The following is a 56,281-nucleotide window of genomic DNA, read 5'->3' on the forward strand; positions in this document are numbered from 1 at the left end:
GGCCGTCCGATCGCTGCTCTACAGCGGTGACCTCGTGGGCTTCCAGGTCGGGGAGCGCGGCCTGTGGCGCGTCGAGCGGGTCGACTTCGACGACTACGTCTCCGCCCAGAAATCACGCGCCGTGGGCACGCGCAGGGTCGCGACGAACCGGACGGCGTAGCCGCGGGCCCGCTCGCCCCGTACCGTGCGGCCCGCGTGGGTGGGAGGATCCACGCATGTCCACGATCGATCCGCTGCAGACACTGCTCGATGACGAGCGCACCCAGCTCGACGCGCGGCTCGACGCCCACCGCCACGGCCTGCGCGCCAGCCTGGACGGACTGACGGAGGAGGAGGTCCACCGTCGCCTCGTCCAGTCCGACACGACGCTGATCGGCCTGCTGGCGCACGTCACCTACGTCGAGCAGATCTGGTCCCAGGAGGCGGTGCTCGGGCGGCCACGCGCGGAGCTGGGCCTCCCGCCGTCGCCGGCCGACGCCTTCCACCTCCCCCACGGCCGCACGATCGACGCCGCCCTCGCGGCCCACGCGGCCGCCGTCGAGCAGTCGAGGCACACCCTCGCGCTGCGGGGGCTTGGCGACGTCGTGACCGGGCACGCGTTCGGCCCGATGACCGTGCGCTGGGTGCTCCTGCACCTCCTGTCCGAGCTCGCGCAGCACCACGGCCACGCCGAGATCCTGCGGGAGCAGGTGCTCGCGCTGCGCGACTAGCGGCGGGGTGGCGGTGGTGGCGGGTGCGCAACCCCCTCGCCGACGGTGCAGAAACCCCTCGCCGGGCGTGACGGCGCACGCTCGCTAGGCTCGAGGAGTGGCCTCCCCTCCCGCGCACGTCCTGGACCTCTTCGCGGTCCCCGACCTCGCGACCCCGCTCCCCGGCGGCCAGGGTGAGAGCGTGCAGGTCGGCGACCTGGTCCTGAGCCCGGGCCGCGACGCCGACGTCCAGGCCTGGCTGAGCCCCGTGCTCGCCCGCTTCGCCTACGAGCTCGACCTCTCCCCCAGCCGCCGCGGCTTCCGCGTCGCGATGCCCGTCCCCGCGCGCGACGGCGAGTGGGTCGTCGACGGCTGGGCCGCGAGCCGCTACGAGCCGGGCACCACCACGTGCCACGACCTCGACGTCGTCCTCGCCGCCGGCCGCCTCCTGCACGCCCGCCTCGCGTCGCTCGTCGGCGCGCGCCCGGCGGCCGTCGCGGCGCGCACCGACCGGTGGGCGACGGCGGAGCGGCTCGCCTTCGCGCCGTCGCGGGCCGTCGTAGCGCCCACCACGGGCCCGACCCCGGACGCCGCCACCCTCGCCCACCACGCCACCGACCACCCCGTCGTGGCCGGCCTCGTCGCCGAGCTCGCCACCACCGATCCGGCCGACCTCGGCCCGAACCAGCTGGTGCACGCCGACCTCGCGGGCAACGTGCTGATCGACGGCGCGGGCGCCGCCGTCGTCATCGACCTCGCTCCCGCCTGGCGGCCGCAGCGCTGGGCCGAGGCTGTCTGCGTGCTCGACTCCGTGCTGTGGCACGGTGCCCCGCCCGCGGTCCTGGAGGACTGGACGTCCGGCGTCGAGCGCCAGGCGATGCTGCGGGCCGTGCTGTTCCGCGTGCTGTCCGACCGGCCTGTCCGCCCCCGTCCCTACGAGGCGGTCCTGACCGCGCTCGGTCGACCTGCACCGCGCAACGTCCCGCGCTGACTACTCTTCCCGGATGGCCCGACTCCTCGCCGTCTGCACCGTCCACCAGCTTCGCCCCGACCCGGGGACCATCGGCGTCACCGCGATCGGCAAGCGTCCGGTCGACGGGCCGGTGAGGATCGGCCCGTACGGCGTGCGCGCCGACGTCCAGGCCGATCGGAAGCACCACGGCGGCCTGGAGAAGGCCCTCTACGCCTACGCGCAGGAGGACGCCGAGTTCTGGGCCGAGCGGCTCGGGCGCGACCTCCCGCCGGGGTTCTTCGGCGAGAACCTGCGCACCGAGGGCATCGACGTCAACGCCGCGCGCATCGGCGAGGTGTGGCGTCTCGGGGACCAGGTCGAGGTCCAGGTGACGATGCCGCGCACGCCGTGCGGGACGTTCGCACGCCGGGTCGGCGGTGCGGACGAGCGCGGCTGGGTCCGCCGGTTCTCGCAGGAGCGCCGGCTCGGCCCCTACCTCCGGGTGGTGCGGAACGGAACGGTTCGCGCCGGGGACGAGATCGTCGTCCTCGACCGCCCCGACGACGCCCCGGGTCTGATCGAGATCTACCGTGATCCGGCCTGATCCGGCCTGATCCGGGCACCGTCTCACCCACACGAGACGTTCGGCGGCGAACCGAACGACGCGATCGTCGGGGCTAGCCTGTGGGCATGGACGCGCCGACCGCCCCGCCGGGCCTCGACGCCATCGCCGAGCGCTTGCGCGACCTCCGCGTCCAGGCGGGCCAGCCGAGCTTCACCGAGATCGCCCGAGAGGTCGGTCGGTTGCGGGATGCCCGCGGTGTGAGCCCCTGGGCCGCCAGGCCCGGCCGCGTCACCGTGTACGACGTCTTCCGCGACGGCCGCAAGCGTGTCGACATCGACCTGGTGCTGGACGTGCTGACCGCCCTGGGGTTCGCGGACGAACGCGTGCCGGTCAGGCAGCTCTACCGCGAGATCGTCAGCACGCGCGCCTCCAGCACCGCCCGGCCGCGTGTCGAGACCCTCGCCGTCCCTGCCGACGTCGACCTGCTGGGGCGCGAGCTCGAGCTCGAGCACCTCCTCACCGCCCTGACGACGGCGGCCCTCGCATCCTCCGACAAGACGTTCGCGGTGGTCACGGGGCTCGCGGGCGTCGGGAAGACCGCCCTCGCGCGCGCCGTCACCCATCGGCTGGTGGCGACCGTCCCCGGGGCGTTCGCCGTCGAGGCTTCCGTCCGCACCGCCTCGGGCGACAGCGAGGCGACCTCCGTCGGGCCCGACCACATCGTCTCGGCCGTCGACGCGATGCTCCAGCGCCGGCGGCAGTCCGACGACGACGTCGCCCCCCGCTGCGTGGTGCTGCTGGACGACGTCGTCTCGAGCGAGAACCTCGAGGCGGTCGTCGCCGGGCTGCCGAGCGGGAGTCTCGTCGTCGCGACCTGCCGGCGCGACCTCGTGGTGACCGGCACGGCCGCGCACGTCCGCCTCGGCCCCCTCGACACGACCACGACCGCCGCGCTGCTGCGCGCCGCCCTCCCCACCGATCGTGTCGTCTCCGACGCCGACTCCGAGGCCCTCCACCGCCTCGCGGAGCTGTGCGGCGGCCTGCCGCTCGCCGTCTCGATCCTCCAGGGCCAGATCGCCGCCCGGCCCGGCTGGCCGCTCTCCGACGTGGAGATGTGGCTCGCCCGCGCCGAGCAGGAGCACGTCGGCTTTCTCGACTCGGTCCACGACGGTCTCGATCCGGGCGTCGCGCGGGCGCTGCGCCTGTGCGCCCTGCACCCCGCGCGCCTCTCACCCGCCGAGATCGCAGCTCTGACGGGAACCGATGACACCGAGGCGGAGCGCGCGATCGCCGTCCTCGTCCGGGAGCACCTGCTGGTGCGCGATCCCGGCGGGCGGCTCGACCTGCACGACCTCGTCCGGGGGCACGCGCAGCGCCGAGCGACCGAGGTCGAGCCGTACTCGCAGGTCAAGCTCGCCGTCGAACGCCTCGGCGGGCTTCTGCTTCACTCCCCCGACCCCGGCACCGACTGGCTCGAGGAGCACGTCGAGGTGGTGGTCACGACGGCGCAGCTCGCCGCCGACCACGAGCTTCCCGCCGTCGTCACCGGCCTCGCGGACCTCGCACACGTCCACCTGCGCCGCACGCTGCGCGACGGCGACTCGCTCCTCCTGCTCGGGGCCGCGCGCCGGCACGGGCTGCCCGAGGAGCGTGCCGAGGCTGATCGGCGCTACATCCAGACGCTGCTCTACGCCAAGGACGCGACGGGTGCCCTCGCCATCGGTGAGCCGCTGCTGGCCCTGACGTCCGACCCGCGCTACCACCACAGCCTCGCCCTGGTTGCGGAGGCGTACCGCTTCTCGGCGCGCTACGACGACGCGATCCGCACCGCGCTGTCGGCCCGCGACGGCGCGATCGCGGCCGAGGATCTCTTCGTCATCACCATCGCCAGCTCGACTCTCGTCTACAGCCACCTCGAGAAGCTCGAGGCCACCCGGGCCCGCGAGGCCTGCGAGGTCGGCCTCGCCGCTCTCGCCGACGCCGAGGCCCCGCACGAACGCCTCAGCCTCCTGCACTCCCTCGGGCGGACGCTCGTGCTCGACGCCGAGTGGGACCGGGCGCGGCAGGCCTACGAGGAGTGTCGCGTGCTCGCAGCTGGAGCCGACCGCCAGGACATGCTCGCGTTCTGCGCGCTGCAGCTCGAGGTGATCGACCTCCTCAGCGGCGACGTCATGACGGCGGTCACCCGCCTCACGGCGACGGTCGAGTCGGCCCTACGGATCGGCGACGCCTACGTCGCGTTCGAGGGGATGCTCTGGCTCGGCCTCGCCCACCTGCGCGCGGGAGACCCCGACGCCGCGGCCCCGTGGCTCGACCAGGCCCGCGAGGCCGCCGACATCGACGACACCGGGCGGGTCGAGGCCCACCTCGCCGAGCTCGCGCTCGGTCGCCGCGACGCCGACGCCGCCGAACGTCACCTCCGGGCGGCGACGACGCTCGGTCGGGGCGGCCGGACCGTCGAGCTGCTGGTGGCGCAGGGCCTCGGTGACGTGGCGGCGCTCCGCGGGGACCTCGACGACGCGCGACAGCACTGGGGCGACGCGCTAGCCCTGGACCCACCCGCGCTGTACGCGGTGCCGCTGCGCGAGCGGGTCGAGGGAGGCGAGCGTCGCTGAAGACTCAGCCGTCGACGACGACGAGCGGCCCCTCCTCCGTCGTCGGCACCTCGAAGCCCGCGACGAACCGGCGGAGCGTCGCCTCGCTGAGGACGACGTCGTCGGGACCGGCGCCCGTCCGGGCGGCGACCCGGGCGAGCAGGGTCTCGATCGGGACGCGCAGGTAGACCGTCGTCGGCACGACACCGAGCGGGGCGAGCAGCTCCCGGTAGGACAGCCGCAGCGCACGCTGCCAGAACGAGGTGTCGACGACGACGTCGCGGCCCGCCTCGACCAGCTCCACCAGCCGGGCGCGCACCGCCTCGTGCACCTGCGCGACGGCGCCGTCGGGCAGGGGGTAGCCGTGGAACCCCCGCCGGGCCGCCTCCTCGTCCCAGCCCAGGCGGACGTAGCCGTCGGCCTCGAGCGCGCGGGACGCCGTCGACTTGCCCGACCCCGCGGGGCCGCACATGAGGATGACGCGCGGTCTCACCACGCGAGCAGGTGCTCCGGCGTGAACGTGAGGACGGTGGAGAACTTCTCCACGATGTCCTCGATCGGCATGCCGTAGGCCTCGATGGCCTCGGCGTACTTGGCCGAGTACGCCTCGCGGTGGTCCTCGAGCCACGAGAGCGTGCCGCGGTCGAGGACCTCGGCGCTCCCGCGCAGGACGACGACGTCGTCGCCGAACGGCCCGCCGGCCTGCAGATGGACGAGCACGGGCGAGCCGCGGCGGACGTGGGCCACCTTGTGCGAGCCTGGCTCGCTGAGGATCGAGAGGCGGCCGTCGTGCCAGAAGAACCAGACGGGCACCGCGCGGGGAGAGCCGTCCTCCGCCGTCGTGACGATCCACGCGATCAGGTCGCGCTCCAGCATTCCCAGCGCCTTGGCATGGGCGTCGTTCTCGGGGTCGAACGTGAACGCGGTCATGGCTGCTCCCTCGTCGGTACCGGTGCGGCGACCGTACTCCCGCCCACCGACAGCTGTGGTGGGGTGGGCGCATGACGCTGCTCCGCTCCCTCGCCCTGTTCGGTGCCGCCGCACTCCTCGAGATCGGGGGCGCCTGGCTGGTGTGGCAGGGCGTGCGCGAGCATCGCGGCTGGGCGTGGATCGGCGCGGGGGTGATCGCGCTCGGTCTGTACGGCCTGGTCGCGACCCTCCAGCCGGACGCGAACTTCGGCCGCATCCTCGCGGCCTACGGCGGCGTGTTCGTCGCCGGCTCGCTCGCGTGGGGGATGGTCGTCGACGGGTTCCGGCCCGACCGCTGGGACGTGACGGGCGCGCTGCTGTGCCTGGTCGGCGTCGCCGTCATCATGTACGCCCCGCGGCCGGACGCCTGAGCCCGACCGGTCAGCGGGTGACCGGAGCGGGCCGGCCGAGGGCCGTCCACTGCTCGTAGGTGAGACGGAACCCGTCACCGGTGATGGGACTGTCCAGGTAGAGGGTGGCGGAGCCGGGCTTCTTCCAGACGACCTCGCCGATCACGTGCGTGACGGTCTTCGGCGTGGGCGAGCCGTAGCCGAGCCACTCGGGGTACAGGAGGCGGTAGCCCTCGCCCGTCGTCGTGTCGGTCAGGTGACCGATCGCCGACGACCAGGGGTACCTGTAGAAGCCGGTCGTGGCCCAGACCTCGGGCGCAGGCGAGCCGGCGTCGCGCCACTCCCCGGGCGTGAGCTTGTGCCACGGCGTCGAGTAGAGGTCACCGACGAAGATCTCGTCGGACGAGGCGACCTTGACGAAGGTGGAGTAGGCCCGCCACCCCGCCGCGCGGGGTGTCGGGTACCCGGCCTTGGCCCACCGCTGCCCGTCGAGGTAGACCCACACCCAGTCCTCGCGCTCGGGACCGTAGTAGTGCACGGCGTAGACATCGGAGTCCCACGGGTACTTCACGTACTCGACCGGGGCCGGGAGGGGCGCGGGGAAGCCTGCCGCGGCCCACTCCTCGAAGCTGGCGACCAACGTGTTCGGAGCCTCGGCCGCGTGGTCGTGCCGGTACAGGACGTCGTCGTAGGTCGTGGAGTAGTACCCGGACTCGAGCGCCTGCGACGGAGCGACGACGAGGGTGCCGGCGAGGGCGAGACCGAGGGTGGCACCGAGAAGGCGGGACGTGCGGGACATGACAGCTCCGAGATCTGTGAGAGGGGTGGACTCCATCGCGCCGGCCCACCCGATCAGCACTCTCGTCGGGGCCGACCGACACCTCCACCTTCCGCGCCGCGGGGGAATTCCGCAATACCGGCGCGATATCGATCTGATCACGAGGAAGGAATTGACGAACCGCTCGACAACAATGCCCGGATAAAACGTTACGGGATATTTATCGAAAGTGACCCAACGTTTTCGGATGTTCTCGTCGCATCCACCGAAAGTCCGCTCCGCGCCGCCCGACGTCAGCCCCGCGGATGCACGCGCAGCGTCGCCGTCGCGGCCGTCGGGCCGACGACGGAGCCGACGATCCGCGCCCCGTAGCGGTCGTACTTGGCGTGGTAGGCGGCGTCGACCGCCGCGTGCCACGCGACGTGGGCACCGCCGTCGTCCACCAGCTCGAACGCGACGTCCCGCGTCACCCCGCCCACGGACACCCGACCGACGCCGGAGGTCACCGCACGACGGAACCAGCCGTTCCCGGGACCGGACGCCGACCGGATCACGACGTCGTCGCCCGCGCGGACGACCCAGATCGTGACGGCCGGCCGCAACGACCCGTCCGAGCGCCGCGAGGACACCTCCAGCTCGTCGGAGCGCGCGGCGACCTCCAGCTCACGTTCCGTCCAGCTCATCGCTTCTCGCCCGTCCCGTCCCGCGCGCCGTCGTAGGCCTCGTCCGTCACGGCCTCGGCCCAGGCCGTCTCCGACCCGTCCCGCGCGTCGGTCGTCTCCCACATCGCCAGGTGCTCCATGAACGCCTCGGCGCCGGCGCCGTGCCAGTGCTCCTCGCCCGGCGGGCACCAGACGGTCTCACCGGGGCGGACCTCCAGCACGACGCCGTCGCGCGTCCCCACCCGTGCCACGCCCTGCGTGACGTGGAGCGACTGACCGACCGCGTGGGAGTGCCAGAAGGTGCGAGCGCCGGGGGCGAACCGCACGGTGTTGACCCGCAGCCGGGACGGCGCCGGGGGCGCGGCGACGACGTCGAACCACACGTCGCCGGTGAACCACGCCCCGGGAGCACGGGTGGTGGGCGGGGGGTCGATGCGCTCGGTGGCTCTCATGGCTGCCAGCCAACCCCGTCCCCAGCCGTCGCGGGAGTCACTGGCGTCACAGGTACTGCCAGGGCCTGTCTCGCGGCCCGACGACGGTCGTAGGGTCGCGGTCATGGACAACCGCGACGAGGTGCGCACCTTCCTGGCCACGCGCCGGGCGAGGATCACGCCCGCCGACGCCGGGCTCCCGGCCTACGGCGAGCACCGGCGGGTGCCCGGCCTGCGGCGCGAGGAGGTCGCGATGCTCGCGGGCGTCTCGGTCGACTACTACGTCCGCCTCGAGCGCGGGAACCTCGCGGGCGCCTCCGAGCAGGTGCTCGACGCGCTCGCCGACGCCCTCCGCCTGGACGACGCCGAGCGGCAGCACCTGCGCGACCTCGCGCGCGCCTCGTCGGGTCGACCGCCCCGGCAGCGTCGCCGTCGTTCCGACACGGCCGCCGTCCCCGCGAGCGTGCAGCTGATGCTCGGCGCGATCACCGGCGCCCCCGCCGTCGTCCGCAACGACCACCTCGACGTGCTCGCGCTGAACCCGATGGCCCGGGCCCTGTACGCGCCGCTCGTGGACGGGCCGTCGACGAACGGCGGCCGCCCCCCGAACCACGCCCGGTTCGCGTTCCTGGACCCGGCCTCGCGCGAGTTCTGGATCGACTGGCCACGCGCCGCGCGCGACACGGTCGGGGTGCTCCGGGCCCAGGCCGGCCGCGACCCGCACAACCGGGCCCTGCACGACCTGGTGGGCGAGCTCTCGACCCGCAGCGAGGAGTTCCGCGAGCTGTGGGCGCGGCACGACGTGCACGTCCACTCCGGCGGGGTGAAGCTCATCCACCACCCCGTCGTCGGGCGGCTCGAGCTCAGCTACGACACGCTCCCGATCATGCAGGCGCCCGGCCTGACGATGCTCGTCTACACGGCGCCCGCGGGATCGCCGTCGGCCGACGCGCTGCAGCTGCTCGCCACCTGGGGCGCGACGCCGACCACGGCGCCGGCGCCGACCGCCCCCGCCACCACCGACTAGCCGACCGACCACTCCCCACACCACGGAGGTTCCCCATGCACACACGCACGCTCGGACAGGGTCTGCAGGTCTCCGCCGTCGGCCTCGGCGCGATGGGCATGTCCCAGAGCTACGGCCCCAACCCCGGCAGCCGCGAGGACATGATCGGCGTGCTGCGCGGCGCCGTCGAGCGCGGGGTCACGTTCATCGACACGGCCGAGGTCTACGGGCCGTACGTCAACGAGGAGCTCGTCGGCGAGGCGCTCGCACCGGTGCGCGACGACGTCGTCATCGCCACGAAGTTCGGCTGGAACATCGCCGACGGAAAGATGCAGGGCACCGACAGCCGCCCCGAGCAGATCCGCCGGGTGGCCGACGCCTCGCTGCAGCGCCTGCGCACCGACGTCATCGACCTCTTCTACCAGCACCGCGTCGACCCCGACGTGCCGATCGAGGATGTCGCGGGGACGGTCGCGGAGCTGGTCGCGGCGGGCAAGGTCCGCCACTTCGGTCTGTCGGAGGCCGGCGCCGGCACGATCCGCCGCGCGCACGCCGTCCACCCCGTCACCGCCGTCCAGAGCGAGTACTCGCTGTGGACGCGCGACCCCGAGCCCGAGGTGCTGCCCGCGCTGGCCGAGCTCGGCATCGGCTTCGTGCCGTTCAGCCCGCTCGGCAAGGGCTTCCTCACGGGCACGGTCGACGCGTCCACCGCCTTCACCGAGGGCGACGTGCGCGGCACGATCCCGCGCTTCACCGCCGAGAACCGCGACGCCAACCAGGTGCTCGTCGCCCGGGTGCGCGAGCTGGCCGAGGCCCGCGGCGCGACGCCGGGCCAGGTCGCGCTCGCGTGGCTGCTGTCGCAGCAGCCGTGGATCGTGCCGATCCCCGGCACGCGCCGGATCTCGCGCGTCGAGGAGAACGCGGGGGCGACGGTGATCGCGCTGTCGGCCGACGACGTCGCCTCGCTCAGCGCGCTCGCCACGACCGTCGGCGTGGTCGGCGACCGCTACAACGAGGCCGGGATGGGCATGGTCGGGCTGTAGCCCGCGCGCCGCTCAGCCCCGCGGCCCGAAGTGGTCGTCCCACGTCCCGACGGCGACGATCCCCTCGGCCGCGGCGGCGAGCGCGGGGTCGGCGGTGACCAGCAGGTCGGACTGCAGCTGCGCGACGGCGAGGTACTCCGCCAGGGCGGTGTCGTCCCGGTCGAGCTGCGCCGCGATCCGCCACGCCACCGCGCGGGAGACCCGGTCGCCGAGCAGCCGGATCTTCAGCCCGGCGAGGCCCTCGAGCAGGCGGCGTCCCTCGGCGTCCGCCAGCTCGCCCGCCCGCACCGCGCGGTAGAGCTCCTGCAGCGCGTGGGAGCGCAGCACCGCCGGCCCGACGAGGTGCTGCTCGGGTCTGATGCGCACGCCCTCGCGGACGAGCCGCAGCGCGACGTCGGCGTCGATCGCGATCCGGGTCATCCGGAGAAGGTACTCCGCCTCCCTCGCCGCGGCGGTGCCGACCTGCGTACCGTCGGGAGGTCCGACGTCCCCGACGCAAGGAGCCCCTCGTGCGCAGCACCGACGTCCTGGCCGATGCCTTCGGCCGGATCCCCGACCTGATCCACCACGCGCTCGACGGCGCGGACCACGCCACGCTCACGCGCCGCCTCGACCCCGCGACCAACACGCTCGCGTGGCTGGCCTGGCACACCGGCCGCGAGCAGGACGCGCAGATCGCGGCGCTGGCCGGCACCCCCGAGGTCTGGGTCAGCGACGGCTGGGCGCGCCGCGCCGCCCTCGACCTGCCGGACGACGACATGGGCTACGGCCACGACGCCGCCCACGTCGAGCGCGTGGACGCCCCCGCCGACGTGCTGCTCGGCTACGCGACGGCGGTCGAGCAGGCGGCCCGGACCTACCTCGCGGGGCTGGCGGACGACGATCTCGACGTCGTCGTCGACGAGGACTGGGATCCGCCGGTCACGCTCGGCGCGCGGCTGGTGAGCGTGGTCGGCGACGCGCTCGAGCACGCGGGGCAGGCGGCGTTCCTGCGCGGGGTGCTGGACCGCGCACGCTGACGAGGGGCTAGGCGACCTCGTCGACGAGAACCGCGTAGTACGTCGTCGAGCGCTCGGAGGTCCAGCCACCGAAGGCGAGCCCGACCACGTCGGTCCGCCCGCGCGCCAGCTCGTGCGACTCGCCGTCGCAGGTCACGGCCGACTCGCTGGAGTGCTCCCCGGCCGAGCGGCTGACCGACAGGTAGACAGTGATCTGACCGCCACCGAAGCAGCGGCCGTTCACGCTCGCGACGGCGATCGGTTCGTCGAACGCCTGCGTCACCTGCGGGCCGATGACCCCGATGTCCGACCCCGCCTCGGCGCTCGCGGGGACCCCGGTGAGGCCGCCGCCGACGAAGCCGTCCGCGTCCTCGACCTCGGCGAACCAGGCGGCCGCCTCCTCGAGGTCGGCGTTCGTGCCGCAGCCGGCGAGGCCGACGGCGAGGGCAGCGGCGAGTCCCGCGGCCACCGTGAGGCGGCGGGGTCCAGGGGCAGCGCTGCCGATCATGTCGGGGAGCCTACGCGGCGCCGTTCCCCCGACCGCCCTAGAGTTTCCGCATGACCCAGGCGCAGGCCCGGACAGCGGTGCGGCGACGGCCGTGCACGACCGCGGCCCTGACGACGCTCGCGGCGTTGCTGTTCGGCAACGCGGCGGCGTGCGCGCCGGCTCCGAGGGACCCGCCCGCAGCACCCTCGGCGGCCACCGAGACCGCCGCGGACCCGGCGGCGACCGTCCTCGCCGACGCCCTCGTCGTCGAGATCGAGCAGGCCCGCCTCGACTGGGGCCGCCGGGTCGTCTCGCTCGTGATCTCGGTGCCGGACGACGCCCCCGGCGACGCCCCCGACACCGAGCTCGAGGTCGTCGCGGCGAACCTCGACTCCCCCGCCTGGGACGGGAACCGTTCCGAGGACCCCGACCGCACCGTCACCGTGGCCGCCGGTCGGACGCGCTCGATGTTCGTCGCGCTCGGCGACCCGCAGTGCGCCCCCGCGCCGGACGGTACGCCCGAGGCCCTCGCCGTCCTCACGGTCCGCACGCCCGACGGCGAGGAGCTCACGCGCGAGGTCGCCGTCACCGACCCGTACGGTCACCTCGCGCGGGCGTGGGGCGAGGACTGCGCCCGGGCCGGCGCCGAGGAGGTGGCGAGTCTCGCCATCGGCGAGGAGGTGGTGGCCGGCGAGCACGACGGCGTCACCACCGGCACGATCACGGTCACCGTCACCCCGGAGGCGACCACCGACGTCGTGCTCACGGGGATCACCGGCACCCAGCTGCTCGCGCCGCTCGGGGGCGCCGCCGCCTGGACCGATCCGTCGCTCGGCTCGGCCGCGCGGACCGGCTCGGAGGTGCCGCTGACCTTCACGGCCGTGCGGTGCGACCGGCACGCGATCGCCGAGGACAAGCGCGGCACCTACCTCGGCATCACGACGACGCGCGACGGCGTGGCGCAGCCGGTCTTCCACGTCCAGCTGCCGGAGCGGACGCGGGCGAACCTCATGGAGTGGTTCGCCCAGGCGTGCGCCTGGGAGTGAGGCGGGCGTTCGGGGGCTGCCGGGCCCGGCGCTCCAGCGGGCCGTCGACGTTGCGGGCGGGCAGCGGGACGCGGCACGCCCGGCTCACGTCGTCGTGATCTCCCCCGAGATCGCGACGACGCTCGCGCCGCCGATCCACACCCCGCCGGCGTCGCGCGTGACGCGCACCCGGCCGCGGCGGCCGACCCGCGTGCCCTGCGCCGCCGTGTACGGCGCCTCGAGCCGGCCCGTCTCGAGGAGCCACTGCGCCACGGACGCGTTGAGGCTGCCGGTGACCGGATCCTCGATCAGCGGGCCGAGTCCGTCGGTGAAGAACGCGCGCACCTCGATCGCGGCGTCCGACCCGGCGGCGTCGCCGTCGGCCGCCCCGGCGCCGTGCGCCCCGACCACGCCGATCGCCCACCCGCCGGGCCGCCGAGCGCCGTCGGGCTCGAGCGCCAGCACGGCCGCGGCGTCCCGCAGCAGCACCCCGACCCAGCCCGGGCCGTTGTCGATCCACCGGGCCTCCACGACCTCGTCGACCGCGACCCCGAGGACGGCGGCGACGTCGACCAGGTGCTCCGGCGAGACGGGTCCCGAGCGCAGCAGCGGCGGGGCCGCGAACGCGAGGTGGTCACCGCCGTCGCGCACCGTCACGAGCCCGATGCCGCACTCCTGCACGATCCTCCCGGACTCGTGCGGCACGCCGCCGGCCTCCAGCCAGGCGCGCGCCGTCCCGAGCGTGGGGTGACCGGCGAACGGCAGCTCGGTGGTGAGGCTGAAGATCCGCACGCGGTAGTCCGCGCCCTCGGTCGTCGGTGGCAGCACGAACGTGCACTCCGACAGGTTCGTCCAGGCCGAGATCCGCTGCATCTCCTCGGTCGTGAGGCCGTCGGCGTCCAGGACCACCGCGAGCGGGTTGCCGGTGAACGGCCCCGAGCCGAAGACGTCGACCTGCCGGAACGGGCGGCTCACACCAGCCCCCGGGTGAAGAGCCAGCCGAGCACGCGGCGGTTGAACTCGCGGTGCTGCTCGATGTTCACGGCGTGACCGTCGCGCTCGATCACGGTCGAGTGACCGCGCGGGGCGAGCGCCGCCGTCGCCGCCGCGTGGGTGGCCGGCCAGAACTCGCTCTCGGCGCCCGCGACCACGAGCACCGGGACGTCGCACGAGGCGACCGCGGGGCGCCAGTCGCGTCCGGCGTGGTCGTTCAGGAGCTCGAGCTCGGCGGGGGAGATGCCGAACCCGCCGCCCCCTCCCATCGCGCGCACGAGCCGCAGCAGGCGCACGCCCCGCCTCCACATCGGCGTGCCGACCCCGGTCTGCGGGATCCTCTCGGCGAAGTACGTGTCGCGGTTGCTCTCGTCGTAGCCGTAGAAGCCGTGCGGCCACTCGGACGTGTTGAGCATCTGCGGGGTCTGGTCGGCGGAGACGACGGCGGCGATCCGGTCCGTGCCCTCCTGCGCGATCCGCGCCCAGATCGTGCTCGCGCCCATCGAGCCGCCGATCACGACGGCGTCGCGCAGGTCGAGCTGGTCCAGCACCGCGCCGACGTCGCGGCCGCGGAGGTCCATCGTCACGCCCGGTTGCAGGGGTTCGGTCGTGCCGTGGCCGCGCAGGTCGACGGCGACGACGCGGTAGCCGGCCTCGGCGAACACCGGGACCTGGAACACCCAGCTCCTCGCCGCCGCCTTGAACCCGGCGACCAGCACCACCGGGCGCCCCTCGGGCGGCCCGGTGAGCGTGACGTCGAGGCGCACGCCGTCGTCGGTCGTGACGGTGGTCCGCTCGCTGGCGGTCATGGCTGCTCCTGCTGCTCGGAGGTGACGGTGGAGGTGGCGGGGAAGGCCTTGCCCGGGTTGAGGATCCCACGCGGGTCGAGCGCCGCCTTCACAGCGGCGTGCATCGCGAGGACCACGGGGTCGAGCTCGGCTGCGGCGCCGTCGAGTTTGAGCAGCCCGACGCCGTGCTCCCCCGTCACCGTGCCGCCGAGCAGCCGCGACTCCGCAACGATCCGGTCGAACGCGAGCTTCGCGCGGGCCTTCGCTGCGTCGTCGCCCTCCGGCGCGATGATCAGCGGGTGGAGGTTGCCGTCGCCGGCGTGGGCGATGGTGGCGATGACGACGTCGTGCTCCGCGGCGATCGCCTCGATCCGCGCCAGCATCTCCGGGACGGCGCCGCGCGGCACGCAGACGTCCTCGGTCAGCACCGGCCCGAGCCGCTCCAGGGCCGGGTAGGCGAGTCGTCGGGCGCGGAACAGCCGCTCGATCTCCGCCGGTTCGACGGCGCGCTCGGTCGCGCCCCCGGCCGCGCGGAGATGGGCGTCGACCCGGTCGGCAACGGCGTCGCCCGCGGCGCCCGGCTCGTCCACGGAGGCGAGCAGGACCGCCGTCGTGCCGACCGGGACGCCGAGGTGCTGCCACCGCTCGACGGCCTCGAGGCACGTGCGGTCGACCAGCTCGAGCGCGGCCGGGACGATGCCGTCCGCCATCACGGCGGCGACGGCGCGGCCCGCGTCGGTGAGGCTCGCGAACGAGCCGACGACCGCGCGCGGCTCGCGACCGCCGAGCGGAAGGAGCCTGAGCGTCACCTCCACGACGACGCCGAGCGTCCCCTCCGAGGAGACCATCAGCCCGGTGAGGTCGTAGCCGGTGGCGCCCTTCGCCGTCCGGCGCCCGAGCCGCGCGACGCTGCCGTCCGCGAGAACGACCGTCACGCCGAGCACGTAGTCGCGCGTGACGCCGTACTTCACGCAGCAGATCCCGCCGGCGTTGGTGGCGACGTTGCCGCCGATGGTCGAGCGGGCGGAGCTGGCCGGGTCCGGCGGGTACCAGAGGCCGTGCTCGGCGACGGCGGCCCGCAGGTCGTCGTTGATCACGCCGGCCTCGACGACGGCGTAGCGCTCGGCCGGGTCGATCTCCCGGATCGTCGTCAGCCGCGCCAGGCTCAGGATCAGGCAGCCGTCGACGGCGTTCGCCCCGCCCGACAGGCCGGTCCCTGCGCCGCGCGGGACGACCGGGGTGCCGGTGGCGTGGGCCGCGCGCATGACGGCGACGACGTCGTCGAGCGACTCGGCGTGCACGACGGCGAGCGGCGTCGCGTACGGCGCCCACTCGGCGTCGTCGTGCGCGTGGAGCTCGCGGGTGGGGATGTCGGTGGCGACCTGGTCGGGGCGCAGCAGCGCGAGGAGGTCGTCGACGATCGTGGTCATGGGCTCACCCTAGGGATCGGGGACCGCCGGAGCCTCGCCCCCACACGGCTGCTACGTTGGTTGCGGAACGGCCGAGCTCAACCGCCACGGACGCAGCAGTCGTGACGGGCCCGGGTCGACGACGCCCCTCGGGTCACATCAGGACAAGATCACGAGAGCAAGGCCCCGCGCGAAACGTTCTGGTTACAGAATCGGCCCTGCGTCACGGCCGTGTGAAAGTTCACGTCACCACCGCTCCCCCGGTCGCCGCGTGGCCCGCGCCACGGTAGGACCGAACAGTGACCACTCCGGAGAAATCCTCCCTGCCCCCTGCCCGCACGCGGCGTCGACGTCGTTCGATCCTCGCCGCTCTCCTCACCGCGACCGTCCTGCCCGCGGTCGCCATCCCCGCCACCGCCGAGCCCGCGGCGACCCCCGCCGTCGCGAGCCCGGAGGCCACCGCGGCCGTCGACGCCGTCCCGACGGCGGAGACGCCCGAGGGCATCAGCATCGTCGGCGGCGTCACCGCGCCGCAGTTCGGCTACGGCGACGCCATCCGCGAGCGGGTCCTGATCCCCGTCGCCGGTGTCGACCAGGACCTCGACGGCATCGACGACGTCACCGCGATCGACATCATCCGGCCGGCCGCCTCGGCCGGGGCCCTCAAGGTCCCCGCGATCATCGACCCGTCGCCCTACTTCACGACGGTCGGCCGCGGCAACGAGTCCCAGCGGCTGAGCGACCTCGACGGCGACGGCGTCACCGACCTCTTCCCGCTCTTCTACGACAACTACTTCGTCCCCCGCGGTTACGCGGTGATCCACGCCCAGATGAACGGCACCGGCTTCTCCACCGGGTGCCCCGCCCACGGTGGCCCCGGCGACATCGAGAGCATGAAGGTCGTCGTCGACTGGCTGAACGGCCGCGTCCCCGGGTACGACGCCGCGGGCAACCCGGTCTCCGCCGGCTGGCACTCGGGCAGCTCGGCCATGATCGGCAAGTCCTACGACGGCACGCTCGCCAACGGCGTCGCCGCCACGGGCGTCGAGGGCCTCGACACCATCGTGCCGATCGACGCGATCTCGCAGTGGTACCGCTACTCGCGCACGAACGGCATCCGCCACAACACGAACTACCCCGCCAGCCTCTCCAACACCGTCACCAACCCGGAGCGCCGCACGCTGTGCGCCCCGACCCGTGAGGCGATGAACCTCATCGACGGCGACGAGACCGGCGACATCAACGAGTTCTGGGACGACCGCGACTACGTCAAGGACGTCGAGAACGTCACCGCCGCCGTCTTCGCCGTCCACGGTCTCAACGACGACAACGTCCGCATGAGCCAGTTCGCGGAGTACTGGGACCTGCTCGGCGAGAACGACGTGCCCCGCAAGGTCTGGCTCCCGCGCCAGGGCCACATCGACCCGTTCGACTTCCGCCGCGCGGTCTGGGTCGACACGCTCCACCGCTGGTTCGACCAGTGGCTCATGAAGATCGACAACGGGATCATGGACGAGCCGACCTCGATGGTCGAGCAGGACGCCCGCGAGTACGTGGATGAGGCCTCCTGGCCCGCCCCGGGCAGCGAGGACGTCGCCGTCCACCTCACCGGCACGCCCGGTACCGCCGGCTCGCTGGCCCTCCAGCCCGGCACCACGGAGACGCTCACGTTCACCGGTCCGGCGAACTCGCCGAACGAGACGGCGCTCATCACGACGCCGGAGGGGCAGCAGAACAGCCGCCTCGTGTTCCTCTCGGAGCCGCTGGAGACCGAGCTGCGCATCTCCGGCACGCCCCGCATCGAGCTGGACGCCTCGCTCTCGCAGGACCAGTCCAACCTGGGCGCCCTGCTGGTCGACTACGGCACCAAGGAGCGCGTCTCCCGCACGGGCGACGGCGCGATCAACACCACGGTCCGCACCTGCTGGGGTGCGGCGACCGAGTTCGACAACGCCTGCTACCTGGAGATGGACCGTCGCCTGCAGACCGCCGACTTCTGGCGCCTCTCCCGCGGCGTGCTCGACTCCTCCAACCGCGAGTCGTTCATCGACGGCGAGGCCACCCCGGTGGTGCCCGGTCAGCAGTACGACCTCGACTTCGCGATGGAGCCGTACGACTACGTCTTCCCGGCCGGCCACCGCATCGGCGTCGTCCTGACGACGAACCTGTCCGGCTTCACCGCCGGCTCGCCCAGCGCGACGGTCACGCTGGACGCCACGACCTCCACGATCGTGCTCCCGGTCGTGGGCGGCACGGGAGCGGCCGTCGCCTCCGGCGCCCTCGGCGACGCGGCCCCCGTCACGGTCTCCTTCGACCTCGGCGGCGAGGGGACGACGGCGATCGACCCGCAGGTCATCGCCTACGGCGCCACGCCGGTCGAGCCGGCCGAGCCCACGGACGAAACCCTCTTCTTCGGCGGCTGGTTCGCCGACGCCGAGCTCACGGTGCCGTTCGACTTCACCGCCCCGCTCACCGCGAGCACCACGGCGTACGCCCGTTGGCTCACCCTCGAGCAGGCCGCCACGACACTCACCGTCACGTCCGTGACGAGCGCGCTGGTGGGTGAGCAGGTCGGCCTCACGGTGACCGGCTTCGACGCCGACGGCGAGTCGCTCGGCGACGTCACCGCCGCCGCGACCTTCACCTCGGACAGCCCGGGCGTGACGTTCTCGAGCGCGACGGCGACGCTCGCGCAGGTCGGCGACGCGGTCGTGACCGCGACGCTCGGCGCGGCCTCGAACACGACGACCATCACGGTCCTCCCGCTGCCGTTCGTCGACGTCCCGCTCGGGACGCAGTTCTTCGACGAGATCCGCTGGCTGTCCGACAGCGGCATCTCCACCGGTTGGGACATCGGGAACGGCGAGCGCGAGTTCCGCCCGCTGACCCCGGTGGCGCGCGACGCGATGGCGGCGTTCCTCTACCGGCTCTCGGACTCCCCGGAGTTCACGGCGCCGCCGGTCTCGCCGTTCGTCGACGTGCCCGTGACCAACCAGTTCTACAAGGAGATCGCCTGGCTGGCCGAGGAGGGCATCTCGACCGGTTGGGTGCGGGCCGACGGCACGCGCGAGTTCCGCCCGCTCGAGCCGATCAACCGCGACGCGATGGCGGCGTTCCTCTTCCGCCTCGCCGGCGAGGAGGGCTTCGTGCCCGTCGACGCCGCACCGTTCGACGACGTGGCGGCGGACGCGCAGTTCGCCACCGAGATCGCGTGGGTGGCCGAGGTCGGGATCTCCACGGGGTGGGCCGGCAACGACGGCACGACCCTGTTCCGTCCCGTCACCCCGATCGCGCGTGACGCGATCGCGGCGTTCCTGTCCCGGTACCACGGGCTGGGTCAGCAGGGCTGACCCCGCTCCTGACGTGACGACGGCGGCGCCCCACCCGGTTCGGGTGGGGCGCCGCCGGCGTTCGGGTGAGGTGTGGGGTGCGGAGGTGACGACGATCCGCCCGCGGCTGAATCCCTGGCCCCGCCGTCAACGGACCCGCTAGAACGTTCCGATGCGAATGTTCGTTGCGCTCCGCGTTCCCGTCGAGGCCCGAGAGGACCTCGAGACCTTCCTCGAGTCCCGTCTCGACGCGTTCGACGTCGGCTGGACCCCTCCCGAGCACTGGCACCTCACGCTCGCGTTCCTCGGTTCCGTCCCCGAGCGGACCCTGGACGACCTCACCGAGCGGCTCGCCACGGCCGCCTCGCGACGCTCGACCGTCACCCTCCGCCTCGCGGGCGCCGGGGCGATCCCCGACCCGTTCGCCGCCCGGGTGCTCCACCTCGCCCCCGACCTGGAACCGGACGCCCGGCTCGAGCTCGACCGGCTGTCGGCCGCGGCGCGAACCGCCGCCACGACGTCGGGCATCGAGGTCGACGGCGCCCGGTTCCACCCGCACGTCACCCTCGCTCGGTCGCGGCACGCGATGAACGCGGCGCGGTGGCTCCAGGTGATGGACACGTATCGGGGGCCGACGTGGGTGGCCGACGAGATCGAGCTCGTCCGGTCGAATCTCGGCGAGGGGCGGCGCCATCCGAGGCGGCACGAGGTCGTGAATCGGTTCCCGCTCAGGTGGGGTCAGGGCGGCTGAGACCCGCGCGCCCGGGTGCGGTCCGGCTCCTCGCCCACAACGCCCGTAGAAAATAGTTCTGCCGCGAACCTTGCCATGTGAGGTGAGTCACGTTCAGAATAGGTAGGCGGGACGTTTCCGCAGCACCATCAGGGGGTAGCAGGGCCGAGCGTGTCAACGACATCTCTTCCAACCCGGAGCTACCAATGGGCCAGCAGCAGCACGAGGCGGGGCGGTCCTCGACCGCGCGCCGATGGCTGCTGCGCGGGCTCCTGATCGGCGGTACGGCCGCTGCGGGCCTCGGACTCTCGGCCGGCGCCGCCTCCGCCTCGACTCCCGCGGCCGATCAGGGTCTTCTCGGCGGACTGGTCTCCGGGGTCACCGACCCCGTGCTGGGCCTGGTCGAGGACGTCGTGCACGTCGTGATCCCGCCGACGCCTGCACCGGCTCCGGCTCCTGCTCCGGCCCCCGCACCGGCACCGGCTCCTGCTCCGGCCCCCGCACCGGCTCCGGCGCCGGCACCTGCCCCCGCACCGGCTCCGGCGCCGGCACCTGCCCCCGCACCTGCCCCCGCACCTGCTCCGGCCCCCGCTCCGGCACCTGCGCCGGCCCCCGCACCCGCTCCGGCCCCGGCTCCCCCGTCTCCGTCCTGGACCCGGTCCTCGACCCCGTGACCGGTCTGGTCACCGAGGTCGTCGAGGTCGTGGTGGTTCCGGTCGTGGACGAGGTCGTCGCTCCCGTCACCGACGCGGTACTTCCGCCGGTGGTCGAGGTCGTCGCTCCGGTGACCGAGGCTGTGGCCCCGGTCGTGGGCGGTGTGCTCGACGTCGTCGAGCCCGTCACCGCTCCCGTCCTGGGCAGCCTGACGCCGGTGACCGACCCGCTCCTCGAGCCCGTCGCCGGTGCCCTGACGCCGGTCCTGGCCCCCGTCGGGGGTCTGGTCCAGGCCGTCATCGCCCCGCTGACGCCGGTTCTCGAACCGCTGACCCCCGTCCTCGAGCCGCTGCAGCCCGTGATCGACCGGGTTCCCGGCGTCGTGGGCGGAGTGCTGGACCCGGTCCTTCCCGTGGTCGAGGTCGTGCTGCCCACCGTCCCGGGCGTCGTCCCGCCCGCGCCCGCCGAGCCGGGTGGAACCCCGCCCGGTGCTGGCTCCACGCCCGTCCCGCTCCCCGTGGTGACTCCGCCGGCAGCCGCCGAAGCGCTTGCGCCCTCGGCCGTCGACCCGACGGGCGGTGCCGCCGCCGCGCTCGCCGTGGCCCCCGACGCCGCAACCACGACGCCGTCCTCCGAGGCGGCGGCGACGTCGGACAGCGACGCGACCCCGACCGCCGCGGCGAACGCGGCGCCGGTCGGTCCGCTCGCGCCGCAGCTGCAGGCTCCCGTGACACCGTTCGTGACGGCGACCGGTGACCCCGCTCCCCTGACTCCCGCGGCCGCTCTCGGCGGCTTCGGTACCGCGGTCGCCGCCGGTTCCGCTACCGCCTCGGCCACCTCCCAGACCCCCGTGCGTGAGGCTGCCCTCCTGGGCGGCGCACCGCTCGCGATGCTGGTCCTTCTCGGCCTCTCGCGTCAGCGCAACGACCAGCTCCCCGCTGGTCCTGCTCTCGGTATCCCCGTCTCTCCTGCCTGAGGAGTCCTCTCGCCGATCGCACATCGGCAGACGACACCCGCGCCCCAGGGCGCACACCCCTCAGATCGCAAGGAGAAGTAGCCATGAGTACAACCATGAACCGAGTGCTGCGCACAGCACTCCTGACCGGCGGCCTCGTCGTCGCCGGAGCGGGGGCAGCGCACGCCTCCGAGGGACTGATCGGAGCGGTCGACCTCGACCTTCCCATCACCGTCCCGGTCGAGATCTCCGACGTCGCCGCCGGTATCCCCGGCGACGCCGTGGTCACCTCGACCACGGAGTCCACGACCGTCGAGCACGCCGCGCCGATCGTGGCCGACACGCCCGCCCCCGCCGTCGAGCAGGTTCAGTCGACGGGTAGCGGCGAGGTCGAGCGGCCCGTCATCGAGCCCCAGGACAGCAGCCTGGTCGGTGACATCGCCATCAGCGCTCCCGTGACCGCCCCGGTCGACGTGTCCGACGTGGCCGTCGGCGACGCCACCGTCGTCTCCGAGGAGACCACCCACACCGAGGCCGCCCCGGCCCCGGCCGCAGCTCCCGTCGCGGCGCCGGTCTCCTCCGGCTCCACCGACGAGCTGGTCGGTGACATCGCGATCGACGCCCCGGTGACCGCCCCGGTCGACGTGTCCAACGTCGCCGCCGGCATCCTGGGCGACGCCACCGTCGTCTCCGAGGAGACCACCCACACCGAGGCCGCCCCGGCCCCGGCCGCCCCGGCCACCGGCGCTTCGGACGAGAGCTGGAACCACGGCTCCTCGGACTCGCTGATCGGTGACATCGGCATCAACGCCCCCATCACCGCGCCGATCGACATCTCCAACATCGGCCTCGGCCTCCTCGGCGACGCCACCGTCGTCTCCGAGGAGACCACCCACACCGAGGCCGCCCCGGCCACCGGTGCTTCGGACGAGAGCTGGAACCACGGATCGTCCGACTCGCTCCTCGGCGACGTGTCGGTGAACCTGCCGATCTACGTGCCGGTGGACCTGTCGAACCTCGGGCTGGGCATCCTGGGAGACGCCACGGTCGTCTCGAACGAGACCACCCACACCGAGGTCGTGTCGGCTCCGGTTGCTCCGGCCGCTTCCTCGCACGAGGGCTCGAACGACGGCTCCTCGAACTCGCTCATCGGCGACGTGTCGGTGAACCTGCCGATCTCGGTGCCGGTGAACCTGTCCAACCTCGGGCTGGGCATCCTCGGCGACGCCACCGTCGTCTCCGACGAGACCACCCACACCGAGGTCGCTCCGGCCCCGGCCGCCCCGGCCGCCGCCGAATCCTCCGACGAGGGCTGGAACCACAGCTCCTCCGACTCCCTGATCGGTGACATCGGGATCAACGCACCCATCACGGCCCCGATCGACATCTCCAACATCGGCCTCGGCCTCCTCGGCGACGCCACCGTCGTCTCCAACGAGACCACCCACACCGAGACGACCGTCGTCGAGGCTCCGGCCACGACGCCGTCGCAGGGGTCCTCCGACTCCCTGATCGGCAACATCGGGATCAACGCCCCCATCACGGCCCCGATCGACATCTCCAACATCGGCCTCGGCCTCCTCGGCGACGCCACCGTCGTGTCGAACGAGACCACCCACACCGAGGCGACCGTCGTCGAGGCTCCGGCCACGACGCCGTCGCAGGGGTCCTCCGACTCCCTGATCGGCAACATCGGGATCAACGCCCCCATCACGGCCCCGATCGACATCTCCAACATCGCCGCCGGCGTTGTCGGCGACGCTACCGTCGTCTCCAACGAGACCACGCGGACCGAGGTGATCGTTCCGACGGAGAGCCGAGGTGAAGAGGGTGGGTTCTCGGGCGGACTGATCGGTGACATCGACCTCAACCTCCCGGTCACCGTTCCGGTGAACGTGGGCTGCATCGGGCTCGGCCTCCTCGGCGACGCCTCGGTGTCCTGCACGACCGTCACGACCGTGACGCCGATCGACCCGACCGACCCCGTTGACCCGGTTGACCCCGTCGACCCGACCGACCCCGTTGACCCCGTCGACCCGGTTGACCCCGTCGACCCGGTTGACCGACCGACCCGGTTGACCCCGTCGACCCGACCGACCCGGTTGACCCCGTCGACCCGACCGACCCGGTTGACCCGGTCGACCCGACCGACCCGGTTGACCCGGTCGACCCGACCACGCCCACCACTCCCATCCGTGACACGGTCACGGGTGGCGGTGACGGCGGGTCGACGGTGGTTCGTACCGCCGATGTGACCACCTCGGCGAACAACGGCAGCTCCACCGTCGTGACGGCCTCGGACGAGTCGATGCTCGCCCAGACCGGTATCGCCCCGACCACCGGCGCCCTCGCGCTGCTCCTCCTGCTGGGAGGTGCGGTCGCCCTGCGACGCTCGCGTCGCGAGGTCTGACGACCGGTAGCCGGTAGCACGGTCTTCCCGGGACGGGCTCACGCCCGTCCCGGGAATCGCCGTGCCCGCACCCGCCGCGCCCCGGCCTCCCCCGCCGTAGGGTCGATCGCATGCTCGAGAACCACCGTCTCCAGGCGATGGCTGACGACCTCGCCACCGTCCGCGGGGTGTGCGCCGTCGCACTCGGGGGCAGTCGCGCACGCGGCACCCACCGCCCGGACTCCGACGTCGACCTCGGCATCTACTACTCGGGTGAGCTCGACCTCCGCGCACTCGAGGCGCTCGCCGCGCACTGGGCGGGCGCCGCCGTTCCTGTGGCCCCACCCGGCGGGTGGGGACCGTGGGTCGACGGTGGCGCCTGGCTGACGGTCGACGGGACGGCCGTCGACTGGATCCTGCGCGATCGCGGACGCGTCGTGGAGCAGTGCGAGCGGGCGCTCCGAGGCCAGTTCGCCTTCCACGTCCAGCCCGGACACCCGCTGGGGTTCCTGGACGTCGCGTACGCCGGCGAGGTCGCCGTCGGCATCCCGCTCCAGGACGACGACGGCTTCCTCGCGCGACTCCGGACACGTCTGTCGGCCTACCCCGAGGCGCTGCGCCGCTCCCTGGTCGAGAGTCTCTGGCAGGTCGACCTGCTCCTCGACGGCGCGCAGAAGGGGGCCAGGGCCGCTGACACCGCCTACGTCACCCTGAGCCTCACCACGGCGGCGATGCTCGTCGCCCACGGCTGGCACGCCCTCGCCGACACCTGGGTCACCAACGAGAAGGGTGTCGTCCCCGGGGTTGCTCGGCTGACCGTCGACACGGGCGGGTTCAGCACCGCCGTCGCCGGGATCCTGGGAGCGGTCGGATCGACCTCCGACGAGCTCCAGGCGTCGATCACGGCGATGCGCGCGGTACCCCGCCCCCACCTCGCCCGAGACGGTCAGGGCAACGGCACGTAGCCGCCGCGCCCCTCCCACGTCCCGTGCTCCGACAGCGGACGGAACCGCAGCGTCGTGAACTCGTGGTGGAAGTCGCGCCGTTCGCGCTCGGCCATCGCGTCGATGTGCCGGGTCGGTCCGGGGACCGGGCTGCGACCGAAGACCATGTCGGTCATCTCGCGCGTCGTGCGCCAGATCGAGAACGTCGAGATCGAGCGGGGCGGGCGCACCGCGGCGAGCGACAGCGTCGTGCCCGGGTGGTCGCGCACGAGTCGTTCGACCGGGCGACCCCAGTGCAGGAAGCGCAGCAGCTCGGGCAGCCGCATCCGCGCCACGGTGACGGCCACGACGGGCTCGTCCGGATCGGAGCGATCCGCGTCCTCGGGCAGGTCGGCCAGTCCTGCCACCGCACCCCAGCGGCGGACGAACTGCAGGCGGACGTGCCAGCCGTCGGCCAGCCGACGGCCGAGCGGATCGGTGGCGAGGAACTCCTCCAGCGACTCCTCGTCCTCCCAGCGTGCGAACACCGCCGTCCGGCTCAGCTGCAAGCGCCTCGGCGAGAGCACGGGTGAGCCCAGCTCCATCCCCGCCAGCACCTCGAGGTGCACCAGCCCCGGCACCCGCCCGGCGGTGGGCGGCCGGACGAGGGCGCGAACCGCCGTCGTCAGCGGAAGCCGGGCGAGGTGGAAGGAGAACACCTCGCCACCCTAGGCCCGGGTCCGGCCGCTCAGACGGCGCGCGCCGTGATGATCAGCAGGCGCGAGGTGGCCTTGACCGGGCCGCCCTCCCAGTCCCCCACCACGCGGTCGACGGCGAAGCCCGCCTCGGCGAGCTGGCGGCGGAGGGTCGCCTCGTCGCGGAACGCGAGCTCGGACTCCTCGGTGACGCGTTCGCCGTCGCGGAACTCGTTGTGCGAGCGCAGCAGCACCCGGCCGGGCGCGAGCTCCTCGACCTCGTCCCACTCGCGCAGGACGCCGTGGACCGTTGCTCGCTCGCTGCGTCCCGACGCCCAGCCGAGCCAGGCGCGATCGCTCGGGTTACGGGTCTCGAACGCCAGGACACCACCGGGGCGGAGCGCGCGCCGCACGTCGGCGAGGGTCTGCTGCCAGGCCGGGTCGGGGATGTGCTGGGCGACGTTGCCGGTGAGGACGGCGAGGTCGACACCGGCGCCGTCGGACGCCGCGGGGATCGCGGAGGAGTCCCCGAGCACCCAGCGCACGTCGTCGCCCCCGGGGCGACGCCGCGCGTGCTCGATCATCGCGGCGGACGGATCGACACCGACGACCTCCCGGCCGGACCGCGCGAACGTCACGGTGAGGAGGCCGGTCCCGCAACCGAGGTCGAGGACGCGGCGAGCGTCGAGGGCGTCCGCGAGGGCGCGGTAGAAGTCGTGGTCGGGGCCGTCGGGGTTGTCGAGGTCGTAGAGGTCGACGAGGCGCGGGTCGGAGAAGCTCACCCCCGCAGGCTAGGCGTCGAGATGCGGGCGGCGGCACCTGATTTCCCGCGCTACCCGACGGCACCAGCGGCGGGTGAGGATGGAGCATGCGACGAGTCACCGTGACGGTCAGCGGCCGTGTCCAGGGCGTCGGCTTCCGGTGGTCCACCCGGGGCGAGGCCACCCGACGCGGCCTGGCGGGCTGGGTCCGCAACCGCGACGACGGCACCGTCGAGGCAGAGCTCGAGGGGGCGGACGACGACGTCGAGGACATGGTGACGTGGCTCCACCACGGTCCCGGGTCGGCCGAGGTGGCAGGCGTCGTCGTCGCCGAGATCACGCCGACCGGCGAGACCGGGTTCCGTCAGCGCTGACGGTCCGCGACGTCGCGCGGCCCCGCGCGGTCAGCCGGAGACCCACCCCGAGGCGTGCAGCCGCTCGATCCCGTCGAGGAGGAGGTCGAGCGTGAAGGCGAGCTCGACGTCGGGGTCGCAGCCCCCGTGGCGGGCAGTGCTGTCGGCGACCACCGCGGCGACGTGCGGGAAGCGCGCGGCGAGCGCGGCGCGGGTGGCCGCTCCGCCATCGTCGGTCTCGCCGTCGTTCTTCTGATCAGGGACCCGCACGACGACCGGGCCGTCGAACCCCTCCGGGCTGAACCCCCAGATGCGGCAGCCGAGCGCATGCATCGCGTGGTGCGCGAGGTCGGCCGACATCCCCGCGCCGATGAGGTCCCCCGTGGCGGCGTCGAGGTGGGCCAGCACCGTGAGGGACTTCGCGGTCGCGCCCTCGATCGCGGTCCGGAGCCAGGGATGACGGCGGATCTCGACCTGGGCGGCGAGGACGCGGTGCCGCAGCGAGACGCGCCAGTCGACGCCCTCGGGCGGCGCGGGGTAGTCGGACACGACGGCGTCGATCATCGCGGCGAGGAGATCGTCCTTGTCGCTCACGTGCCGGTAGAGCGCCATCGGAGCGACGCCCAGCCGCCCGGCCACCGTGCGCATGCTGAGGCCGTCGAGGCCGTCGTCATCGGCCACCTCGATCGCGACGGCGACGACGCGCGCCCGCGTGAGCGCCTCCCGACCTGCGCGTGCCATCCCGACCTCCTCTTGACGTGCGTACACCGTACACCTACGGTCTCGACCCAGATGTGTACGCCGTACACACGAAGGGACCGCCATGACCTCCGACTCCATCGCGCGTGCCGCCCGGCTCGCCGGCGTGCTGTACCTCGTCACGTTCGCGACGTCGATCCCCGCACTCGCGCTGAAGACTCCGGCGCTCGACCCGACAGCGCCGCTGACCACGTCCGCCGCGAGCGCAGCGACCTGGGGCGGCGTGCTCGAGGTGCTGCTGGCGGTCGCGTGCGTCGGCACCGCGCTGCTCCTCCTGCCCGCGATCCGACCGGCCGGCGACGCTCTGGCGCTCGGGCTCGTGGCGGCGCGGACCTCGGAGGCCGGGCTCATCCTGCTCGGCGTGGTGGCGCTCCTGGGGGTGGTGACGGTGCGGTCCGCGGGGACGACGACGGCCCCGCCCTCGCCGCACTGGTCGCCCTCCACGACGGGGCCTTCCTCCTCGGCCCCGGGCTGATCCCCGCCCTCAACGCCGCGCTCCTGGCGCCGGCGCTCCTGCGGCTGCGCGCCGTGCCACGGGCGATCCCGGTCATCGGCCTCGTCGGGGCACCGCTGCTCGCCGCCTCGGCGCTCGGCACCGTGCTCGGAGCGTTCGACCAGGTCTCCGCCGTCGCGGGTGCGCTCGCGCTGCCGATCGCGGCCTGGGAGCTCGCGCTGGGGTTGTGGCTGACGTTCCGAACCGTGACGCCCCGTGCCCCCGCTGCGACGATGGACGGGTGACCTCCTCCGCTCCGAGACCTCCCCGCCGCGACGGCGAGACGATCGTCATCACCGGCGGGACCGCCGGCCTGGGTTACTTCACGGCGGAGCGCCTGGCGCTGACGGGCGCGCGCGTCGTCGTCACGGCGCGCGACCCGGGTCGGGCGGACCGCGCCCTCGCCTCGATCCGCGCGCACGCCCCCGGAGCGGACCTCTCCGCCGTCGCGCTCGACCTCACGGACCTCACGTCGGTCGAGACCGCGGCGGACGAGCTCGCGGACCTCGGCCGGATCGACGCGCTCGTGCTCAACGCCGGACTCACCACACCGCCGTCGGGACGCACGCTCACGCGCGACGGCCTCGAGCTCACCCTGGCGACCAACGTCGTCGGGCACACGGCGTTGCTCGCCCACCTGTGGCCGACACTGCTGGCGACGATCGGCCGGACGCCACGGCCGGTGCGCGTCGTCGGGCTCGGCAGCCTCGCGACCCGCGTGCTGCCGTTCGACCCCGCCTCGCTGGCGGCGCCCTCCGACCTCACGGGCGACGACGGCTACCGTCCCTTCGCGCAGTACGCCCTGTCCAAGCACGCGGTGCACGCCTGGATCACGGAGCTCGCGCGGCGGGTCACGGGCACGGGCGTCCAGGCGCTGCTCGCCCACCCGGGCTACGCCGTCGACGGCCTCACCCCCGAGCGTCCGGGGATCGTGGAGCCGGGGCGGTTCGAGCGGCTGCCGTTCGCGCAGGGCAAGCACGACGGCGCCCGGCCGACCCTGCGAGCTGTGCTCGACCCGAGGCTCGGGAACGGCGCGTTCGTCGGTCCGCGGTGGGTGACGCGCGGGGAGCCCGTGCAGGTGTCGGCGGTGCGCTCGAGCAGCTCGCCCGAGGCCGGGGCCGCCGTGTGGAGCGCGCTCGCCGGCGTCACGGGAGGCTTCGCGCCGTAGCTCCGGCGCGCCGGTAGGTCAGCACGACCAGGCTCCCGTCCGTCCGCTCCTCGAGGTCCGTGACCGCCGTGGCGACATCGCTGCCGATCGAGTGGGAGCCGCTCCAGTCGAGGCCGCGCTCCGACGAGGTCACCACGTACTTCGGCATCCGACTCAGCCATGCGATCTCTCCCGTCGTCGTCGCGCGTGCGCGGACATGAGCAGCCTCGGCCACCAGGCTGACCACCACCTCACCCGGTGAGCACGACGAGCCGCTGCGTCGCCCGGGTCATCGCCACGTAGCGGTCGACGGCGCCCGCCACGCCGCCGTCGCCCTCCCCGAACCGGTCGGGCTCCACCAGCACCACCAGGTCGAACTCGAGGCCCTTGGCGAGCGACGGCGTGAGCGACCGGACGCGCTCGTCTCCCGCGAAGCCCGGGGCGCCGATGACGCACGCCGTGCCCTCCTCCGCCTCGGCGCGCCACCGCGCCAGGACGTCGTCGAGGTCCGCGGGCCGCCCGTACGTCACCGGGACACCGCTGTCGCGGACCGACGTCGGCACGTTGGCGTCCGGGAGTGCCGCGCGGATCACCGGCTCGGCCGCCGCCATGACCTCCGACGGCGTGCGGTAGTTCACGCGCAGGCTCGCGCGGTCGATCCGGTGCAGGCCCACCCGCCGCAGCCGTTCCTCCCAGCTCTCGGAGAACCCGCTGCGCGCCTGCGCGCGGTCGCCGACGATCGTCAAGCTCCGCGACGGGCATCGCGCCAGGACCATCTGCCACTCGGCGTCGGTCAGCTCCTGCGCCTCGTCGACCACGACGTGTGCGAACGGGCCGGCGAGGCGCCCGCGGTCTCGCGGGTCGCCGTCGGCGTCCGCGTCGAGCGCGTTCTGCAGATCGTCGCCGCGCAGCATCGACATCACCCGCAGCTCGCTGTCGTCGGCGGCGACGAGGTCCGCGACGACGTCGGCCCGGTACGCGCGCTCGGCCGCGAGCGCCGCGGCCTCCCGGCGACGCCGTCGCGCCGCCTCCGGGTCGCCGAGCCGCCGGCGCGCGGCGTCGAGGAGAGGGAGGTCGGCGACGGTCCAGGCGCGCGGGTCCTCGCGCTGCAGCGCGTGCACCTCCGCGGGCGACAGCCACGGCGCGCAGCGCCGCAGGTAGGCCGGCACCTCCCACAGATCGGCCACCAGGTCGGGCGCCCCGAGCAGCGGCCAGGCGCGGCCGAAGGTGGCGGTGAGCTCGTCGTCGAGCCGCAGCGCGCGGCGCACGGCCTCGACGGAGGGGACCTCGTCGCCGTCCTCCTCCCCCTCGCCCAGCGCGTCGGCGACCTTGTCCGCGAGGATCGCGCACAGCGCCGCCCACACCACCTCGCGCGCCTCGTTGTGAGGCGTGCCTGGCTCGGGGGCCGCGAACGCCTCGACCCAGTCGACGGGGCTGAGCCAGACGTCGGCCCACGGCGTCGCGACCTCGCGGCCCTGGGTGGGCGGCTCCTCGTACAGCGCGACGGCGGGCTCGATCGCCCCGACCATCGCCGCGGCGCCCTTGAGCCGGGCGACCTCGCGGTCGGCTTCGGGCGCCGCGTCGGCCCCCTCGAGGACGAGGTCACGCAGGGTCGCGGTGCGCACGCCGTCCTCGCCGAGCGCGGGCAGGACGTCGGCGACGTAGTCGAGGTAGGGCTGGTGCGGCCCGAGCACCAGCACGCCGCCACGCCGCTCGTCGAGCCCGGGGTCGGCGTGGAGCAGGTAGGCGGCACGGTGCAGCGCGACGACCGTCTTGCCCGTGCCCGGTCCGCCGTCGACGACGAGAGCCCCGTCCGCGCCGGCACGCACGATGGCGTCCTGGTCGGCCGCGATGGTGGCGAGAACGTCGCGCATCCGCGGCGAACGGCTCGCCCCGAGGCTCGCGATGAACGCGGAGGTGTCCTCCAGCGCGGCGCGCGCGACGTCGTCGCCCACCTCGTCGGTGAACGCCTCGTCCCAGTAGTCGGTGATCCGGCCGTGCGTCCACCGGTAGCGACGGCGGGACGCCAGGCCCCGCGGGTCGCCGTGCGTCGCGGCGAAGAACGGCTCCGCGGCCGGCGAGCGCCAGTCGACGAGGAGGCGGTTCCCGTCGGGGTCGGTGAGGCCGAGACGGCCGAGGTAGATCGGGGCGGGGGCCGTGCCGTCGCCGTCGCCCTCGCCGTCGATCGGGAGCGGGACCATCCGGCCCAGGCAGAGGTCGGCGCCGAAACGGCGGAGCGTGCGCAGCCGCGCACCGAGGCGGTGGATCTCCTGGTCGCGCTCGAGCGCTCCGGTCCCGGCCCGACCTGGCTCACGACGGCGGGCCTCCAGCCGTTGCGTCAGCTCACCGATCTGGTGCGTCAGGCTCGCGGCGACGGCAGCGAGGTGCCGCTCGTCGGCCCCGACGAGGGCGGGATCAGCCTTGCGACGGCGGGAGGTGGGGAGGTCGAAGACGCTCGTGCGGTCGGTCACGGTCGGAGATTCTGCGCCCGCCGGGGGCCTTGCCGCAAGCCCCCGGGTGGGCTATACCTTGAAGCAGGCGAGCACCGCGGTGCTCGCCTTCGCCATGCCGCCCCTTGCCTCCGCGGGGAGCCCCTGGCAGGGTCGCGGCGTGGGCGATCCGGCGGCGAAGCGCGACCTCAAGAAGGAGATCGCGTCCTACGCGGTGTGCCACGGCCGGTTCGATCTGGTCACCGTGCCGCCGCTGCAGTACGTGATGGTCGACGGCGAGGGCGACCCCAACTCCGCGCCCGCCTACCGCGACGCTCTGGCCACGCTCTACCCCGTCGCCTACGGCCTGAAGTTCCTGAGCGCGAGGGAGCTCGGGTGCGACCACGTCGTCATGCCGCTGGAGGCGTTGTGGTGGGCGACGGATGCCGCCAGCTTCACGACGGCGCGCGACAAGTCCCGCTGGTCGTGGACGGCGATGATCCTGGTTCCGGACTGGATCGGGCCCGACCACCTCGAGTCGGTCCGGACCGCCGTCCGACGCAAGGGTGGGGCGCCACAGCTGGACGCGCTCCGCCTCGCGACCCTGGAGGAGGGCCTCGTGGCGCAGACGCTGCACGTGGGTCCCTACGACGACGAGGGTCCGGTGATCGAGGCGCTCCACGCGCACGCCGTCGAGCGGGGCCTGCGGCTGCGCGGCACCCATCACGAGATCTACCTCAGCGACGCCCGTCGAACCGCCCCGGAGCGCCTCCGCACGATCCTGCGGCAGCCGGTCGAGCCCGCCTGAGCGCGGAGGGCGCCACCACGGCCGCTGGCAGGCAAGCCGGTCAACCCGACCGCACCAGGGTGGCTGACAGCTCAGCCGCGCGCCCCGCCCGACACCAGCAGCACCCCGCCGAGGCCGATCATCATGCCGCCGCCGGTCGCGCTCATCGCCTCGATCCGCCGGGGCGAGCGCGCGAACCAGCTCCGCGCGGCGGAGGCGACGAGCACCCACGCGCTGTCGCACACCAGGCCGATGAGCCCGAACACGAGCCCCAGCTCCACCAGCTGCAGCGGCACCGAGCCGCCGGAGACGTCGACGAACTGCGGCAGCACCGCCACGAAGAACGCGATCGTCTTGGGGTTGGTGATCCCGACGACGAAGCCCTGCCTGAGCTGCCGTCCGCGGGAGGTCGGGGCAGCCGTCGTCGTGACGGCGACGGCGACCGCGGTCCTGCGGTGCCGGATCGCCTGGATCCCGAGGTAGGCGAGGTACAGCGCCCCGGCCACCTTGAGGACGGTGAACAGCACGGCCGACCGCGCCACGACCTCCCCGACGCCGACCGCTACCAGCGCGACGATCGGGATCAGGGCGAGCGACACCCCGAGCGCGCTGAGCAGGCCCCCGGTCCGGCCGATCGCGAGCGTCCGGCCGATCGAGAACAGCACCGCCGGCCCGGGGATGACGATGAGCACCAGGGCGGCGACGGTGAAGGCGAGGAGGGTGTCGGCGGGAACCACGCGCCCAGGGTAGGGCCGGGGCGCCGCTCCCGGTCAGCGGTTTCTCGCGCGGCACCGGCCGGCCTCGCTCTCTGCGGACGGAATCGCTCAGCGACGATCGCCCGTCACGTCGCCGCAGGTCAGGGCCGGGCCGCCCGGGCCGGCGCGGGCCGGCCCGGCAACCGTCCGCAGAGAGCGAGGGTCGACGACGCGGCACCGCCACCCCGCCGCCTCACTCCCGCGACGCCCGCCGCTCCACCCGCCGCCGGTCGTCCTCGTGCGCCGCGCGCAGCAGCTCGGTGAGCAGCGGGAGCGTCCGCTCCCCCGGGTTCACGACGGCGATCCAGCCCATCGGGCCGTACAGCGGGTGGCGCCGGAGCACATCCGCCTCGGCAGGGTCATCCCGATCGCCGTCGGCCGCACCGCCGTCGGCCTCACCGCCGTCGGCCTCACCGCCGTCGGCCGCACCGCCGTCGGCCCGCTCCTCCTCGCCGAGCAGCTCGACCAGCCGCGTCCGCCCCACGTGCACGTTCAGTCGCCAGCGGCCGGGCGGGTCGAGGTCGCTCGCGTCGTCGTCGGGGTAGTTCTTGGTCACGACGGTCGCGTACGGCTGACGGTTGGTGGGGAGCACGCCGTCGGGCGCCCAGTAGAAGAAGTGGTCGCCCCACGCGATCTCGGGGTACTCGCTGCCGGCCCCGGCGCCAGCTCGAGCACGCCGTCGAACGACCGCACCGTCGAGAGGATCGTCTCGAGACTCATGCCGACCAGCATCGCGGCCTCCGCGCGGCACCGCCACCCCCGCCGGTAGGTTGGCAGGGCCGCATCACCGTCGGCAGCCACCCCCGTCGCCCGAGGAGGCTCGTGCTCGTCACCGTCGTGCTCGTCGGCCTCGCGGTGGCCGTGCTGGCGCGTCGCGTGCCGTGGGTCCGCCGGCGGATGCCGCCGCCCGCCTCCACGCTCCTGACCGCCGTCGCCGGTGCCGCCGCCGCGACCGTGACGGCCGAGGTCATGACGGACGGTCCCCGATGGGCGGTCGCGGGCGGCCTGACCGTGGCAGCGAGCGCGGTGCTCATCGCCCTCGCGGGCCTCGTCGTCGGCCAGGTCGTGGATCCGGTGCGACGCCGTCGCGACGCCCGGCCCGACTCGCCGTCGATCCGCGACCGCGCGGCCGCCCGCGCCGACGCCGTCGAGTGGCGCGTGCGGGACGTGAACCCCGTGGCGGTGGTCGTGCGAGGCGTGCTGCGCGCCGGCGACGTCCGCGTCACGGGGCTCGCGGCCGAGATGAGCTACTACGCCCTCATCTCCATCGTGCCGATCACGACGGCGCTCGGCTCCAACCTCGGACTCCTGCGGCCGATCCTCGGGGACGGCCAGGTCGAGGAGATCCGCGCCTCCATCGTCGACGCGCTCACCTCGATCTTCGCCCAGCAGGTCGCCGCCGACGTGCTCGCCCCCCTCGTGGACGGGCTGCTGGACGAACGCCGCACGGGTTTCGCCGTCGGCGCCCTCGTGGTCACGCTCTACCTCGCCAGCCGCGTCTTCCGCGCCGCGGTGCGCGCCCTGGACGACGCCTACGGCGCGGCCACGCGGCGCAACATCGTCTCGCAGTACCTGCTCGGACTGCTGTTCACCCTCGGCGCGCTCGTCACGATGGTGACGGTCTCGCTGCTCGTGGTCGTCGGGCCGCTGCTCGGCAACGGCGGCCAGATCGCCGAGGCCCTCGGACTCGGCGACGCGTTCCGCGTCGCCTGGGAGTGGCTGCGCTGGCCCGCCGCGTTCCTCGTGGGCCTGGCCTTCCTCACCCTGCTCTACCGCTACGCCCCCAACGTCGAGACGACCTGGCGACGCTGCCTGCCGGGCGCGGTGCTCGGCTCGGTCGGCCTCCTGCTCGTCTCGGCCGGCTTCCTGGTCTACGTGCGGTTCGCCGCCCCGTCCTCGCTCGAGCAGGACGCCGGGAACGCGGTCGTGGTGCAGGCGGCCGCGCAGATGCTGAGCCTCGTTCTCGCGGCGGTGCTGTGGCTGTGGTTGGGGAGCATCGTGGTGCTGCTCGGCGGCATCCTCAACGCCGAGCTGGACCTCGAGCGCGCGGCCGAGCAGGAGGCCGGGCGCACGAGCGAGAGAGAGGACGACGGCGAGGCGCCCTCGGTCCCGACGCCCGCCGTCGCTCTCGACACACCCGATCAGGTCGACGGCGAGGGCCGCCGCACGAGCGAGACCAGCGCGACGCGCGCCGCCACGGAGTAGGCCAGCACCACCGGCGCCGCCCCGCGGATCGTCAGCCAGGTCCGGGTCCCGGTGCCGCTCGGCGCCGGGTCGACCCCGTGCTCGAGCTCGAGCACGACCGGCCCCGAGCGCGCGCGCCAGCTCCACGTGAGCCGCGCCTCGTCGACCGCGAGGACGACGACGGCGGCGCTCACCCCGAGCGGTCCCCGCACCCGCCCCGGGCTCCCGGAACGATCCGCGGCGCGGTGAGCTCGACGTCGCGCAGGTACGGACCCCACTGCGGCCAGCGCGCCGGCAGGGCGTAACGCTCCCAGACCTCGACGGGCGGGAGGGGGCCGGTGACGCGAAGGGTGAGCTGCACGGCTCGATCGTCCCCCGCGCGGCCGCCCGCGACCAGGGTGGTGTCCCGGGCCGGCGACGCGACGTACCAGTCCTGCGACAACCGCCCCGTGCGACGGACGGCGTCACTACGGTCGACGCATGATCACGATCCCCCGGCTCCCGCTCCTTGCGGCGACGGTCGCCGCCCTCGCCCTCGCCACGGCCTCCTGCAGCGCGGAGGTCGTCGAACCCGACGGTGACGCCGGCACCTCGACGTCCGCGGCCCCCTCGGCCGACGCCCCGCGGCCGACGCCACCGCGAGCGACGACGGCACGACGAACGCGTCCCCGTCGAGCGACGACGCGACCCCCTCACCGAGCGTCACCTCCTCGAGCGCGACCCCCGAGGCCGCCACCCTGCCGGCCGGCGCCGTCTGGCTGTCCGACGTCCCGTCGGCCTCGGGCCGCGAGTCGGGCGCCGTCGTCGACGTCACCGTCCGCGGCGTCGCCCCCACCCACGCGACCGGTCAGTTCCTCGGCTGCGACGGCGGTCCCGACGTCGTGGAGTACGCGCTCGACGGCGCGTGGACCACGCTCGAGGGTGAGCTCGCGATGCGCGACGGGACGCCCGACGGTCTGGCCGCCGAGGTGACGCTGCTGCTCGACGGCGCCCCGCTCGCGGCCTACCGCGTCGACGCGTCCGACGCGGGCGTGCCGCTCAAGGTGCTGACCGAGGGCGCCGACGTGCTCACCGTCCAGGCCGTGGCCGTCGAGGGCGAGTGCGCCACCGACCCGCTGCCCTACCTGGTCTTCGCGGACACCTACGTGGCGCCCTGACCGCCCGCGCCCCGGCCGCCGAGCCGTCGTGGCCCCGTGGCCGGGAGCCGGATCGCGACGGCGGTCCCCTCGCCCTCGACCGACCGGATCGCCACGCTCCCGCCGTGCCGCTCCACCACCACCCGCACGAGCGACAGCCCGATGCCCGACCCCGGCAGGTGACGGGTCCGCGGACTCCGCGCGAGCTCGTCGAAGACCGAGCCGAGCTCGCCGGCGGGCACGCCGAGGCCGGTGTCGGCGACCTCGATCTGGACCCAGCCGTCCTGCTCGGAGCCGCGCACCTCGACCACGGACTCGGCCGGGGAGTACTTCACGGCGTTCCCGACGACGTTCGTCAGCGCGAGGTGCAGCAGGTCGACGTCGCCGGTCACGTGCGGCAGCGGCCACGGGGCGGTCGGCAGCGCGAGCGTCACCCGGCGCGTGACACCGTTCGCGGCGGCCGCCTGCACGACGTCCTCGACGGCGTCGGCCGCCACCTGCCCGAGGTCGACGGGGGCGCGCTCGATCTCGGCCCGCTCCAGCTCGCCCACCTTGCGCAGATCGCCGACGAGCCCCGCGATCCGGGCACTCTGCGCGTCCACGGTCCCGATCGCGCGGCGCTGGTCCTCGCCTGCCGGCACGATCGAGGCGAGGGCCGCGCGGATGGCGGTCACGGGGTTCTTCAGCTCGTGGTCGAGCCGGGCGACGAACCGCCGGTGCGAGTCGTGCTCCTGCTCGCGCCCGCGCTCCTCGCCCGCCGCGGTGGCCGCCGCGACCTCCTCGGCCCGACGCCGGCTGCGGCTCCGCCACGCCGTCGTGAGCAGCACGACGACGGCGACGGCGAGCCCCGCCAGCAGCGCGAGCGTCGCCACCGGCGTCGTGAGGCGGAGCGCGACGCCGGGGCGGGCGATCGCGAGGACGATCGCCGCCGCCACCCCCACCGCGAGCGGGACGGCGGCGAGCCACCACCCGCGGCGCGTCACCGCCGCCCCCGCGTCGCCGTCGGGACGACCTCGCCGCAGAAGCGGTAGCCGGCGCCCGCCACGGTCTCGACCCAGCGCGGGTCGCCGGCGTCGTCGCCGAGCACGCGCCGGATCTCCGCGACCCGGTGGTCGACGGCACGGGTGGCCACGACCGCGTCGAACCCCCACAGCGTGGCCAGCAGGTGCTCGCGCGCGTGCACCTCGTCCGGGTGGGTCACGAGGTAGTCCAGGAGCAGCGATGCGCGCGGCGTGAGGTCGACCTCGCGGTCGCCGACGAAGACCCGGCGGGCCGCGCGGTCGACGCGCAGGGCGCCGCTCGTGAGGGCGGCCGCGGTCGAGAGCGACGGGACGCCGGGCGTGCTCCGCCGCAGCACCGCGCGGATCCGCGCGAGCAGCTCGGCCGGGTCGAACGGCTTGTTGAGGTAGTCGTCCGCGCCCTCCTCGAGCGCCGAGGACCGCTCGTAGGACTCCCCCACCTGGGTGAGGAGCACGACGGGGAACCAGTCGCCCCGCTCCCGCAGCCGCCGCACGACGGCGCGACCGTCCAGGCGGGGCATGAGCACGTCGCAGACGACGAGGTCGGGCCGCCAGGCCTCGATCTGCTCGAGCGCCTCGACACCGTCCCGGGCGGTGCGCACCTGCAGTCCCGAGCGCAGGAGGAACGGCGCGAGGCTGTCGCGGATCGCCGACTCGTCGTCGACCAGCAGGATGCGCGCGCCGCCGCCCGCCGACGGTGACGCGTCCTGCCCACGGGCGGTGGCGATCACGGTGTCCTCCTCGATCCGACTGGCGACAGCGATCATGCCGCAGCGGGACGACCACCGGGGTGCTCCGTCCACAGGGCCGGTCCTCGATGTCGGCGGGTCGTGCCACGCTGACGGCATGAACTCGAACAGAGATACGAACTCACCCGTCAAGGTCCGCGTCGTCCTGGCGACGGCGGACGGTCACCCCCTCGGCGAGAACCTCTGGGCCGTCCACCAGCCCGGGCTGCCCGAGCGGTACACGCTGCACAACAACGCGTTCGGGGCGTCCCTGCGCCTCGGCGACGTGGTGCGCACGGAGCTCGACGGGTGCGGGAAGCCGCAGGTCGTCGCCGTCGCGTCCCTGCACCCCGGTCCGGTCTCGGTCGTCGAGCTGCCGCCCGATCTTCCCGGCGAGGAGATCTGCCGGATCGCCGACTCGTGGCGGACGCTCGGCGCCGAGTACTCGGAGGGCAACGGCGACATGCTGGTGACGGCGTGGGTCGCGACGGCGACCGCGCAGAGCGTGTGCGAGGTGATCGCGGCGACGGCGCCCGGCTGGCGTCTCGTGGACGTCGCCACCACCCCGATCCGGGCAGCCCGGCTGACGCAGGAGCTCGACGTCCGCGTCGACCGCCGCACCCCCGCCGACCTCCGTGCCGAGCACGACGCGGTCTGCGACTGCGAGCGGCGGCAGCCGTGAGGTGGGAGCCGTGAGGTGGGAGCCGTCAGCGGTCGGTGACAGCCCGGTGCAGCACGGCGCGCATCGCGTCGTAGACCAGGGGCGCCGTTCCCCCCGCGACGGACGGCGGCACCACGTTCTCCATCCGGAGCACCAGCTCGGTCTCCGCGGGGCGCTCGAGGTGGATGCGCCACCGCCAGTCGCCGTCGGTCCCCGCCAGCAGCTCGTCCATGCCGGCAGCGTCCGGGGGACGTGGCGCCGGTGGTCGTCGCGGCGGGGGCAGGAACGACGGCACCGCCCCCGCCGGTCGGATGACCAGCGGGGGCGGTGCGTCGCTCACTGCGGAGCGGTGGTGCGGTGGTGCGGTGGTGCGGTCCTGCGGTGCCGCCTACTCGATGCCGGAGTACCCGGCCTCGTGGAAGCGGGCGAGGAACGCGGCCATCGCGTCACGGGCGATGGGCGCGACCGGCTGGTACATCGCCGTCCCGTCGTTGCCCAGCCACCCGGTGGCGATGCCCTCGTCCACCAGCCAGGTGATCTCCGCGTAGAACTGCGTCTGCGGGGTCACGTCCGTGAAGGGCGAGGTCTCCGGAGCGTCGAACTCCGGGGAGTCCGCCATCCGGTAGAGGAACGCCGCCATCGCGTCACGCCCGATCGGGTCGAGCGGACGGAACTCCGCACCCGAGGCCGTGACCCAACCGGTCGAGATGTCCTGGTCGGCCAGCCACGCGATCTCCTTGTAGAACATGTTGCTGGTGGGGACGTCCACGAACGGCGAGACCTCCGGAGCGTCGAACTCCGGGGAGTCGGCCAGCCGGTACAGGAACGCCGCCATCGCATCACGCGCGATCGGGGTCAGCGGACGGAACTCCGCCCCCGCCGGCGTCGCCCAACCCGTGGAGATGCCCGCGTTCGCGAGCCACTCGATCTCCGTGAAGAACAGGTTGTCAACGGCCACGTCCAGGAACGGCGAGAACGTGAAGGCCCACTGACGCGTGGCACCCTCGGTGAACTCGAAGCCCAGCGTGGGGCGAGCCGTCACGGTCACGGTGCCCGCACCCGGGTAGGTGCCGGCCTCGACGACCGCGTTGCTCACGAGGTACTCCACGCCCTCCACGGCGGGAACCGTGTAGGTACCGGCGGCGCCCAGCTCGGCGGTGAACTCCACCGCGGCCGGGGTCACCGGCGTCAGCGGCCCGATCTCGCCGGCCTCCAGGCCGGTGAGGTACTCGAAGCCCTGGGTCGAGAACACCTCGTTGGCCGGGGAACCGTCGAACTCCGTGACGTAGTACGCCACACCGGTCTCCTGACCCTTGGCCAGGATGTCCTGCAGCGGGACGTCACCCTGACCCAGGTTCACGAAGGTCGGGTTGACGGAGCCGCCGAGGTTCGTGGCGTCCTTGACGTGGAGCAGCTCGATGCGATCACCGTGCTCCTCCAGCAGCTCGACCACGTCCACACCCGCGTGCGCGGCCCAGGCGACGTCCACCTGGAACGTCACGTGCTCGGCGTCGGTCTCGGCCACCAGGATCTCCCAGGCGGACTGCACCTCACCCTCGTGCTCGTAGGTGGTGGTGAACTCACCGGCGTGGTTGTGGCCGAAGAACTTGCCCACCCCCGCCTCGACGGAACGCTCACCCAGACGGTTCATCGTCGCCGCCGTGGCCAGCGTGTTCTCGTACGAGGAGATGCCCGGAGCGGCGAAGCCACCCGAACCCACGTACTCCTGACCCAGCGTGCTCACGTACTCCAGCGTCGCGTCGAAGGTGTTCTCCGCGGTGTTGTAGTGCGAGGACGGGATCGACAGACCCAGCGAGTCGGCGAGGTCACGGAAGTCCTGCGCCTCGTACCCACGCAGCGTGCTGCCGAACGGCTCGATGTTCTCGAAGCCGATCGCCGACAGGCGCTCCATCACGTTCGGCCAACCGATCTGGTTGGCCCAGTTGTTCAGCGAGAACATCCCCATCGAGACCTGCTCGACCGGGATCTGCACCAGCTCCGGGTCGGTGTCGCCGCCCTCGACGACCGAGAAGTCGATGCGACCGATGGAGGTCGTCTCGTCGTTCTCGTCCGTCTCGCGGTAGGTGACCGTGTAGTCGCCCGCCTCGGTGACGTCGAACGGACCGTCGTAGGTGGCCCACTCGCCGTCGTTCACCGAGTACTCGACCTCGGCGTCCCCGCCGTCGACCACGACCGTGGCCGGGGCGTCGTACGCCGAGAAGTCGGCGCACGAGACGGGCATGCCCGGGAAGACGCTCTCGTGGATCATCACCGACAGGGGAACCTGACGGGCGACCCAGTCCGCGCTGCCCTGACCCGAGGCGTTGCCCTCGGCGTCGGAGACGAGGCCACCGCGCACGTCGTCGGTCGAGCTCACCCAGATCTCGTTCGGCGGCGCCATGGGGCCGCTCGGGTCGTTCTGGTAGTGCCCGCCCATGTCGACGCACTGGCCGCCGTGCAGGTGCGAGGGGTACTCGGTGTCGGGCTCGAGGCCGGCGGCGTCCACGGTGACCGTGGTGCCCTCGGCCGTCTTGACCATCGTGGCCGTGCCCGTGATCCCGTTGTCAGCCGCGGCGCTCGCCGTGCCGGAGTGGCCGGCGTGCCCGCCCTCGTCGTGGGCGTGCGGCTCCAGGACACCGTGCGAGGTGCCCAGGACGTTGGCCGTCACCGAGGACGGCTCGGGGTCGGTGCCACCACCGGCGGGGATGCCGGTGAGGTACTCGAAGCCCGCGGATGCGAAGCCCTCGCCATCGGCGGCGCGGTCGTACTCGATCGTGTAGTACTCGACGCCGACCTCCTCCGCCTTGCGCAGGATGTCCTGCAGCGGGACCTCGCCCTCACCCAGGTTCACGAAGGTGGGGTCGCCGACACCGAGGTTGGTGGCGTCCTTGATGTGGAGCAGCTCGATGCGCTCTCCGTGCTCCTCCAGCAGCTGGACCACGTCGACCCCGGCGTGCGCGGCCCAGGCCACGTCCACCTGGAAGGTGACCAGGTCCTCGTCGGTGTGCTCGACGAGCAGCTCCCACGCGGAGGCGGTCTGGTCGGCGTGCTCGCCGTAGGTGTGCTCGGTCGTGAACTCGACGGCGTGGTTGTGGCCGAAGAACTTGCCCACCCCCGCCTCGACCGAACGCGCACCGAGGCGGTTCATGGTCGCGGCTGTCTCGAGCGTGCTCTCGTACGTGGTGATGCCCGGAGCGGCGAAGCCACCCGAACCCACGTACTCCTGCCCCAGCGTCGCGACGTACTCGAGCGTCGCGTCGAAGGTGCCCTCCTCGACGTTGTAGTGCGACGTCGGGACCGCGAGGCCCAGACCGTCGGTCAGCGCCCGGAACTCCTGCGCGGAGTAGCCCGAGAAGTTGGAGCCGAACGGCTCGACGTTCTCGAACCCGATCTCCGACAGACGCGTCAGCACGGGCTCCAGGCCCTCGTCGTTCAGCCACGGCACCAGGGAGAACATGCCGATCGAGACCTGCTCGACCGGGATCTCCACGAGCGGCTCGGGCTCCGGCTCGGGCTGGTGGATCGCCCCGACGCCGACACCGTCGAAGTCGATGGCGTCCAGCTCGAGACCGGCCGTGGCCGTGACGTGCACCGCACCCGTCCCGGTCGGGAACACGAGGTCGGCACCGGCGGGGCCGGTGAACGTGAACTCGGCCCACTCCGGGGAGGAGACCTCCGCCGTCGCGAACGGCTCGGCGTCGGCCGAGCCCCATCGCAGCTCGACGGTGCCCTCGCCGGAGGCGGAACCCGTGGCTCCGTCGATGCCGACGAAGTTCACCGTGTTCCAGGCGATGCTTCCGCCGTCGCCGTAGACGACCTTGGAGAACGCGCGCGCGGAGTCGTCCGCCACGACCTCGACACCCTCGAAGGTGTCGGCGTGCTCGGCCTCCTTGTCGAAGGTGTTGAGCAGCGTGGTCAGCTCCGTGCGAGCCGGCGGGATGTCGCCCGCGCCCGCGTCGGTGTAGCCGGCCACGATGACGCCGAAGAGCTTCTCGGTCTCACCGTGCTCGACCGCCTCGGCGGGGGTGTTGAAGTTGCCCTCGCAGAGGTTCACGCGCTGCTCGAGCGGGTGGGCGTGCGTGTCGTGACCGAGACCGAACGTCCAGTTCAGACGGGAGCAGGCGATGGTCGGCCCGTCCTCGACGTCGGTCGCCGTGTACTTGAACGGGACGTTGTCGCCCCAGGCGAAGAACCCGCCGTCGGCCGGGTACTCCAGCGTCAGGGTGGGCGAGGAGTTGCCCACCGTGACGTTCACGGTGGTGGCGGTCGACTTGCCCTGCGGGTCGGTGACGCGCAGGGAGACCGTGTACTGACCGAGCTCCTCGAAGGTGTGCTCCACGGTCGGCGTGGTGGCGTCGGTCTCACCGTCGGCGTCGAGGTCCCACGCGTACGTGATGTCCTCGCCCTCGGGGTCGTAGGAGCCCGAGCCGTCGAGCTCGACGGTCAGGGGTGCCTCGGAGCCCGAGTCGGGCGTCGCCGTGGCGACCGCGACGGGGCGCTTGTTCTCCGGCGCGTACTCGACGCGGTACAGGCCCGCCGTCGGGTTCTGGCGGAAGAAGCCCTTGCCGTAGTCGAGCACGTACATCGCGCCGTCAGGACCGATCTCCATGTCGATCGGGCCGGACCACGGCGCCTGGTTGTTCGTCTCGAGGTCCTCGTTGGGGAGGAAGTTCTCGATGTCGGTCACCTCGCCGTCGAAGTCGACGGTGCCGTCCTCGAGCTCCGCGAGGGAGATCGCGGCGACGTAGTCCTGGCTGAACTCGTACAGGAACGTCTTGCCGTCCCAGTACTCGGGCAGCTGACCCTCGTTCTCGATGCTCTCGTCGTAGCGGAACGTCGGCCCGCCCATCGGTCCCTGACCGCTCTGGGTGGTGAAGGTGACGAGGTCGTCCCACGGCTGGTCACCGGGGTTGTCGCCGTAGTGCAGCTGCGGCGCGGTCGCCGGGGGCTGCTCGACGAGCCCGGTGTTCCAGCGCGAGTCGTTGGTCGCGCCGGCGGTGCAGTGGAAGAACTCGCGAGGAGCGGAGTTCTCGAAGTCCCAGTTGTTGTAGTCGGAGTTGGGCCCGTGGCAGAAGGGCCAGCCGCCGTTCATCGGAACGGTGGTGGACTGCCACTCGACGTAGCCCATCGGCCCGCGGTCGGGGCTCTCGACGGCGGAGTCCGGCCCGTAGTCGGCCCACGACAGTGCGCCGGTCTCGGGGTCCACCGCCATCCGGAACGGGTTGCGGAGCCCGTGGACGTACACCTCGTCGCGGGTCAACTCGCCACCGGGCTCCCAGAGGTTGCCCGCGGGGATCGTGTAGCTGCCGTTCTCCTGCACGGTGATGCGCAGGATCTTGCCGCGGAGGTCGTTGGTGTTGCCGGCGCCGCGACGGGCGTCCTGGCCGGGGGCGACGCCGGGGGCGTCGTTGTTCGGAGCGAAGCCGTTGGCCCCGACCGCACCCGCGGGGGTGTTGTCACCCGTGGCGAGCAGCAGGTTGCCGTCGAGGTCGAAGTCGATGTCCCCGGCGACGTGGCAGCACTGTCCGCGCTGCACCTCGACCTGGAGGATCTTCTGCTCGGTGGCCATGTCGAGCGCACCGGCCTCCGCGTCCCACTGGATGCGGCTGAGCTGGTTGTAGCCGAGCCACTGGTCCCAGTAGGACGACTCGTCCTCACCCTCGGGCAGGGTGGTGGGCGAGGAACCGGCCGGTGTGGTCTCGGGGTAGCGCTCGCCCTCCATCACGCGGGGTGCGTAGAAGAGGTAGACCCAGCCGTTCTCGGCGAAGTCCGGGTCGAGGACGAGGTTCTGGAGCCCGTCCTCGGAGTTGGCGTAGACGTCGATCGTGTTGACGACCTCGGTGATCCCCGTCTCGGGATCGGTGTGGCGGATCTCGCCGCTGCGCGCCGTGTGCAGCACGGTCAGGTCCGGCATGACGGCGAGCCCGATGGGCTCACCGGTGTCCTGGGTCAGCAGGACACGCTCGTAGTTGCTCCAGTCCAGGGCCGGGTCGACGGGCTCGTCGGCCGGCTGGTCCTCCTGGACCGCAACGGGGGGTGCGTCGGCGCCGACGGGGGCGGCGTACGCGGTGGGCGGGAGCATCAGGGCTCCCGCTGCGGCAGCGACGACCGCTGCCCGCAGGGGTGTGCGTCTCACAGGTGCACTTCCTTCGTCATCGAGGGGGTGTGCTCGCGGCCCGTCCTCGCGGTCGGGCCGTTCAAGAGGCGTGTCTGACGTGTCTCGATGCTCCTTTCTCGCGTGCCCCTGCCAGTGCCCCCTGCTCGACTCCCGACCCGGTCAGCGGGTCGAGAAGGCTGCGTCGAACGCGGCGTCCGAGGGCTCGAACGCCGAGCGGCGGACGAACTCCAGGGCCTGCGGCGCGCCGACGAGACGGTCCATCCCGGCGTCCTCCCACTCCACGGACAGCGGGCCCGTGTAGCCGATGGTGTTGAGCATCCGGAACGCGTCCTCCCACGGGACGTCGCCGCGGCCCGTGGAGATGAAGTCCCACCCGCGACGCGGATCGGCCCAGGCGAGGTGGGAGGAGAGCCGGCCGTTGCGGCCGTTGGTCATCCGCTTCTTCGTGTCCTTGCAGTGGACGTGGTAGATCCGGTCGGCGAAGTCCCACAGGAACGACACCGGGTCCAGGTCCTGCCACACCATGTGCGAGGGGTCCCAGTTCAGGCCGAAGCTCTCGCGGTGGCCGATCGCCTCGAGCGTGCGCTTGGTGGTCCAGTAGTCGTAGGCGATCTCCGAGGGGTGGACCTCGAGCGCGAAGCGCACGCCCACCTCCTCGAACACGTCCATGATCGGGTTCCACCGGTCGGCGAAGTCCTGGTAGCCGGCCTCCACGAGCTCCTCACGCACCGGCGGGAACATCGCGACGTACTTCCAGATCGCGGACCCCGTGAACCCGGTCACGGTCGTCGCGCCGAGGCGGGCGGCCGCGCGCGCCGTCATCTTGAGCTCCTCGGCGGCGCGCTGACGCACGCCCTCGGGCTCGCCGTCGCCCCAGATCCGGTCGGGCAGGATGTCGCGGTGCCGCGCGTCGATCGGGTCGTCGCAGACGGCCTGGCCCTTGAGGTGGTTGGCCACGGTCCACACCTTCAGGCCGTTGCGCTCCAGGATCGCGAGCCGGTCGGCGACGTAGTCGTCGTCCTCGGCCGCGCGCCAGACGTCGAGGTGGTCGCCCCAGGCGGCCAGCTCGAGACCGTCGAAGCCCCACTCCCCCGCGAGGCGCGCCACCTCCTCGAAGGGGAGGTCGGCCCACTGGCCGGTGAACAGCGTGATCGGTCGAGCCATCATCAGTCCTCTCGGTTGCCGGCGAGCCGTGGGTGGCGCGCCGGGGTGCCGCACGTCCCTGTGCGACGGGGTCGTGTCAGGGTCGTGTCAGGCCGGCACGTGGGCGGGAGCCGCGAACCGGGCCCCGGGCACGGAGACCCACGAGCGCCGGTCCTGCGAGCTGCGCTCGACGGCGTCGAGCACCCGCTGGATGCCGAGGGCGTCGGCGAAGCTCGGCGTCGGGTCCTGGCCCGACGCGATGGCGCCGACGAGGTCGGCCGCCTGGTTGACGAAGCCGTGGTCGTAGCCGAGGCCGTGCCCCGGCGGCCACCAGGCCGTGAGGTAGGGGTGCTCGGGCTCGGTCACCACGACGCGGCGGAACCCCTGCACGTGCGGGTCGTCGCCGGTGTCCAGCACGTTCAGCACGTTCATGTCCTCGAAGTCGAAGCTCAGCGCCCCGCGTGAGCCGTTGATCTCCAGGCGGATGGCGTTCTTGCGACCGGTCGCGAACCGGGTCGCCTCGAAGGTTCCGAGGCCACCGCCGGAGAGCTCGGCCAGGAACACCGCGGCGTCGTCGACCGTGACGGGGCCGCGCTCGGTGCCGGCCCGACCGGTGAAGCCGCCCGAGGCGGCCTGCACGGGCCGCTCGGTGACGAAGGTGCGCAGCGCACCGGTGACGGTCTCGAGGTGCTCGCCGGTGATGAACTGGACGAGGTCGACGATGTGCGAGCCGATGTCTCCGAGGGCGCCGGAGCCGGCGAGCTTCTTGTCCAGGCGCCAGGACAGCGGCGCCTCGGGGTCCAGGAGCCAGTCCTGGAGGTACTGCGCGCGGACGTGCCGGATCTCGCCGATCCGGCCCTCCGCCACGAGCTGCCGCGCGAGCTGGATCGCGGGCACCCGGCGATAGGTGAAGCCGACCATCGCGCGAACGCCGCGGCTCGCGGCGAGCTCGGCCGCCAGCGTCATCTGCTCGGCCTCGGCGATGCTGTTGGCCAGCGGCTTCTCGCACAGCACGTGCTTGCCCGCCTCGAGTGCGGCGACGGCGATCTCGGCGTGCGTGTGGCCGGGGGTGCAGATGTCGACCACGTCGATGTCGTCGCGGGTGAGGACCTCGCGCCAGTCGGTGGAGGACTCCTCCCACCCCAGTCGCTCGGCCGCCGCGGCCGTGGCCTCGCCGTCACGACCGCAGACGACGGTCATCCGAGGTTCGAGCGGAAGGTCGAAGGCGCGTGGCGCGGTGCGCCAGGCGTGCGAGTGGGTGGCCCCCATGAACGCGTGGCCGATGAGCGCGATGCCGAGCTCGGGCTTGCTGGTGATGGTCATGCTCGATGTCCTTCCCGGTTGGTGGGCCACGGGGCCCCGAGCGTGGCTCGGGGCCCCGTGACCGCGACCGCTACGTGCCGTGCTGGATCAGGACTCGAACGCCATGGGCAGGTACTGCTCGACGTTGTCCTGGGTCACGACCGGGGCGAACAGCTGGATCTCGCGCGGGACCTCGAACTGGACGAGGTCGCTCATGCCCTTCTGCTGCGCCAGGAGGCGGGCCAGACGGACGCCGTCGGCGGCCTGAGTGGACGGGTAGACGACCGTGGCCTGGACGACCGAGTCGCCCGACTGGATCTCGCGCATCATGTTCGCCGAGCCGGCGCCGCCGACCATGAAGAACTCGCTGCGTCCGGCGTTCTCGATGGCCGCGAGGACCCCGACGCCCTGGTCGTCGTCGTGGTTCCAGATCGCGTCGATCTGCGGCGCGGCCTGCAGCAGGCCGGCGGTGGCGGACTCGCCGCCCTGGACGGTGAAGTCGGCGGCGACGCGGTTGGAGACCTCGAGGCCGCAGTCGCCCAGCGCCTCGGCGAAGCCGGCGCTGCGGTCCTGCGTCAGCGGCAGGGAGTCGATGCCGGCGATCTCGGCCACGACGGCGTCGGACTGACCCTCGAGCTGCTCGCAGATGTACTGCCCGGCCGAGACGCCCATGCCGTAGTTGTCGCCGAGCACCGTGGTGCGGGCGGCGAACGGGCTGGAGAACTCGCGGTCGACGTTGACGACCGGGATGCCGGCCTCCATGGCTCGGGTGGCGACGGCCGTCAGAGCGGCGCCGTCGAAGGGCAGCACCACGATGGCGTCGACGTCGTCGTTGATGAACTGCTCGATCTGGGCGATCTGGGCGTTCACGTCGTCGGTGCCCTCGGACAGGCGGAACTCGACGTCCTCGTAGCGGTCGGCCTCGGCCTGCGCGCCGCGGGTGATCGCGCCGATCCAGCCGTGACCGGCGGCGGGGCCGGAGAAGCCGATCGTGACGGTCTCGCCGACCTCGTCGTTGGCGCCGCCGCCGGCGGCGGGGGCGGACTCACCGCCGGTGGCGGCGGGCTCGGTCTCGGGGCGGGGGGCTCGTTGCCGGTGCAGGCGGTCAGGACCAGGGCCGTGGCGGCAAGGGCTCCGACGGCCGTCCAACGACGGCGGGGGGTGGTGGTGCGAGACATGCGTTCCTCCTTGAATGCAACGGGTGTGTGGCAGGCGCCACCAGGGTGGAGCGGGTCGAGCGGGTGGAGCTGAGGGTGGGCGGACGGTGGTGCTGATCGGCGGTGGGGCCGATCGGGTGAGGGCGACGCCGGAGCGTCGCTACCTTCGCTGGACGGTCGCGAAGCGCTGCTGCAGGAGGACGGCGATGACGATGATCGCGCCCTTGGCCAGCGCCTGGACCGAGGAGTCGAGGTTGTTCTGCGTGAAGACGTTGGTGAGGATCTGGAAGACCAGCACACCCAGCACGGTGCCGACGATCGTGCCGCGCCCACCGGCCAGCAGCGTGCCGCCGATGACGACGGCGGCGATCGCGTCGAGCTCGTACAGGTAGCCGTTGCTCGAGGAGCCGGAGTTGACGCGGGACAGCATCATCACCGCGGCGATGCCGGCGCACAGGCCCGCGACCGCGAAGACCCACATGGTGTGGCGCTTGACGTTGATGCCCGCGAGGCGGGCGGCCTCGGGGTTGCCACCGACGGCGACCGTGCGGCGGCCGAACGTGGTGCGCGTCAGCACGAACCAGCCGGCGGCCGCGACGAGCGCGAACATCCAGACGATCTTCGGGACTCCGAGGAGGTCACCGCTGAACGTGGTGGTGAACCCGGAGTCGCGGACGAGCTGCGTCTGGCGGCCCGAGATGATCTCCGCCAGGCCTCGTGCGGCCACCAGCATGGCGAGCGTCGCGATGAACGCCACCACCCGCCCGTAGGCGACGAGCAACCCGTTCACGAGACCGGCGGCGACACCGACGGCGACCGCGGTCAGGACCATCACGATCCAGCCGAACTGGCCGGCCATGTTCTGCGTGGCCCACGTGGTGGCCCACACGGTGGCGAGCCCCATGACGGACCCGACCGAGAGGTCGATGCCGCCCGCGGTGATGACGAAGGTCATGCCGACGCTGATCACGCCGATGACGGCGGCCTGCTGGAGGATGACCAGCATGTTGGGGACGCTGAGGAACCGGTCACCCGCGGTGACGGTGCCGATCACCAGGAGCAGGACCAGCGCCAGGACCAGACCGAGGGTCTGACCGAGGCCCAGCCCTCCGCCCAGCTTCGGCTTCCTGGACGGGGTGGCCTGCCCCTCGGTCTGCTCGACCGGGGCCTGGTCGCCGTCGGTCGTGGTCGTTGTAGCCGAGCTGTCGCTCACGCGTGTGCTCCTTCCATGACGAGGTCGAGCACGGTGTGCTCGTCGATCTCGGATGCGGGACCGGTGTGGACCACGCGGCCGTCGGCGACGACCAGCACGCGGTCCGCGAGGCCGAGGACTTCCTCGATCTCGCTGGAGACGAGCACGACCGCGGTCCCGCGCCGGGTGAGCTCTCGGATCAGCTGGTAGATCTCGGCGCGTGCCCCGACGTCGACGCCACGCGTCGGCTCGTCCAGCAGCAGCACGTCGCAGCCGTGCACGAGCCAGCGGGCGAGCATCGCCTTCTGCTGGTTGCCGCCGGAGAGGGTGCGGATGTTGCGCTCGACGTTCGGGGGCGCCAGGTGGAGCGCGACCGCCTGCTCCTTGGCGGCCTTGCGCTCGGCGCGCTCGTCGAGCAGGCCGAACCGGGCGAACCGGGCGAAGGTCGAGAGGGTGATGTTGCGGTAGATCGGCTCGTCGAGCAGGAGCCCCTGGCTCTTGCGCTCCTCGGGCGCCAGCCCGATGCCGCGGCGCACCGCGTCGGTGACCGAACCGCGGCGCAGCGTCGTGCCGTTGACGCGGACCGATCCCGCGGTGGCGCGGCGTGCGCCGTAGAGGGTCTCGAGGATCTCGGAGCGTCCGGCGCCGACGAGTCCGGCCATGCCCACGACCTCGCCGGGTCGGACCGAGAAGCTCACGGGCTCGAACGTCCCCTCCAGCGCGAGGTCCTCGACCTCGAGCACGGGCGTCTCGGACTGGGGCCCGACGGCGTCGCCGCCGAAGTTCGTCACGACGTCGCGACCGGTCATCAGGGAGATGAGCTTCGCCGTCGGTGTCTCGGAGACGGGGAGGGAGGTGGCGACGGTGCGCCCGTCCTTGATGACGGTGATGCGGTCACCGATCTGCCGGATCTCCTCGAGGCGGTGGGAGATGTAGACGATGGCCACCCCGTGGTCGCGCAGGGTGTTGACGACACGGAAGAGCTGGTTCACCTCCTCCTGGTCCAGGACCGCGGACGGCTCGTCCATGATCATCAGCTGCGCGTCGTGAGAGAGCGCGCGGGCCATCTGGACGACCTGCTTGCCGGCCGCGGAGAGCGAGCCGACGAGACGACCCGGGCGGATCTCGGAGTGGCCGAGCCGCCCGAGCAGCTCCTTGGCGCGACGGTTGGCCTCACCGCGCTTGAGCACGCCACCGGTGGCGAGCTCGTTGCCCAGGAAGATGTTCTCCGTCACTGTCAGGCCGTCGACGACGTCGAGCTCCTGGAAGATCGTGGCGATGCCCATCTTGAGGGCGGCCGCCGTCGAGGTCAGCTTGACGACCTCGCCCTTCCAGCGGATCTCGCCCGCGGTCGGCTGATGAGCTCCGGCGAGCACCTTGATCAGCGTCGACTTGCCCGCACCGTTCTGACCGAGGAGGCAGTGGACCTCACCGGGCACGACGTGCAGATCGACACCGTCGAGAGCCCGAACTCCGGGGAACTCCTTGACGATTGCGTTCATCTCCAGCAGCTCCGCTGGCGGGTCCTCTGTGACCATACGGCGACACTAACGACACCTTCCGCCGAGTGTCAACGTAAGTGGGTAACATTCGTGTCACGGATGTGCGGCACGCCGACAAGTTGGACGACGTGCGGCACGGTCCCTAGAGTCACGGGCATCACCGCGGCGCCAGGGGCCCGCGCAGAACCCCGGCCCGGAGCCGTGAGTCTGCGGCTCTCCCGTCGATCGACGCCACGGGAGGGGATCCAGGGAAGGCTCCCGAGGAGAGGTAGACGGATGACGACGGACACCGTGAGGCCGCGCACGATCGCGCGATCGGCCGGCACCGGCGAGCTGTTCCAGATCTTCCGTGACGGTCGGTCACGGACCCGGACCGAGCTGGCCACCCTCACCGGTCACGCCCGTTCGACGATCACCTCCCGGCTGGACGCCCTCCTGGCGAGCGAGCTGATCGCGCCCGTGCCCGAGGCGAGCTCGACGGGCGGCCGACCCTCCACGTCGTTCGCGTTCAACCCGACCTCCCGCGTCGTGCTGGCCATCGACCTCGGCGCCACGCACGGCCGGCTCGGCCTCACCGATCTCGCGGGCAAGGTGCTGGCCAGCAGCGACGACGCGATCGACATCGCCGCCGGTCCGGACGTCGTCCTGTCGTGGGCCGCCGACGCCGGCCGGCGTCTCCTGGTCGAGGCCGGCCGCGCCCCCGAGGACCTGCTGTGCGTCGGGGCCGGACTCCCCGGCCCGGTCGAGCAGTCGACCGGTCACCCCATCAACCCGCCGATCATGCCCGGCTGGGACGGTGCGGCGGTCCCCGACATCCTCACCGACCTCCTGGGCGTGCCCGCGTTCGTCGACAACGACGTCAACCTCATGGCCCTCGGCGAGCACCGCCACGCGTGGCCCGAGGTCGAGAACCTGCTCTTCGTCAAGGTCGCCACCGGCATCGGCGCCGGGCTCATCCTCGACGGCGACCTGCGGCGGGGCGCCCAGGGCGCCGCCGGCGACATCGGCCACATCAGCCCGAGCGACGGGCTCACCACCCCCTGCCGCTGCGGCAACGTCGGTTGCCTCGAGGCGGTCGCCGGTGGGGGCGCCCTCGCTGCCGAGCTGCGGGAGCAGGGCGTCGACGCCACCGTTAGCGCCGACGTCGCGGCCCTCGCGCGCGCAGGGAACCTGCCCGCGCGGCACGCCGTCCGCTCCGCCGGACGCCTCATCGGGACCGTGCTCGCCAGCTGCGTCAGCATGGTCAACCCGTCGCTGATCGTCGTCGGCGGCGTGCTCGCCGAGTCCGGGGACCACCTCATCGCCGGGATCCGGGAGGTCGTCTACCAGCGGTCGCTCCCGCTGGCCACGCAGCACCTGCGGATCGTCACGGCGCGGACCGGTGGCGCGGCCGGCATCCTCGGAGCCAGCATGCTCGCCATCGACGAGATGCTCTCGATCGCGGCCGTGGACGCCCTCGCGGCCTGAGGCGTCGGCCGCCCGCGACCGCCGGGCTCGCTAGCGCGGCTCCACCCCCGCGAGCTCGAGCAGCAGGTCACGCACCTGCACGGCCTCGACGCGATCGCGCGCGAACGCCGCGTCGTCGCACAGCAGCACCGGCGCGTGGCGGGGGTCCTCCGGCAGTCGGCCGTGGCTCCCGCGCACCGGAGACGGGTCGAGCGGGACGACCTGCATCGAGTACCGCAGCCCCGCCTTCTTGCGGATCAGCGTGGAGGCCGCCCGCGCCTTCACCCAGCGGTCGTCCGGGTCGAAGAACAGCTCGGCCGGGTCGTAGCCCGGCTTCTTGTGGATCTCGACGGCGCGCGCGAAGTCGGGCGCGCGATCGTCGTCGAGCCAGTAGTAGTAGGTGAACCAGGCCTGCGGCTCGCTCACGACGACGAGGTCGCCCGCCCGGTCGTGGTCCAGACCCGCCGCCGCCTTCCCGGCGGCGTCGAGCACCTGCTCGACCCCCGGCAGGTCGCGCAGCAGCGCCGCCACCTCGGGCAGGTCGTCGGGGTCGTGCACGTAGACGTGCGCCACCTGGTGGTCGGCGACGGCGAACGCCCGCGAGGTCCACGGGTCCAGCAGCTCCCCGGTCGCGTTGTGGTGGACGTGCAGCAGCCCCGCGCGGCGCAGCGCCCGGTTGATGTCCACCGGCTGGTCCACGGGGGTGATGCCGTACTCGCTCAGGACGACGACGCGCACGCCGAGCGCGCGGGCGTCGTCGAGCAGCGGGGCCAGCTCGGCGTCGAGCTCCTTGGCGGCGCGCACGCCCTGCGGGCTCTCGGGCCCGTAGCGCTGGTGGTCGTAGTCCAGGTGCGGCACGTAGGAGAGCGTGAGGTCGTGCGTGGGCAGCATCCGCCGCGTCGCGGCGATGATCCAGCGCGAGGAGGCGATGCTCGCCGTCGGCCCCCAGTAGGTGAAGAGCGGGAACGGCCCGTTCTCGCTCTCGAGCTCGTCGTGGAGCTCGGGCGGCCACGACCAGAAGTCGGGGTCCTTGCGGCCGTCCGCGTGGTAGACGGGCCGCGGCGTGACGGTCGAGTCCGCCGTCGAGCCCATCGCGTACCACCAGCAGACGTTGGCGACGCGGTAGTCCGGCCGCGAGCGCCGGATCGTCTCCCACACCTTCTCCCCCGCCACGAGCCGGTGGTGCTGCCGCCACAGCAGCACCTCGCCGAGGTCGCGGAAGAACCAGCCGTTGCCGACGGCGCCGTGCTCGGAGGGGAGCGTGCCGGTGAGGAAGGTCGACTGCACCGAGCACGTGACGGCCGGGAGCACGGTGCCGAGCTCCGCCTGGAAGCCGGCCGCGCCGACCGCGCGCAGGTGCGGCATGTGCTGCAGCGCGCTCGGCGTCAGGCCGACCACGTCGAGGACGAGGATCTTGGTCATGCGAGCTCCGGGGTCAGGCCGAGGGTGGCGAGGTGGTCGGAGGCCCAGGCGAGCTCCGCGGCGATGCCGGCCACGAGCGCGGCGTCGGTCGTCGGGCGCTGGGCCGCCGGCAGCACGCCCCAGGTGTAGCTCTCGACCTCGAGGTGGTCGACCAGCGGCGCGGGGCCGCCGAGCAGCACGTCCAACGAGTCGCGCAGCTCGGCGGTGGTGCTCCGCAGGCCGGGGGCCTGGGCCTCGGCGTGCAGCGGCACGTGGAAGTGGACGCGCCACGGGTCGGTCGCGGCGCCGGTCGCGGCGGCCGTCGCGCCGCTCGCCGATCCCAGCGCGTCCGGCAGGTCGTCCCAGCCGTCCTCGGCGGGGTCGCTCACCCCGGAGCCCGCGGGGACCCGGACCTGGTGCAGGAACCGGTCCTCGGCGAACTCCGCCAGCGCCGCGCGGGACTCGTCGTCGGCCGGGTCCTCGACGTGCAGCGCCGCGGACACCTGCGCCTTGACGATCGGGACACCGGCGGCGGCGAGCCGGTCGACGGCGTCCGACGCCGTGCCGAACCCCGTCGCCAGGTGGCACAGGTCGAGGCAGACGCCGAGCCGGGAGGTGTCGAGCCCGTCGAGCGCGACGACCGCCTGCTCCACGGTCTCCACGACGCAGCCGGGCTCGGGCTCGAGCCCGACCTGGATGCTGCGGCCGGTCTCGCGCTCGATCGCCGCGAGCTCGTCGGTCAGCCGGGCGAGGTTGTCCCGCGCGACGGCGGACCCGGCCGCGTCCCACGGCTCGCGCCACGCGAGCGGGAGGGTCGAGATCGAGCCGCGCGCCACGTCGTCGGGAAGCAGCCGCGCGAGCACCCAGGCGGCGTCGGCCGTGTAGGTGAGCCGCTCGGTGGTGGTCCAGTCCGGGTGGTAGACGGCGTGCTTGACCACGGGCGCCTGGAACGCGCCGTAGGGGAAAGCGTTGACGGTGACGACCTCGCCCCCGGCCTCGCGCAGCCCGTCGCGCAGGCGCGCCAGGGCCCCGGCGTCGTGCCGCAGCGTGTGGACCGCATCGGCCGACAGCCACGTGCCGACGCTCAGCGACGACGTCCCGAGCCGCTCGCGCACGGGCCGCGCGTAGGTCGCGAGCTGGGTGACGATGCCGTCGACGTCGTGCGCGGCGTGGACGTTGGTGCAGTAGCCGAGGTGGACGGTCCGGCCGGAGGGGTGCTGCAGCCGCATCAGCCGATCGCCTCCCCGCGCGCCAGGGAGTTGCCGGCGAACTCGGTCGCCGGGGCGGCGTCGGACCCCGGCTCCTGGAGCACCAGCCGCCCGCTGCGGCCGTAGAACTCCACCGGGTTGCGCCACAGGACGCGGTCGACGTCGTCGTCGGTGAACCCGGCCGCGAGCATCGCCGTGCCTGTGTGGTGCGTGGTCAGCGGGTCGCTGTGCCCCCAGTCGGCGGCCGAGTTGACCAGGATCCGGTCGAGACCCACGCGCTGCAGGATCGACACCATCCGGTCCGGGGACATCTTCGTGTCCGGGTAGATCGAGAAGCCCGCCCAGGCGCCCGAGTCGAGCACGACGTCGACCGTCCGCTCGTTGAGGTGGTCCACGACGACGTCGGCCGGGGCGAGCCCCGACTGCGCCACGATCTCGAGCGTGCGCAGCGTGCCCGCCTCCTTGTCGCGGTGCGGCGTGTGCACGAGCACGGGGAGCTCGTGCTCGCCCGCCAGCTCCAGCTGGCGCACGAACGCGTGCTCCTCCTCCGGCGTCATGGAGTCGAACCCCGTCTCGCCGACGGCGACCACGCCGTCCTTGGCGAGGTACCGCGGGAGCTTCTCGAGCACGCCGATGCAGCGCGGGTCGTTGGCCTCCTTGGGGTTCAGGCCGATCGTCGCGTGGTGGGCGATCCCGAACCGGGAGGCCCGGAACCGCTCCCAGCCGAGCAGGCCGTCGAAGTAGTCCAGGAACGAGTCGACGGACGTGCGCGGCTGGCCCAGCCAGAACGCGGGCTCGGTGACGGCCCGGACCCCGGCGTCGTACATGGCGCGGTAGTCGTCGGTGGTGCGCGAGGTCATGTGGATGTGGGGATCGAAGATGCGCACGATCACTCCTTCTCGGAGGGGATGGACCCGGAGGTGGTGGGGGCGGACAGGAGGCGGCGGGTGTCCTCGGAGACGACGCGGCCGGCGGCCTCGCGCTCGGCGGCCAGGCCCGCCGCCATCCGGACGAGCTCGGGGTCGGTCCGCTCGTCGAGACCGTCGACGGCGGCGAGCGGGACCCCGACGAACAGGCACTTCAGCACCGCGTGGCGCCACTCCGGCTCGGGCAGGTGGGCCCCGCCGTACGGGCCGACGGCGGCCGCGACCAGCCGCGTGTCGTTCGTGCGGAGCGCGTCGCGCAC

55 protein-coding genes and 1 pseudogene (2 of these 56 only partly in view) are annotated in these 56,281 nt (G+C 73.3%); 24 read left to right on the top strand and 32 right to left on the bottom strand.

The window, feature by feature from the left end; all coding sequences use genetic code 11:
• From C8046_RS10655 to C8046_RS10675, 5 genes are all read left to right on the top strand, one after another.
• Positions 1–160, top strand: the 3' portion of a protein-coding gene (locus tag C8046_RS10655) for a helix-turn-helix domain-containing protein (protein ID WP_109229417.1). It extends 140 nt beyond the left edge of the window; the window shows 160 of its 300 coding nt (coding positions 141–300); its start codon lies off the left edge, out of view; it ends in the stop codon at positions 158–160.
• Positions 161–215: 55 nt separating this feature from the next.
• Positions 216–710, top strand: a complete 495-nt coding sequence (locus tag C8046_RS10660; protein WP_109229418.1) for a DUF664 domain-containing protein — start codon at positions 216–218, stop codon at positions 708–710.
• Positions 711–807: 97 nt separating this feature from the next.
• A complete protein-coding gene (locus C8046_RS10665; RefSeq protein ID WP_109229419.1) occupies positions 808–1,680 on the top strand; it encodes an aminoglycoside phosphotransferase in 873 nt (290 codons plus the stop codon).
• 13 nt (positions 1,681–1,693) lie between these two features.
• The gene (locus tag C8046_RS10670; protein WP_109229420.1) at positions 1,694–2,245 is read left to right on the top strand and encodes an MOSC domain-containing protein; all 552 of its coding nucleotides are present in this window, start codon (positions 1,694–1,696) and stop codon (positions 2,243–2,245) included.
• 86 nt (positions 2,246–2,331) lie between these two features.
• Positions 2,332–4,821: an NB-ARC domain-containing protein gene (locus tag C8046_RS10675; RefSeq protein WP_109229421.1), complete on the top strand. Its 2,490-nt coding sequence runs from the start codon at positions 2,332–2,334 to the stop codon at positions 4,819–4,821.
• Between the two features lie 4 nt (positions 4,822–4,825).
• Here C8046_RS10675 and C8046_RS10680 read toward each other — a convergent pair whose 3' ends face one another.
• Together C8046_RS10680 and C8046_RS10685 are read right to left on the bottom strand one after the other, a co-directional pair.
• Positions 4,826–5,296 (bottom strand): AAA family ATPase, encoded by a 471-nt coding sequence (locus C8046_RS10680; protein ID WP_235866282.1) that lies wholly within the window; start codon positions 5,294–5,296, stop codon positions 4,826–4,828.
• Positions 5,290–5,730, bottom strand: a complete 441-nt coding sequence (locus tag C8046_RS10685) for a pyridoxamine 5'-phosphate oxidase family protein (protein ID WP_109229422.1) — start codon at positions 5,728–5,730, stop codon at positions 5,290–5,292. The genes C8046_RS10680 and C8046_RS10685 overlap by 7 nt, the downstream gene beginning before the upstream one ends.
• Positions 5,731–5,801: 71 nt before the next feature.
• Here C8046_RS10685 and C8046_RS10690 point away from each other — a divergent pair, with 71 nt between their 5' ends.
• Positions 5,802–6,140, top strand: a complete 339-nt coding sequence (locus C8046_RS10690; protein WP_109229423.1) for a YnfA family protein — start codon at positions 5,802–5,804, stop codon at positions 6,138–6,140.
• Between the two features lie 10 nt (positions 6,141–6,150).
• Here the strand turns inward: C8046_RS10690 and C8046_RS10695 are convergent, their stop codons facing one another.
• From C8046_RS10695 to C8046_RS10705, 3 genes are all read right to left on the bottom strand, one after another.
• A complete protein-coding gene (locus tag C8046_RS10695) occupies positions 6,151–6,918 on the bottom strand; it encodes a hypothetical protein (RefSeq protein WP_109229424.1) in 768 nt (255 codons plus the stop codon).
• 272 nt (positions 6,919–7,190) lie between these two features.
• Positions 7,191–7,580: a DUF2255 family protein gene (locus C8046_RS10700; RefSeq protein ID WP_109229425.1), complete on the bottom strand. Its 390-nt coding sequence runs from the start codon at positions 7,578–7,580 to the stop codon at positions 7,191–7,193.
• Positions 7,577–8,011, bottom strand: coding sequence for a cupin domain-containing protein (locus tag C8046_RS10705; RefSeq protein WP_109229426.1), 435 nt, complete (start codon positions 8,009–8,011; stop codon positions 7,577–7,579). Before C8046_RS10705 ends, C8046_RS10700 begins: the two co-directional genes overlap by 4 nt.
• Before the next feature lie 103 nt (positions 8,012–8,114).
• On the opposite strand from C8046_RS10705, the gene C8046_RS10710 reads away from it, so the two are divergent.
• Complete coding sequence (locus tag C8046_RS10710) at positions 8,115–9,017, top strand: helix-turn-helix transcriptional regulator (RefSeq protein WP_109229427.1); 903 nt, start codon at positions 8,115–8,117, stop codon at positions 9,015–9,017.
• 35 nt (positions 9,018–9,052) lie between these two features.
• On the top strand, positions 9,053–10,039 hold the full coding sequence (locus C8046_RS10715; protein WP_109229428.1) for an aldo/keto reductase: 987 nt from the start codon (positions 9,053–9,055) through the stop codon (positions 10,037–10,039).
• Positions 10,040–10,051: 12 nt separating this feature from the next.
• Here C8046_RS10715 and C8046_RS10720 read toward each other — a convergent pair whose 3' ends face one another.
• A complete protein-coding gene (locus tag C8046_RS10720; RefSeq protein WP_109229429.1) occupies positions 10,052–10,459 on the bottom strand; it encodes a hypothetical protein in 408 nt (135 codons plus the stop codon).
• 89 nt (positions 10,460–10,548) lie between these two features.
• Here C8046_RS10720 and C8046_RS10725 point away from each other — a divergent pair, with 89 nt between their 5' ends.
• On the top strand, positions 10,549–11,058 hold the full coding sequence (locus C8046_RS10725; protein WP_109229430.1) for a mycothiol transferase: 510 nt from the start codon (positions 10,549–10,551) through the stop codon (positions 11,056–11,058).
• A gap of 7 nt (positions 11,059–11,065) precedes the next feature.
• Here C8046_RS10725 and C8046_RS10730 read toward each other — a convergent pair whose 3' ends face one another.
• Positions 11,066–11,545 (bottom strand): hypothetical protein, encoded by a 480-nt coding sequence (locus C8046_RS10730; RefSeq protein ID WP_146197131.1) that lies wholly within the window; start codon positions 11,543–11,545, stop codon positions 11,066–11,068.
• A gap of 50 nt (positions 11,546–11,595) precedes the next feature.
• Here C8046_RS10730 and C8046_RS10735 point away from each other — a divergent pair, with 50 nt between their 5' ends.
• A complete protein-coding gene (locus C8046_RS10735) occupies positions 11,596–12,570 on the top strand; it encodes a hypothetical protein (protein WP_109229432.1) in 975 nt (324 codons plus the stop codon).
• 84 nt (positions 12,571–12,654) lie between these two features.
• On the opposite strand, the gene C8046_RS10740 is transcribed toward C8046_RS10735, so the two are convergent.
• Genes C8046_RS10740 through C8046_RS10750 form a run of 3 tightly spaced genes read right to left on the bottom strand, consistent with a single transcriptional unit; the run spans position 12,655 to position 15,760 of the window.
• Positions 12,655–13,524, bottom strand: a complete 870-nt coding sequence (locus tag C8046_RS10740) for a PhzF family phenazine biosynthesis protein (RefSeq protein WP_109229433.1) — start codon at positions 13,522–13,524, stop codon at positions 12,655–12,657.
• Complete coding sequence (locus C8046_RS10745) at positions 13,521–14,351, bottom strand: alpha/beta fold hydrolase (RefSeq protein ID WP_109229434.1); 831 nt, start codon at positions 14,349–14,351, stop codon at positions 13,521–13,523. Before C8046_RS10745 ends, C8046_RS10740 begins: the two co-directional genes overlap by 4 nt.
• Positions 14,348–15,760, bottom strand: coding sequence for an FAD-binding oxidoreductase (locus tag C8046_RS10750; protein WP_109229435.1), 1,413 nt, complete (start codon positions 15,758–15,760; stop codon positions 14,348–14,350). The genes C8046_RS10745 and C8046_RS10750 overlap by 4 nt, the downstream gene beginning before the upstream one ends.
• Before the next feature lie 278 nt (positions 15,761–16,038).
• On the opposite strand from C8046_RS10750, the gene C8046_RS10755 reads away from it, so the two are divergent.
• From C8046_RS10755 to C8046_RS10780, 6 genes are all read left to right on the top strand, one after another.
• Positions 16,039–19,089, top strand: coding sequence for a CocE/NonD family hydrolase (locus C8046_RS10755; RefSeq protein ID WP_109229436.1), 3,051 nt, complete (start codon positions 16,039–16,041; stop codon positions 19,087–19,089).
• Positions 19,090–19,240: 151 nt separating this feature from the next.
• On the top strand, positions 19,241–19,819 hold the full coding sequence (gene thpR / locus C8046_RS10760; protein WP_109229437.1) for an RNA 2',3'-cyclic phosphodiesterase: 579 nt from the start codon (positions 19,241–19,243) through the stop codon (positions 19,817–19,819).
• A gap of 649 nt (positions 19,820–20,468) precedes the next feature.
• Positions 20,469–21,428: a hypothetical protein gene (locus C8046_RS10770; RefSeq protein ID WP_109229438.1), complete on the top strand. Its 960-nt coding sequence runs from the start codon at positions 20,469–20,471 to the stop codon at positions 21,426–21,428.
• Between the two features lie 83 nt (positions 21,429–21,511).
• The gene (locus C8046_RS18945) at positions 21,512–23,662 is read left to right on the top strand and encodes a hypothetical protein (protein WP_216628974.1); all 2,151 of its coding nucleotides are present in this window, start codon (positions 21,512–21,514) and stop codon (positions 23,660–23,662) included.
• A complete protein-coding gene (locus tag C8046_RS18735) occupies positions 23,659–23,817 on the top strand; it encodes an LPXTG cell wall anchor domain-containing protein (protein WP_199224442.1) in 159 nt (52 codons plus the stop codon). Before C8046_RS18945 ends, C8046_RS18735 begins: the two co-directional genes overlap by 4 nt.
• A gap of 110 nt (positions 23,818–23,927) precedes the next feature.
• Entirely contained in the window at positions 23,928–24,761 is an 834-nt protein-coding gene (locus C8046_RS10780) for a nucleotidyltransferase family protein (protein WP_109229439.1), read from the top strand.
• Here C8046_RS10780 and C8046_RS10785 read toward each other — a convergent pair.
• The gene (locus C8046_RS10785) at positions 24,743–25,438 is read right to left on the bottom strand and encodes a hypothetical protein (protein WP_109229440.1); all 696 of its coding nucleotides are present in this window, start codon (positions 25,436–25,438) and stop codon (positions 24,743–24,745) included. The genes C8046_RS10780 and C8046_RS10785 overlap by 19 nt on opposite strands.
• Positions 25,439–25,467: 29 nt before the next feature.
• Complete coding sequence (locus C8046_RS10790) at positions 25,468–26,196, bottom strand: class I SAM-dependent methyltransferase (protein WP_109229441.1); 729 nt, start codon at positions 26,194–26,196, stop codon at positions 25,468–25,470.
• Positions 26,197–26,282: 86 nt separating this feature from the next.
• Between C8046_RS10790 and C8046_RS10795 the strand changes: the two genes are divergently transcribed.
• The gene (locus C8046_RS10795) at positions 26,283–26,549 is read left to right on the top strand and encodes an acylphosphatase (RefSeq protein WP_109229442.1); all 267 of its coding nucleotides are present in this window, start codon (positions 26,283–26,285) and stop codon (positions 26,547–26,549) included.
• A gap of 30 nt (positions 26,550–26,579) precedes the next feature.
• Here C8046_RS10795 and C8046_RS10800 read toward each other — a convergent pair whose 3' ends face one another.
• Positions 26,580–27,269 carry a TetR/AcrR family transcriptional regulator gene (locus C8046_RS10800; protein ID WP_109229443.1) on the bottom strand — a complete coding sequence of 230 codons (690 nt, stop codon included), beginning with the start codon at positions 27,267–27,269 and terminating at the stop codon, positions 26,580–26,582.
• 82 nt (positions 27,270–27,351) lie between these two features.
• Here C8046_RS10800 and C8046_RS20210 point away from each other — a divergent pair.
• Positions 27,352–28,025, top strand: a pseudogene (locus tag C8046_RS20210) (DUF4386 domain-containing protein).
• Complete coding sequence (locus C8046_RS10810; RefSeq protein ID WP_158277198.1) at positions 28,022–28,948, top strand: SDR family NAD(P)-dependent oxidoreductase; 927 nt, start codon at positions 28,022–28,024, stop codon at positions 28,946–28,948. Before C8046_RS20210 ends, C8046_RS10810 begins: the two are co-directional and overlap by 4 nt.
• Here C8046_RS10810 and C8046_RS18470 read toward each other — a convergent pair.
• Both C8046_RS18470 and helR read right to left on the bottom strand, forming a co-directional pair.
• Entirely contained in the window at positions 28,926–29,096 is a 171-nt protein-coding gene (locus C8046_RS18470) for a hypothetical protein (protein WP_158277199.1), read from the bottom strand. The two genes, C8046_RS10810 and C8046_RS18470, sit on opposite strands and share 23 nt — an antisense overlap.
• 82 nt (positions 29,097–29,178) lie before the next feature.
• The gene (helR, locus tag C8046_RS10815) at positions 29,179–31,398 is read right to left on the bottom strand and encodes an RNA polymerase recycling motor ATPase HelR (protein ID WP_109229444.1); all 2,220 of its coding nucleotides are present in this window, start codon (positions 31,396–31,398) and stop codon (positions 29,179–29,181) included.
• A 58-nt stretch (positions 31,399–31,456) separates the two neighbouring features.
• Between helR and C8046_RS10820 the strand changes: the two genes are divergently transcribed.
• A complete protein-coding gene (locus tag C8046_RS10820) occupies positions 31,457–32,164 on the top strand; it encodes a GyrI-like domain-containing protein (protein WP_235866283.1) in 708 nt (235 codons plus the stop codon).
• 71 nt (positions 32,165–32,235) lie between these two features.
• Here the strand turns inward: C8046_RS10820 and C8046_RS10825 are convergent, their stop codons facing one another.
• Positions 32,236–32,880 (bottom strand): LysE family translocator, encoded by a 645-nt coding sequence (locus tag C8046_RS10825; RefSeq protein ID WP_109229445.1) that lies wholly within the window; start codon positions 32,878–32,880, stop codon positions 32,236–32,238.
• Positions 32,881–33,091: 211 nt separating this feature from the next.
• Positions 33,092–33,655: a DUF6194 family protein gene (locus tag C8046_RS10830; protein ID WP_328587591.1), complete on the bottom strand. Its 564-nt coding sequence runs from the start codon at positions 33,653–33,655 to the stop codon at positions 33,092–33,094.
• A 65-nt stretch (positions 33,656–33,720) separates the two neighbouring features.
• On the opposite strand from C8046_RS10830, the gene C8046_RS10835 reads away from it, so the two are divergent.
• A complete protein-coding gene (locus tag C8046_RS10835) occupies positions 33,721–35,103 on the top strand; it encodes a YihY/virulence factor BrkB family protein (protein WP_109229446.1) in 1,383 nt (460 codons plus the stop codon).
• Here C8046_RS10835 and C8046_RS18750 read toward each other — a convergent pair.
• Entirely contained in the window at positions 35,040–35,276 is a 237-nt protein-coding gene (locus C8046_RS18750) for a hypothetical protein (RefSeq protein WP_199224444.1), read from the bottom strand. The genes C8046_RS10835 and C8046_RS18750 overlap by 64 nt on opposite strands.
• Positions 35,273–35,443, bottom strand: coding sequence for a hypothetical protein (locus tag C8046_RS18755; RefSeq protein ID WP_199224445.1), 171 nt, complete (start codon positions 35,441–35,443; stop codon positions 35,273–35,275). The genes C8046_RS18750 and C8046_RS18755 overlap by 4 nt, the downstream gene beginning before the upstream one ends.
• Positions 35,444–35,963: 520 nt before the next feature.
• Here C8046_RS18755 and C8046_RS10845 point away from each other — a divergent pair.
• On the top strand, positions 35,964–36,239 hold the full coding sequence (locus C8046_RS10845) for a hypothetical protein (RefSeq protein ID WP_109229447.1): 276 nt from the start codon (positions 35,964–35,966) through the stop codon (positions 36,237–36,239).
• On the opposite strand, the gene C8046_RS10850 is transcribed toward C8046_RS10845, so the two are convergent.
• Positions 36,224–37,201, bottom strand: a complete 978-nt coding sequence (locus C8046_RS10850) for a sensor histidine kinase (RefSeq protein ID WP_109229448.1) — start codon at positions 37,199–37,201, stop codon at positions 36,224–36,226. The genes C8046_RS10845 and C8046_RS10850 overlap by 16 nt on opposite strands.
• Entirely contained in the window at positions 37,198–37,968 is a 771-nt protein-coding gene (locus C8046_RS10855; RefSeq protein WP_235866285.1) for a response regulator transcription factor, read from the bottom strand. Before C8046_RS10855 ends, C8046_RS10850 begins: the two co-directional genes overlap by 4 nt.
• A 115-nt stretch (positions 37,969–38,083) precedes the next feature.
• On the opposite strand from C8046_RS10855, the gene C8046_RS10860 reads away from it, so the two are divergent.
• On the top strand, positions 38,084–38,647 hold the full coding sequence (locus C8046_RS10860) for a hypothetical protein (RefSeq protein ID WP_109229450.1): 564 nt from the start codon (positions 38,084–38,086) through the stop codon (positions 38,645–38,647).
• 25 nt (positions 38,648–38,672) lie between these two features.
• On the opposite strand, the gene C8046_RS10865 is transcribed toward C8046_RS10860, so the two are convergent.
• From C8046_RS10865 to C8046_RS10895, 7 genes are all read right to left on the bottom strand, one after another.
• Entirely contained in the window at positions 38,673–38,858 is a 186-nt protein-coding gene (locus tag C8046_RS10865; RefSeq protein WP_109229451.1) for a hypothetical protein, read from the bottom strand.
• A gap of 156 nt (positions 38,859–39,014) precedes the next feature.
• Complete coding sequence (locus tag C8046_RS10870) at positions 39,015–44,762, bottom strand: PQQ-dependent sugar dehydrogenase (RefSeq protein WP_146197132.1); 5,748 nt, start codon at positions 44,760–44,762, stop codon at positions 39,015–39,017.
• A 141-nt stretch (positions 44,763–44,903) separates the two neighbouring features.
• Positions 44,904–45,908: a sugar phosphate isomerase/epimerase family protein gene (locus C8046_RS10875; protein ID WP_109229453.1), complete on the bottom strand. Its 1,005-nt coding sequence runs from the start codon at positions 45,906–45,908 to the stop codon at positions 44,904–44,906.
• An 87-nt stretch (positions 45,909–45,995) separates the two neighbouring features.
• Entirely contained in the window at positions 45,996–47,210 is a 1,215-nt protein-coding gene (locus C8046_RS10880) for a Gfo/Idh/MocA family protein (RefSeq protein WP_109229454.1), read from the bottom strand.
• An 87-nt stretch (positions 47,211–47,297) separates the two neighbouring features.
• Positions 47,298–48,338, bottom strand: a complete 1,041-nt coding sequence (locus C8046_RS10885) for a substrate-binding domain-containing protein (protein WP_109229455.1) — start codon at positions 48,336–48,338, stop codon at positions 47,298–47,300.
• A gap of 168 nt (positions 48,339–48,506) precedes the next feature.
• Positions 48,507–49,559, bottom strand: coding sequence for an ABC transporter permease (locus C8046_RS10890; protein ID WP_419183555.1), 1,053 nt, complete (start codon positions 49,557–49,559; stop codon positions 48,507–48,509).
• Positions 49,556–51,040, bottom strand: a complete 1,485-nt coding sequence (locus tag C8046_RS10895) for a sugar ABC transporter ATP-binding protein (protein WP_235866286.1) — start codon at positions 51,038–51,040, stop codon at positions 49,556–49,558. The genes C8046_RS10890 and C8046_RS10895 overlap by 4 nt, the downstream gene beginning before the upstream one ends.
• A 276-nt stretch (positions 51,041–51,316) precedes the next feature.
• Here C8046_RS10895 and C8046_RS10900 point away from each other — a divergent pair, with 276 nt between their 5' ends.
• Positions 51,317–52,507, top strand: a complete 1,191-nt coding sequence (locus tag C8046_RS10900; protein WP_109229457.1) for an ROK family protein — start codon at positions 51,317–51,319, stop codon at positions 52,505–52,507.
• A gap of 30 nt (positions 52,508–52,537) precedes the next feature.
• Here C8046_RS10900 and C8046_RS10905 read toward each other — a convergent pair whose 3' ends face one another.
• The 4 genes in view from C8046_RS10905 to C8046_RS18760 are tightly spaced (at most 2 nt apart) and all read right to left on the bottom strand, a layout consistent with a single transcriptional unit that may run on beyond the window.
• Entirely contained in the window at positions 52,538–53,908 is a 1,371-nt protein-coding gene (locus C8046_RS10905) for an alkaline phosphatase family protein (protein ID WP_109229458.1), read from the bottom strand.
• Positions 53,905–55,116, bottom strand: a complete 1,212-nt coding sequence (eboE, locus tag C8046_RS10910; protein ID WP_109229459.1) for a metabolite traffic protein EboE — start codon at positions 55,114–55,116, stop codon at positions 53,905–53,907. The genes C8046_RS10905 and eboE overlap by 4 nt, the downstream gene beginning before the upstream one ends.
• Positions 55,116–55,982, bottom strand: coding sequence for a TatD family hydrolase (locus tag C8046_RS10915; protein ID WP_109229460.1), 867 nt, complete (start codon positions 55,980–55,982; stop codon positions 55,116–55,118). The genes eboE and C8046_RS10915 overlap by 1 nt, the downstream gene beginning before the upstream one ends.
• 2 nt (positions 55,983–55,984) lie before the next feature.
• Positions 55,985–56,281: the end of an EboA domain-containing protein gene (locus C8046_RS18760; protein WP_199224446.1), read on the bottom strand. It continues 345 nt past the right edge of the window; 297 of the gene's 642 nt are visible here — the last part of the coding sequence; its start codon lies beyond the right edge, outside the window — the gene reads right to left on this strand; the stop codon is at positions 55,985–55,987.

Source organism: Serinibacter arcticus (assembly GCF_003121705.1).
Lineage (GTDB): Bacteria > Actinomycetota > Actinomycetes > Actinomycetales > Beutenbergiaceae > Litorihabitans.

Bases quoted from the DNA above. Each gene is read 5' to 3' on its own strand.
- C8046_RS10660 (WP_109229418.1), top strand. From the start codon at position 216: ATGTCCACGATCGATCCGCTGCAGACACTGCTCGATGACGAGCGCACC.
- C8046_RS10670 (WP_109229420.1), top strand. From the start codon at position 1,694: ATGGCCCGACTCCTCGCCGTCTGCACCGTCCACCAGCTTCGCCCCGAC.
- C8046_RS10675 (WP_109229421.1), top strand. From the start codon at position 2,332: ATGGACGCGCCGACCGCCCCGCCGGGCCTCGACGCCATCGCCGAGCGC.
- C8046_RS10685 (WP_109229422.1), bottom strand. From the start codon at position 5,730: ATGACCGCGTTCACGTTCGACCCCGAGAACGACGCCCATGCCAAGGCG.
- C8046_RS10690 (WP_109229423.1), top strand. From the start codon at position 5,802: ATGACGCTGCTCCGCTCCCTCGCCCTGTTCGGTGCCGCCGCACTCCTC.
- C8046_RS10695 (WP_109229424.1), bottom strand. From the start codon at position 6,918: ATGTCCCGCACGTCCCGCCTTCTCGGTGCCACCCTCGGTCTCGCCCTC.
- C8046_RS10700 (WP_109229425.1), bottom strand. From the start codon at position 7,580: ATGAGCTGGACGGAACGTGAGCTGGAGGTCGCCGCGCGCTCCGACGAG.
- C8046_RS10705 (WP_109229426.1), bottom strand. From the start codon at position 8,011: ATGAGAGCCACCGAGCGCATCGACCCCCCGCCCACCACCCGTGCTCCC.
- C8046_RS10710 (WP_109229427.1), top strand. From the start codon at position 8,115: ATGGACAACCGCGACGAGGTGCGCACCTTCCTGGCCACGCGCCGGGCG.
- C8046_RS10715 (WP_109229428.1), top strand. From the start codon at position 9,053: ATGCACACACGCACGCTCGGACAGGGTCTGCAGGTCTCCGCCGTCGGC.
- C8046_RS10720 (WP_109229429.1), bottom strand. From the start codon at position 10,459: ATGACCCGGATCGCGATCGACGCCGACGTCGCGCTGCGGCTCGTCCGC.
- C8046_RS10730 (WP_146197131.1), bottom strand. From the start codon at position 11,545: ATGATCGGCAGCGCTGCCCCTGGACCCCGCCGCCTCACGGTGGCCGCG.
- C8046_RS10735 (WP_109229432.1), top strand. From the start codon at position 11,596: ATGACCCAGGCGCAGGCCCGGACAGCGGTGCGGCGACGGCCGTGCACG.
- C8046_RS10745 (WP_109229434.1), bottom strand. From the start codon at position 14,351: ATGACCGCCAGCGAGCGGACCACCGTCACGACCGACGACGGCGTGCGC.
- C8046_RS10750 (WP_109229435.1), bottom strand. From the start codon at position 15,760: ATGACCACGATCGTCGACGACCTCCTCGCGCTGCTGCGCCCCGACCAG.
- thpR (WP_109229437.1), top strand. From the start codon at position 19,241: ATGCGAATGTTCGTTGCGCTCCGCGTTCCCGTCGAGGCCCGAGAGGAC.
- C8046_RS18945 (WP_216628974.1), top strand. From the start codon at position 21,512: ATGAGTACAACCATGAACCGAGTGCTGCGCACAGCACTCCTGACCGGC.
- C8046_RS10780 (WP_109229439.1), top strand. From the start codon at position 23,928: ATGCTCGAGAACCACCGTCTCCAGGCGATGGCTGACGACCTCGCCACC.
- C8046_RS10795 (WP_109229442.1), top strand. From the start codon at position 26,283: ATGCGACGAGTCACCGTGACGGTCAGCGGCCGTGTCCAGGGCGTCGGC.
- C8046_RS10800 (WP_109229443.1), bottom strand. From the start codon at position 27,269: ATGGCACGCGCAGGTCGGGAGGCGCTCACGCGGGCGCGCGTCGTCGCC.
- C8046_RS18470 (WP_158277199.1), bottom strand. From the start codon at position 29,096: ATGCCGAAGTACGTGGTGACCTCGTCGGAGCGCGGCCTCGACTGGAGC.
- C8046_RS10860 (WP_109229450.1), top strand. From the start codon at position 38,084: ATGAACTCGAACAGAGATACGAACTCACCCGTCAAGGTCCGCGTCGTC.
- C8046_RS10865 (WP_109229451.1), bottom strand. From the start codon at position 38,858: ATGGACGAGCTGCTGGCGGGGACCGACGGCGACTGGCGGTGGCGCATC.
- C8046_RS10875 (WP_109229453.1), bottom strand. From the start codon at position 45,908: ATGGCTCGACCGATCACGCTGTTCACCGGCCAGTGGGCCGACCTCCCC.
- C8046_RS10880 (WP_109229454.1), bottom strand. From the start codon at position 47,210: ATGACCATCACCAGCAAGCCCGAGCTCGGCATCGCGCTCATCGGCCAC.
- C8046_RS10895 (WP_235866286.1), bottom strand. From the start codon at position 51,040: ATGAACGCAATCGTCAAGGAGTTCCCCGGAGTTCGGGCTCTCGACGGT.
- C8046_RS10900 (WP_109229457.1), top strand. From the start codon at position 51,317: ATGACGACGGACACCGTGAGGCCGCGCACGATCGCGCGATCGGCCGGC.
- C8046_RS10905 (WP_109229458.1), bottom strand. From the start codon at position 53,908: ATGACCAAGATCCTCGTCCTCGACGTGGTCGGCCTGACGCCGAGCGCG.
- eboE (WP_109229459.1), bottom strand. From the start codon at position 55,116: ATGCGGCTGCAGCACCCCTCCGGCCGGACCGTCCACCTCGGCTACTGC.